Origin of the sequence: Scytonema sp. HK-05, from assembly GCF_963872035.1 — a bacterium.
Lineage (GTDB): Bacteria > Cyanobacteriota > Cyanobacteriia > Cyanobacteriales > Nostocaceae > Kalymmatonema.
On sequence record NZ_CAWMYC010000141.1, the window covers coordinates 1 to 56,262 of the forward strand.

Here is a 56,262-nt window from a genome sequence, read left to right on the forward strand (position 1 = left end):
AGGCTTTTGAAACTGTTAATTTGAGTGACATAATTGGCTGGTTTAAACATTGTGGTTATTGTATTGCATCCAAGTGAGAACCGCTATAGATTGGTTCACACCTGATTCAGAGCACTTCCGTGAGCAAGAATGCACGGCAGGTTTTCCTCGTACTCGCGTAGCACTACGATATTGTGCTTTTTCAGCTTGTAGGGCAAAATAGTCAGGGTATTTTCGAGACCTTCATGCAAATCTATACGCAATTTTTTAAGCATGGCGACAACCTGGAATATCGCTACAAAGATGCAAGATATTGGTGGATTAATTGAACAGCGATCGCCCCCTCGTCTACCGCTGAAGCGACTCGTTTCACTGATTGGTAAAGTACATCACCGATGGCGAAAATACCCGGCACGTTGGTATCGAGAAAGAAAGGACCGCGCTCTGCTGTCCATCCTTTCGGGGACATCCCGTTTCGCAATGTGTTAGGTCCAGTAAAAATAAATCCATGTTCATCACGCTCTACAACACTTTACCACCAGTCGGTATGCGGCTTTGCATCAATAAAGTTGAACAAGGCATTGGTAAAAAGAGTTTCGACTTCACTACCTACTTGTTTTGCTGCCCTAAATCTCTATTTCTTTCAGCCTTCAGTTCTCGGATGCATTGTTGTCCAACACCTAGAGCGAATCCTAAAGATGCACCAATCAAGGCATATTTTTTATGCAAGTCTTGATAGTACTGACCTTCGTATTCAAGTTGATTAAAGTTACGTTGACCAATCTTGGTAGCAGCTAAACCTATAACCGCGCCGACAAGAGCAGTCATAATCCCTGAGAAGATAATTAGCCTAATATTCATGGTTTCCCTAGATTAGGACTAGTGGTGCAAGAAGAAGGAGTAAAACAGATACACAATAGTGGCAGCAAACAAGACGTGGTTAATCCAATCGTCAAAATTCCATTTGCTAAACATTTCTGTTACCTTTATAAACAGACGTTAAACTTCTTTTGTGCTGTTATGGTACAAGCTTTCTAAGATATAGCAACTCTTAAGTAAAAGTAAAGGGCGATTATTTCAGTCAAAAGAACAGCCCAAGTTTTGCACATAAGCTGTGTGCTACTTAGTGAAGTACACTCCCCCTGACGAGATAAGTGTAGGTGTAGGCTTCTGGCATACTTTCTTAAGAAATACCAGAACTTCCTTCAAGGAACTATTAGTAGTAGAAACGGTTACTAAAGGATTCCGTTTACGGCGTTTTACCATTTTGAGAAGAATTAAATCTGGAGATGGTCTGCTCTTTCTCCTCTTGAACCTCAGGCTGCTCAGGCTGCTCAGGCAAGCCAGGCTTACCAGGCTTGCCCGGTTTCAAGAAATGCTCTTCTAGCTTTTTAATGACAACGTACAAAACTGGCACTAAAAACAGACTTAAGATCGTCGAAATAAGGTACCCTCCAAAGAGTGCTGTCCCAAGAGACCAACGACTCATTGCCCCAGCGCCTTTAGCAATCACTAAAGGCCAAAAACCGACCAGACCTGAAAAGGCAGTCATCAGAATCGGTCGTAAGCGTTCCTCGGCGGCTCGAACCGCCGCCTGGGTAATGCTCATACCTATCTCCACCGATTGGTTGGCAAATTCTACAATCAGAATCGCGTTCTTGCTCGCCAGACCAATTAGCATGACCAAAGCTACCTGGGCATAGATGTTATCGTTAAGCACTGGCCAAACTCCACCAGCTTGGAAAACATTTGCCCGAAACATAATCCCACCAAGAGCGCCCAAGATTGCTAGGGGTACCGTGAGCATGATGATGGTGGGGTCAACGTAGCTTTCGTACTGAGCCGCCAGCACCAGAAAGACCATGACAAAAGCTAAGCCAAAAATGATCGGTGCTGCACCGCCAGAGGATTGCTCCTGGAAAGCAGTCCCTGTCCAAGCGTAGCCAAATCCGGGTGGCAATACTTTGTCGGCAACTTCTGACATAGCTTTCATGGCTTGTGCTGTACTGTAGCCTGGCGCTGGGGCTCCTTGGATTTTGATCGCCGGGTAGACGTTGTAGTGAGTTACGATGGGAGGATAGCTAAATTTTTCTACTTGCACTACAGTGTTCAGTTGGACTAAATTGCCATTTTGAGAGCGCACATACAAGCGGCCAATATCCTCAGGATTGGATCGCACCGTCCCTTCTGCCTGAGCATATACCCGATAAAGTCGTCCACCAAGAACGTATTGGTTGACAAAGCTTGCGCCTAGGTAGGTCTGCAAGGTACTGAAAATATCATTGACCTGGATGTTCTGCGCCTTGGCTTGGTTGCGGTCGATGGAAAGCTGCATCATCGGGGTATTGAAGGTGAATTGGGTAAAGACACCCGCCAATTCCGGTCGCTTCTGGGCTGCCTCTATCACCTTTTGCGTATTGTCAATTAGCGCTGTAATGGGAAGAGCTTGTTTGTTTTGGACATAGAACTCAAAGCCACCTGTACTACCTAATCCATCCACTGGCGGTGCATTCACCGCAAATGCCCTGGCTTCTGGGATTTTTTCCCGCAACCTCTGGTTGAGCTGTTGCACAATCCCAAAGACTGACTTATCGCCATCAGGGCGCTCTTCCCAGTCTTTGAGCTTGATGAACAAGATTGCTTTGTTGCTGCCATTCCCCTCAAACCCAAAGCCAACGAGACCATTAACATGCTCAACTTCGGGAATCGGCAACGCCACTTCCTCAGTAATCCGCTTGACCAGATCGAAGGTGTAGTTCAGGGAAACTCCCGCTGGGGCTTCGACAATCGCAAACAAATAGCCCTGATCCTCCTCAGGGATAAAGCCCTGGGGAGTTATTTGGTAGATCCAGCCCGTCGCTACCAAACCCGCGACAAAAACTGGAATGACGAGCAGCCGAATCCTGATCAGAAATTTCACTGTCTTGACGTATAGCGCCTTGAACCAGTCGAAAATCCGATTAAACCAACGAAAAAACCAGCCCAACGGACCGTGCACTTCCTGCTGCCGCCGCATGATGATGGCTGACATACTGGGAGAGAAGCTCAGAGCGTTGAAGGTGGAAATGGCAATGGAAAAAACGATGATTAGGGCGAATTGCTTGTAGACGATTCCTGTGGTGCCTGGAAAGAATGTAACAGGGATAAATACCGCCATGAGTACAACTGACGTGGCGATGACTGCCCCTGTCAGTTCCTCCATAGCATCTAGGGCTGCCTGAAGTGGCCTCATGCCCTGAGAGAGCTTGGCTGCGATCGCCTCCACCACCACAATCCCATCATCCACCACCAAACCTGTTGCTAAGATAATGCCAAACAGGGTCAACTGATTGAGGGTAAATCCCAACGCGTAGGCACACGCCATCACCCCAATTAGCGAAACGGGAATGGCAATAGCAGGAATGATGGTGGTGCGCCAGTCTTGCAAGAAGATGAAGATCACTAAGAACACCAGAGCGATCGCCTCCATCAGGGTTTTGATAGCTTCGTCGAGAGAAGCTGCCACGAACAAAGTGTTGTCTAGAGCGACTGCCGTTTTCAATCCTGGAGGAAAATTCGCTTCTAGCTCAGCCATTTTGGCTTTGATCAATTTGGCTGTATTCCAGGCATTAGTGCCGGGAAGTTGGTAGGCTAAAAGAATGACTGATGGTGAGCCATCAAACAGATTAATGGTGCTGTAGTCTTGCGCCCCCACTTCTGCTCGACCGACATCTTTAACCCTGGTCAGCGTGTTATCCTCACCCACTTTCACCACGATGTCTTCAGCTTCTGCGGGAGTGGTAAATCGACCATTGGCTCGCAGGGCAATTTCATACTGCTGCTCAGATGGGGTGGGCTGCTGACCAATTCTCCCTGCTCCTACCTGGATATTCTGTTCTGAGATAGCATTGATCACATCTTGAGCCGTCAAATTCCTAGCGGCGAGGGCATTGGGGTCGAGCCAAAAACGCATGGCATATTTACGTTCCCCAACAATTGTGGCGGAACCCACGCCTGAGATCCGTTTGATCTCATCGAGGACTTGTCGGTCAACGTAGTTGCTGATAAATACATTATCGTATATAAATTTACCGTTATTATCCTTTTCGGGATAGAAGGCGTAGGCTAGGGTAATGGTCGGGGACTGTTTTTGGGTGATAACACCAGTTCGGCTGACTTCCTCGGGTAGATTAGATTGAGCGATCGCCACATTATTTTGGACGAGAACTTGGGCAGTATTCCTGTCCATCTCCGTCGGGAAGGAGACGTTAATGGTTGTGTCACCATTATTTGTCGTCTGAGAGGACATGTACACGACCTGCTCCGTGCCGTTGATTTGCCGCTCGAGCACCGTGGTGACGTTTTCTTCCGCTGTTTTGGCATCGGTACCGAGATAGTTCGCAGTTACAGTGACCTGCTTCAGCGCCATTTCCGGTAGCTTATCCAGGGGAAGCAGAGGCGTGGCAATCCCTCCTATCAAAAGAATAAGTACAGTGCAAACTGTAGTTAAGACTGGTCGCTTGATGAAAGTGTCAGCAATACTCAGCAGCATAGTTCAGGAGATCCTGTTAATCGTTCGGGGTAGTAAGAGAGTTATTGCCGCAAGCCTAAGTAGAGATTTAATTATTTAGGATTCAGGCTTAATGGAAGTGCCGTTTTTCAAGTTAAGAATTTGCGTTACAGCAATCTCTTCTCCGGGCTTGACCCCATTGAGCACTTGGTAACTCTGACCTTGGATGTTTCCTAGTTGAACAGGTCTTTGCCGAACAACTGTTTTTTCCCCTTTCTGGGCTATAAAGACAAAGTTCTGTGTACCGCTGGTAGACACTGCCACCGTGGGGATCAAAATCCCCGGACTTTTGCTCCAAATAACTTTTGCTCTAACAAATTGCTGATCGCGTAAGCTGTTATTTTGGTTAGGAAAGCGTGCCTTCGTTAAGATAGCCTGGTTGCCAGAGTTTACCTGAGGGGAGATAAAGTTGATACTCCCCGTGGCTAGGCGCTTATTTGTATTGGGGTCAACTAGCTCGACCGGCAGTCCCGGTCGCAGTTGTGATGAACGGTTTATGGGAACCGAAATCCGCAGATCTAGAGACTCATTTTGGGTAATACTGGTTAGAGTTTGACCAGTGTTAACGTAGTCTCCGATCTTGACTGAGAAGTCGCCAATTACACCTGTGATCGGGGCAACCACCTGTTTGTACTGGAGAGAGACATTTGCAGCAGCAGCTTCTGCCTGAGCCTGCTTGAGGTCGGCATTCGCCTGATTTAAACTGGATCTTGCAGCTCCTACCTGTTCCTCGCCAGCGCGAAGGGAGGCAACCCCTGTATTCAGGTTTCTCCGGGCAATGTCCAATTCCTGCCTAGGCTGTACCCCTTCATTGACAAGTCGCTCAGTTCGCTGGAACTGTACTTTCTGGAGTTCTACTTCGGACGCAGATCTGACCTGGTCTGCCCGTGCGGCTCGGAGCCTCGCCTGGGCAGTTTCGCTAGCTGCCCTAGTAGAGTTGGCTCTGGCAATAGCACTTGCGTATTGAGCTTGAGTTTGATCGGAACGAAGTTGTGCAATCGGTGTTCCCTTACTAACGCGATCTCCATTTGAAACACGAATCTCAGTAATCCGACCCTCGATCTCCGGTTTTAGGTCAACTCTCTTTGTGGCTTCTAGCGATCCCACAAACTCAGAACTGTTTATAAACTGGCTGGATTTTAGCGCTTGCAACTTTACAGGAATAGCAGGCGCTGCAATCGCCTTAGCCGAAGTTTCACCTCCTTTGCAGGCGCTGGTCAGGAAAGAGGCTAGAAAGGCTATACCTAGCAACTTTATTGTGAGTAATGTATTGACTTTTAACATTTCAAATGATATCTGAACATACTTCAAGTTTACTAGGACTTATACATTGCAATGAAGACAGCCATGTGTTTCAGGAGGTGACGGTGGCTTGCAAGGTTTTCTAGAATCAATTTCCAGATTGCCAAAGCCCTGTAAGCACGCTTTGCCGAAAATCCGCACCTCCTGGGCGTTTTTGAGTGCGTTTCTCCTAAAAATGAATCATCAACTCAGCTTGCATGATTGTATGATTACTGGAATATGCATGATTAAGTTTAAAGAGCGCGGCTTTCCGGTTGCATTTAGCACTACACAATGCCGCCAGTCGCCCGGATATTTTGCCCCGTAATCCAATGAGCATCATCTGAAACGAGCAGGGCAACGGCACTGGCAATGTCGTCAGGCTTACCAAGTCTTCCCAAGGGGGTTTGGGCAATAAGCTGGTTCACTTGCTCTTGATTAAGGACAAGACCATCTGTCTCCGTAGCACCAGGAGAAACTGTGTTAACTGTAATGCCACGCACTCCAATCTCTTTGGCTAGTCCCATGCTGAAATGCTCGATGGCTGCTTTGCTGGCAGCGTATGTACCGCCTGTGGGAATCGCCATTGCTGTACCGCCTGTGGAGATACTGACAATCCTGCCTCCGTTTGCCATATGGCGTGCGGCTTCCTGGAGGGCGAAGTAGACCCCTCTAGTGATGTCAAACATACTATTGTACTCGTCCTCTGTCATCTCGCCAGTTGGCTTGAAAATGTTGACTCCAGCCGCATTGTTGACGAGGATGTCGAGTTTGCCAAAATGTGTGAGGGTCTTCTGGAATAGATTGCAAACATCATTAATCTTTCGCATATCCAGTTGTAATGCGATCGCCTCAGAGTCATTTGCCTTGAGTTCTGCTACAACTTCCTCCGCTTTATCGCGGTTTCCTGCATAAGTGACGACAACATTGGCACCGTCTCGTCCTAATCTTTGTGCAATTGCTCTGCCAATACCTCGTGATGCTCCAGTTACAATTGCCACTTTACCCTTGAGATAACGGCTTCCTGCAGTATAGTTTATAACACTTACAGTCATAGTTTACTCCTTTGCGTGCTAGAAAAATACTTGGTTGATTGACAAATAAAAACTAAAAAAAAATTACAGAGCGGCAGTGAGAAGGATATTATTGTATAATCTAAAGTTCGGCTGGGTAGGTGTACCTTGCTGTAGATCCGAAGTTCCTCAATAGCTATAACGATGTCTTCAATTTGGCAACGGTACTGGCTAAGTTGCTGCCGAGCTTCTCGATTGCCGCCTGTTGTTGAGTGTCTTTCAAGATGCCGTCAGAATTAAAAGCATCGTAAGCTTTGGGAACGGTTATCTGATCGGGAAGAACAATAACTTTAATATTCCCAAGTATTGCCCGCAAATAAACCAGACCGCGCAGACCTCCTAACGGTGATGGTGAGGCGCTCATAATTGCCGCCACCTTGTCTACAAAACAAGCCAGCGGCGCTTCGCCATTTGCTGGGCGTGACACCCAATCAATAGCATTTTTCAAAACGCCTGAGATTGAGCTGTTATACTCAGGAGAAGCGATCAGAAGTCCCTGATGCGCCAGCATCATATCCCTCAACTTAAGCGCATTAGGATGAAGAGCCTCTTGGGCTTCCAAGTCTTCATCAAATAGCGGCATGGGGATGTCGCGTAGATCCAAGTAAGTGACTTCAGCACCAATGGCGAGCGCGCCAGCCGCCGCGATTTTCACCAGCTTTTTGTTGTATGATTCAGCGCGGGTGCTGCCAGCGAAGGCTAAGATTTTGGGTGTGATTGCCATAGGTGCATTGTTCGTTTATCAATGATTAAGTTTAAGGAGCGCGGCTGCACGGTCGCAAGGGTCAATCTTTCGGAGCAGGTTTGTATTTTTTCGTCGTGCTTGGTGCTGAGCTAGCATCTATGTGCTAACGGGGTAAGGTAATGAGGCTTAGTAAATTAACCCTTTTTCATTACTTTAAGCAGAGGAAAAGTAAAAATCGTCCTGTTGCCATTCCACGTTATAATCGCCACTGAATTCATTCGCAACATATGGGCGAGAGCAATTGCGCAAGAGTTGACTAGCGAAAGTGTCCAACGTCTTACGACATCAGCTGAATGATGTCCATCGCGTTGCCTTTGTCTGCATAACTTCGTCGGCTTTCATGCTGTTAGAACTCCGTTAATTCTTTCGCGCTCTCGTCTTCCTCCTGGGTAAGCTGCTCCGTGCGGAGCGGATGAGGAGCAGAGCTACCAGCGCGCCAGCCGCAAGCAGGGCGGCACCGATGTGAAAAGCGAACTTAAAACCTTCAGTTAGCGCGATTGATAGCAACTGTGGCGAGTTCCCGTGTGCTGCAATAACTGTTTCGGTGCGCGAACTCGAAAGCGTTACCAGTAGCGCAAGCATGATGGCGGCACCGATCTGCTGACTGGTATTGATTAACCCGGAGGCAAGCCCGGAATCTTCTGCCTCAACGCCCTTGACGGCGGCTATGGTCATAGGGACGCCAGCAAGAGTGATGCCGACACCAACAAGGAGCGAACCGGGAAGCACATCGCGCAAGAAGGTACCATTTATGGGAACTCGCGCAAAGAGCAAGAGCCCCACGGCCATCAGCAGCATCCCGGTCACGACCATCGCCTTGAGACCAAACCGATTCACCAGCGGCGAGGCGATGATTGAGGTGATGGCAGCCATCAGCGCAAACGGCAGAAAGGCGAGTCCTGTTTCGAGCGCCGAAAAGCCAAGCACCTGCTGTAAGTAGAGTGATATGAAGAACAAGGTCGAGAGCGGCCCCGTCCCGTGCAAGAGAGCAACGAGATTTGCACCTGTTAGGCTGCGCAGACGGAAAATACTGAACTTCACCAGTGGCGACTGGGAGCGCAATTCGATCAGAACAAAGCCGACAATCAAGAGGAATGCAAGAACAAGTAAACTAAGCGTCCGCAGCGAACCCCACCCAAATTCAGCAGCTCCCACGACCGCGTAGACGAGCAGCACGAGACCCGCTGTGATAGTGACGGCACCAGCAAGGTCAAAGTTTTTCAAATTGCTCGCGTCTGCCGCACCGCAGACGTTTCGGCTTTGGCGGAGCAGTTTGAAGCTCAGCCCGGCAACCGCTAAACCGATTGGCACCTTGACAAACAGCACCCACTGCCATCCGAGGTAGTTGGTAAGCAACCCGCCAAGAAGTACGCCCGACGCCGCACCTGATGCTGCTGTGGCTCCCCAAATCCCAAGCGCACGGTTGCGCTCCGAGCCTTCGGTAAAGATCGTGGTCAGAATTGACAAGGCCGCAGGAGAGACGAGCGCGGCACCAAAACCCTGCACACCGCGTGCGATGATGAGCACGCCCCCCGATGGAGCCAAGCCACCCACGAGCGAGGCGAGAGAGAAGAGCACCAGCCCCATCACGAAGACGCGCCAGCGACCAAGAAGGTCTGCGGCTCGACCGCCGAGCAGGAGAAAACTACCAAAGGCAAGTGTATAGGCGTTGACTACCCACTGTAGGTTCTGCTGCGACAATACGAGGTTACGCTGAATGTCAGAAAGGGCGACATTGACAATCGCAGCGTCAAGGACTACCATGAACTGCGCGGTGCAGAGGAGGATAAGCACTCCCCTGCGCCCTGCCATTATACCTTTGCGGCGATTGGTAGGGCGTGCTTTATCCCCTTCACCCACGCCTTCGCTTGCTTGCTTTTGCAATTTAGCTTCTTCTGTGTTCAGATCTTTCATCCCACCCCTTCCGTTGCACGGATATTTTGTTTGGTGAGCCTTACTGGAAGAAGGCGAGAAGCCGCCGAGTGAGTTCGGCAGGTTGCTCCTCGCAAATCCAGTGTCCGGATCCCTCGATGACGCCGTCCCGCACGTTCTTAGCGACCTCTTGCATCATGCTCACCATGTAAGATTCGCTTTTTCCGCCGTCTATGCTGCTTGGGCTCAGTGCCAGTATCGGCATTTGGAGCTTGCTTTTAGCGCTTTCCTGGTTGTGCTCCGCATCTGTGGGAAACGCCCTGTAATAGTCAAAGGCTGCACGCATCGCGCCGGGAACAGAATAAGCGCGGACGTACTCGTCGATGTCTTCTTCAGTGAACGCCCCCGGGTTTAAGGCGAGCGGACCTTGGTAAAATGAAGTGAGATACAGCCGCTCTTTGCCTGCGACCAGTGCTTCAGGGATGTCGGCTGCGCTATGAAACGCGAAGTGCCAAGCCCGTGGGTCACGCGAGATTTGGTCGAAGGTTTTAGTGCCCGGCAGCGGAGCGTCGATCACCACGAGTCTGCCCACTTCCTCTGGGTGGGCGGCTGCATAGGCATACGCCACCATCATACCAAGGTCATGACCGACAAGGTTGATTCGCTTATAGCCAAGCTGACGCATCAGCTCGTAGATGTCGGCTGCCACTGTGCGCTTGTCGTAGCCGTTGAGCGGCTTGGAGGAATCACCCATGCCGCGCATGTCGAGGGCGAGCACGGTGTAGCGCTCCGCCAGAGCGGGCATGACGTGTCGCCACTGGTACCACGTTTGCGGGAAGCCATGCAGCATTACAAGCGGCTCGCCTTTGCCCCCCATTACGTAGTGCAATCGTACATCGTTGACTTTTGCTGTGTGGTGAGTAAACGTGCAATTGAAATCCACAGCATTATATGTCGCTTTGTCACCGCTGCGACTACTGGGCGTACCCTCACCTTGATTTCGGATTTGAGCCGTTTCCACCTTTTTGTCGTTCATGGATCTTTCCTCTGATCGCTGTCACTTCTCTTCACCAAAGAAATTGAGAAGCTGCTGAACCAGATAAGCGGGACGCTCTTCGGGAATCCAGTGTCCGCAATTTTCTATGGCGCTGTAGCGGACGTTCTCAGCCAGGAGTTGTATGGATGTGCGTGCGGGGTCTCCTAACGCGGGATTACCTAAGCTGTGCTCGCCCGCCAGCGCAAGCACAGGTATCCGGAGCTTTGTCTTCATGTTCTCCTTAGTTTGTTTCGCAACCTGTGGGATAGCACGGTAGTACTCGAACCCGGCACGCATCCCGCCAGGGGCGGAGTAAGTGCGTACATACTCGTCCATTGCATCTTCCGTGATTGCCGCTGGGTTATAAGTAAATGGACGCAAAAACACGGAGAGATAAAGCCGCTCTTTTCCTTCAACGAGCGCCTCCGGCAGATCCCGCGTCGCTTGAAAAGAGAAATGCCAGAGAGCGGCAGATGCTTTATTAATCAACTCCTCAAGTCCGGCACCTGCGAGGACAAGTTCGAGCACCGCGAGCCGACGTACGTCTTCGGGATGAGCGGCGGCATACGCATAAGCGACTGGCGCACCAATATCGTGCCCCACGAGAAAGATTCGCTTGAAGCCCAGTTTGCCCACGAGTTGATAAATGTCGTCAGCGACGGTACGTGCATCGTAACCGGTAAGCGGCTTGCTAGAATCACCTAGTCCACGCATGTCGGGGACAATCACGGTGTAGCGCTCTGCCAGCGTGGGCATGACGTGCCGCCACTCGTACCAAGTTGTGGGAAACCCATGCAGCAGTACGAGCGGCTCGCCTTTGCCACCGATCACGTAGTGCAATCGCACATCGTTGACTTTTGCGGTGTGATGCGCGAACGTCTTGATAAATGCCGCTTTGTTGAAAGGGATTGCCGCCGCCGCTTTGTCTTGCGGGTAGACGGCGACGCCGTCGCTGGCGCGGGTCGGCTGATCGTTGTTTATCATCTTTTGAAATCTGATGCTGACAATGTTGTAGAGCTAATGTTGGTAGCCTTTACATTCAACTGGATATGGTCTTCACTGAGCAAGTGGAGTGTTGCTACGATCATCCGTTATGACGATCAGCAAATTGAATATCTTCGCAATCTCGACCACGGTGCTCGCATTATTGCAGAATGTATCTGTATCTATGGACTGGCAACTGACTATTTCCTCCTGTGATTGCAATTTAGTATTACCCTCTTTTGTTACTCTGAAAAAAATACAAAACTCAAATCTTGGAAGTAAGTTAGTGCTACGTTTCAGGTCAATGAGGATTTGGGGTTGTCTGTCCCGAAGGGACAGACAACATCCTTACACAAAGAGAATTTCAGATTTTACTCCGATGAAAGTGACAAAAGAGGGATTAGGTGCGTCGTTGTTTTCCTTGTTTACCATCGCGAGGTGAAAAGCCTTAAACCGCACCACCCGTTGCGCGAATGCTTTGCCCCGTAAGCCAGCGCGCCTCCTCGCTGACGACAAACATAACTACGTCTGCCACATCGCCTGGCTGCCCTATGCGGCCAAAGGGCGACATCTGCGCGATCATCTGTTTCATCTCAGGCGGTGCAACGGAGGCAAACATGTCGGTATCCGTCGCGCCAGGTATCACTGTGTTCACTGTGATGCCGCGCTGTCCGACCTCCTTAGCCAGCGATATGCTGAAGCCCTCGATCGCCGCCTTGCTGCCCGAGTATGCCGTCGCGCCTGGAGCGCCCATCACCGTTCCCCCCGTCGTGATGCTGACGATCCGCCCGTTGTCCGACATACGTTTAACGGCCTCCTGCATAGCGAAAAACACGCCGCGCGCGTTGATAGCGAACAGTCGGTCGAACTCCTCTTCGGTGATGTCCACGAGCGGCTTCATGATTGACAGCCCGGCGTTGTTCACCAGGATATCCAGCTTGCCGAAGATGCTAACCGTCTCCTCAAACAGGCGATGAATGTCAGCCAAGCGGCTCATGTCGGCTTGGATAGCGACGGCCTTTGCGCTACCTCCGGCCTCGATAGCCCTGACCACATCCTGGGCCTTCTCTTTGTTACCCGCATAGTTGACGATGACGAACGCGCCCTGTTGGCCCAAGCGCTCGGCGATCGCACGCCCAATACCCCGCGAGGCCCCGGTCACAATCGCCACTTTATTTTTTTGGCTTTCCATAAAATCTCTTGTTGATGAAAAATTGTTTGTCGCCTATGCCTAGTTTTTTACCGATTGGTCAAAAAGCAGGCAAAAAAGATTACTTCAGCATGGACAGCATAACGCTGACCGCTTCCTACGCCTTGCCTTCAATCAAGTCCCTCTTTCCCATGACTTTCAAGTCTTGAATCAGACGCGTACAAAAAATCCAAAATGCTACCACGATCCGTTTAAGGGTCAGTCGCGATCTGACTAATCACTACACCTCCATTGTGGAGGCTACCTTGTAAACGTGGAAATCGTGCGGCGCAAATTCTGCAGCCTGCTTCGCCATAGCAATAAAATCTGGGTTCTTACTAGCAGCTTCGAGCGCTTCCCGGCTGCGCCACTGTATGTAATTAACTACCCGCGTGCCGTCCAAGCTCGTGTGGAGGTTGGCGGATATGAAGCCCGGCTGCCTCATGGGTATTTCCTTGTTCTCCACAAGGAAATCCACTAAACGCTCCTGCTGTTCGGGTTCGAGTGTGAAGACGTTGATCACGGTGAGTATACCAGCTTGTTCACTAATTGTAACCATTTTTGCTCCTTGTTAAAGGTTATTACTGTGGCAAACGTACGAGGCGGAGCTTCTTCTGCTCCTTGCCGTCTATGCAGGACATTTTGACGAAGAAGTCGTAGAAAAGCGGATTACAGTGAGGAAGTTGTTAAAAGCTTTCATCCTCATCGTTTTACTGCTCTCCAGTGAAGTTTTGCACTAGGACTAGGCCCCCCCGGTCGCGCGGATGTTCTGCGCGTTGATCCAGCGTGCTTGGTGGCTAACCAGAAAGGCAACCACATCTGCAATGTCCTCTGGCTGTCCGATGTGACCCAGAGGTGACATCTGCGCCGCTTGGGCTTGCACGTCGGGTGGGGCCGTTTTTCTGAAACCCTCTGTCTCAGTGGTGCCGGGCGAGACGCTGTTGACCGTGATGCTACGCCCGCCCAACTCTTTGGCGAGCGCTATGGTGAATTGCTCTACCGCTGCCTTGCTCCCGGTATAGACGCCAGCGCCTACTGGGGCGTTGTTAAGGGTAATAGCCGTCGAGATGTTGACAATTCGTCCGCCGTCCGCCATACGCCTTGCCGCTTCCTGAAGAGCGAAGAAGGTTCCTCTGGCGTTAAGCCCGAACTGTACATCGAACTCAGCCTCGGTCACTTCGGTCAGTGGATTGAATGCCCCGGCACTGACAGCATTGTTGACCAGGATGTTCAGTTGACCGAAGTGTTCAACAGTTTTTTGAAAGAGGCGGCGGATGTCCACGACTTGGCTGAGATTAGCCTGCACTGCAAGAGCCTTTCCGCCCTCAGCTTCAATAGCCGAGACCACTTCTTTTGCTTTGTCGGCGCTGTGCGCGTAGTTGACCACTACGGACGCGCCGTCTTGAGCTAGCCGTTCGGCGATGGCACGCCCAATGCCACTAGTAGCGCCAGTGACAATTGCGATTTTTCCAACTAGAGGTGCCATAATGTTACTAACATTTTATAGAGAGTTTACGAAACCGCCGCTAAAGAGATGGCACAAGATCAGAGACACCTGTACATTCGGTAGAAGGCTTTATAGTTCACAAACTGACGCAACTGGAGAAGGCCCAAGAGTGTTTCTCTCAACGTTGTTTGCTTTCTCTTGCTTTGAAAAATTGGCTGATTTATGCTTTTTATGTTTGCGTTTGAGCACCAAACTTGCACCGAGGTAAGTACCAAGTCCCAACATACCCAACCAAGAAGAGGGTTCAGGGACAGACGCTGAGGGAGTGCTAATCAAAGCTAGCCTCGCTGACGTCGTTGCGAGATTTCCAAATTCGTAGGGTGTGTCTTTGGGAAGGAAGAGAAAGTTTCCGGGATTTAAAGTTATGGTTTGGTCATCCAGCTTGAACGACACACTCCCATCCAGGATGTAGAACCCATTGTCTCCAAAATTGATGTACGGTTGAAGTCCGGTTTCTGCTGGAACCAATACATCGAATAGCGAGTAATTGTCGTTAGTATCTTTGCCAGTTGCTACAACATCAGCTGTTCCGCCTCCTAACCAGAACGACTGAATTTGTGAATCCGATCGTTGCAGTGTTGGCCAACCATAAAGTTCTTGAAGTTCTTGCGCGCTGAGCTGGGTGTTAGTACTGTCACTTCCGGGTGGAGCATTGTCGTCCACAATTGAGAGAACCGCCTTATTCTGTAGTGGCGCAATAATTGTGTCGCCTGAAGGGTTAGTCAAGGTTAGCTTGATAGTCTCATTTCCTTCGCTCAGATCGTCATTGATGAGGGAAATGGGGACATCCACAACCTGAGTCACCTCCTCAGGAGCAAAGTTAACTGGTATTTCGGTATTGCTATAATCTTCACCGAATTTAGCAGTGCCATCACTCAGAACGATGGTGGCACTGGCTGGTTCTTTACTCGTGCCAAGACGACGCACAGTTACCCCTGCTGTAGAAGAACCATCCTCATTGATTTTGTATTCAAAATCATCAAATAGCAATGAGTCTGACACTTCTGTTGCGTAATCGGGAGCAGCTTTCACGATTGCTTCTAGATACCCTTGTTCCCCTCCGCGCAGTTGCCCTTGCCGTAGTTCCTGGAGATATCCTGCGAGTTGTGCTGGATCAAGAATTACTAAAAACTTATCCGGCGTCGTCTCGAGGTTTATCCAGGAGTGAGTCTTTCCTTGAGGAATGTAAACAAAGTCTCCGGGACCACCAACAAAGGTCTGGTCACCCAGATGGAAAGCCGCTTTCCCCTCCTGAATGTAGAATGCCTCGTTATCCAAAAAGTGCCTATGCGGTGAGGGACCCTCCCGTGGTGGGGCAAATCCATCTGTTACAGCATACTGACCGTTTGTATATTTGCCAGTTATGAACACAGTGTCATCCACCGCTGTCGGTAACAACGACGGCGAAAAAAATACTCCGTCTGGTAGCACCAAGGGTTTGTCATCTGCATGTGCAGCTTCCACACCCAAACACAAACCGGAAATCACTGCTCCAACGATCGCCATCGATAGCTTTTTCACAGTAACCATAGATAGGTGTCCTTCTTACTAAAAGTCCACGTGGAGTTCTCCATTTTCCGTTTGCCTACCTAAAAAGCGTAGTCTCTTGGTGACTGTGAATTCTTAGACATTAACTTTCTTCAGTGCTTGCTTGTTAATTGCCTCTAAGAAGAGACTCATGAATTCGTCCACCACGTCGGGGTGTTTTCCGGTGATCAGGTTACTGTCGATATGTACTTCCTTGGTGCTATCACCATCGAATACAACGATTCCTCCCGCATTTTGAACGTCGCAAATAAGGTTATGAGCACAGGTGACTTTACGATTCTTCAGTAGTTCTGGTGCAGCACAAAACAGCCAAAGGCTATGGCAGATAGTTCCAATACTTAATCGGCCCGCATCCATTGCCTTTACAGCTTTTCGGAGAAATTTAACGGCGGGAGATTGGTTAGGTTGACCCTCCTTAGGATGCTCTTCATACCGAAGACGATCCATAGCATAGGCACCGATTAGAATAATGCCTTCATAATCGGTAGGCTCAACATTATTTACTTCTACGGTAACTGTGACCTCTTCTGTCAATTCATTTCCCTTGAAAGTCAATTGCTCTTGATTCCAAAGATGGGATATGTACTCTATCTTATATCCATTCGCGGGGAAAAACTCGTTGAAAGCCCGAAACTCAAAGTCGTCAAAGTGATCTTCAATAAGTACACCTATTTTTCCTTTGGTATTAGATGATTTAGTTGCCATGTTTTTTCCTAACTTCGTATGGTTTGTCTAAGACTGTGCGGCGGCGATCCAGCTAGAAACGTGGCGATCGCCCAAGGGGCGGCTTCCTCTGGGAGCATCGCCGCACCTACCGCGCTGGGGAACTAATTGAGTGAGACGTTCGTCAAGATACAGAAAACTCGTCACGAACATGCTCGACACTTGCATCTTGACAACGACTATGTCGCCAGACTCTTACTTCAAGCCAATACTGGAGAGATGTTTATTTCCATCCCCTATTTTCTTAGTTTGTTGCTCATCAGGATTAGTTTGATAAAACGGCAATATATCTGCGTAAACCCGCCATTCACTCACCTGGTTTCCTCTCAAACGGTAGATGTCGCAGCAGGCTATAGTAAGATGCCTTTTATCCTCTACAGTTGTGTATTTGGCATCCATCTCTACAACGATTATACCAGGTTCATTCCAAATTTTTCGGATGTTATGACCTGTAAACTTAGCAGTATTTTCAAACATAGAAGATAAGAAACCCACAACAGCTTGCTTACCGTAAACAGGTTCAGCTGAACCAACCTTGTAAAAGATGTCCTCAGTTAGAAAAGTCTTAACTTGTTCCCAATCTTCATCAAGTACGAACCCTGACAGTTGCACAACAGCTTGTAACTGTTCTGACATAATTACTCCTTCCTTATTTGTTCCTGAAATTTTTTCTATCGTCGAAATTTTCCCATTTGTGGTAGGTGCTTCTCCTACTAATTCACTCAACATTGACTGCACAACTTCCCCAAAAACTACATGCACTTTGCCAAGCGATGTTGCCAATTCTTCCTTAGTCAATTTATAGCCGTTTTCAGCCGCAATCTTGACGAAGCTCTCAGGAGTATTAGCTGCGTGAAGTTTCTGTTGTAAATTGGTATCTTCAAAAGCATCTGCTAACAAACTAATTACTTTTTGTGACATAAATTACCCCCATTTTGTTTCTAAAAATTATGGTATTCACACCCTGAATTTTTTGGAAAAAACTCCTTCAAAATACAGTGAAGTCGTCGCAAACAATGCTTCACACTTACATCCTGACAACGACTCTGACTGTTACTTACTCAAGCGACCACCGGAAAGCTGTTTATTTCCATTCCCATTTTTTTGAGGTTGTTGTTCATCAGGGTCAGTTTGATAAAACGGCAATATATCTGCGTAAACCCGCCATTCACTAACCTGGTTTCCTCTCATCCGGTAGATATCGCAGCAGGCTATGGTAAGATGCCTTTTATCCTTTACAGTTATGTATTTGGCATCCATCTCTACAAGGATTATCCCTGGCTCATTGCAAATTTTGCGGACTTCATGCCCTGTAAACTTAGCGGTATTTTGAAACAGAGAAGATAAGAAATCCGCAACAGCTTGCCTACCGTACACAGGTTCAGCTGAACCAACCTTGTAAAAGATGTCGTCAGTTAAAAAAGTTTTGACTTGTTCCCAATCTTCAGCAAGTACGGCTTCTGACAGATGCACAGCAGCTTGTAACTGTTCTGAAAGATTTACTCCTTCCTTGTCTATCGACCATTTAGGACCATCAATCGACCATTTAGGGGCAAATCCAGTTTCCACCCTTTTTTTCCCTTCAGGATGTTCCGCGAAGTGCTTCTTCATTGTGTTCGGCGGTGTAAGTTTCTTTCCTTGGCTTACAGTGAACACAGAAGCTGAGTTAGGGACAGGGATCGTTGGGTCAAATACAGGATTCACATCCATAAATATCCGTAGTTCCGAGAATTTGTCGCCCTCAATGCGAAAGATATCACAGCAAGGAAGTGAAACTACGGAGCCATCCTTACGCCAGTAGGTGACATCCATTTCGACAAACACTACGTCTCCTACTTCCCAGATTGTTTTGATATCGTGGTAGACTGCCGAGATTCGACTGAAGAAATCTTCCGCAGATTTCTTAATCGCTGCTTTATCCAAACACACCTCGAAGTTGCCGAACTGATACACTGGGTTGTCGGTAAAGAAGGTAATGAATCCTTCCGCATCAAACGCCTCGCCTCTTGAGAACAAGCGCTTGACCATGTCTGTTGTTGTTCCTGAAAGTCCTTCTAACATAGGTTTGCTCCCATTTGTGGTTGTGGCTTCTAAATTGCCATTTAAAACAGCAAATGGTGATTCTTTTTGTGCATCTCGCTGTTCGGCAACGGTTTTTGAGTTAAGGACAGCCTGCGGAACCGCTTGGGCAAGCTTTGCTTGAATTTCTTGAACAACCTTTCGACCCTCCTGATTGTAAGGCTCCCAGTCCAACGTAAAGGTAATTATTGGGAGGTCGTTAGGATTGTTACTTGCAGGGCGGACAACTGCGTTAACTGCTTGACCAACGAAAAGAGGATTATTTACTAAGGTATGTCGAATTTCTCTCGTTTTTTCGTCCCAGGTTATTCTTTCCTTGATGGTTATATTTAGCGCTTTCATCTCGCGCAGTACCTGATTGCCGTGTCTCTCCAGAATCTTATAATCTTGAGCCTCTCGATTGTAGCGTTCTGGGTTTTCAATTTTATCCAGTAACACATTCCAAACAGTTGACGACGAAGCATTTACAGGAGTGCTAAATGTGATGTAAAGTCTTTCTGAAATATCTCCCTGTTTTGGGGTTAGGCTTGATTTGGCATCTGAAGCAGTAAATGATGTTCCGTTTGCTATGTTATATTCCAACTGTGCTTTTGCAAAATGTTCTTTTGCCTTACGCGTGACTTGGTTAAATTCCAACTGTTCTCCATTGGGTCCTTTACAGTAGAACAATGCCCAGCCTTCAAATTCACCAAAGTCTGTTTCTGGTTGACCTTCTACCAATAAATCAGGCTCATCCCAAAACTTGTTGGAATTGTACTTGAGAGCAATGTTTCTTCTTTCTTCTTCAGATTTAACTCGGATGACGCGATTAAAAACAACGTTTGTTAGCCCTCGCTTTTGACATTCTTCTTCCAAGATTTTGGCGAAAACATTTAAATCCACATCGTCTTTTACATGAAAAGAGATGTGCATCGCATTTACATTACCGATGTGGGAAGGAATGCTTCCCCTAGAAGAATTAGGGGAATTTGGTGTTGCCCCATCTTTGAAATAAATGAGTTCAATACAAGCGTTGCCAAAAGAAATGAATTTAACATCTAAGGCTTCTTTCGCATCTCTGATGTTGGGGATGTCAGAAGTTTTTGGGTCAACACCTTGGGCGATCGCATCCAGCTCCTCTTTTTGAAAGAGAGTGTTTTGCATCCCATCACCCACTAGATCACTTTCTGCAACAGCTAATTTCCCTCCTAACACCTCTAGGTAAAATTCGAGGGATTTTGCCATGTCATGAACTGTTACCCCAACGTGTTGCACTCCTTGCAGGTAATGGCCTAACCCAGACTTAACATTTTGCTTACCGCTCATCAAAGAAACTTTACCGCTCATGAGAGAAACTATGTCCTCCTTCAGTTGATTAGTTGCTCCTATTTTCGCGATCAGCTCTGCCACCCTAGAACTCCGTTGACCGGCTAGGGTCATCTGACCATCGTAGACAAAAGTGTAAGCACTTCGCTCTGGAAATAAATACAGTTGCTTTACATACTTTGCCTGATTTTTTACGCCTTGAGCGTACTCAATTGATGCAAAGAACTTTTCCATTTCCAGAGGATTCGAGAAAGCAATTTCAAAAGCTGCCTGATACTGCTTCTCTGATGGTTCATAATGTGATACTCCGGCGGCATCTGGGCGTGAATTGTCTACTTCCTCAAACAGATGTAATCGGAACTTGAGAACCAAGTCACTCTTGACAATAGCTGCGGCAAAGCCGTCTGTCATATATTTGCGAAACTCGTTCACACTCACGGTATCAGATTTCTTAACCATGACATGGAACTTCAGGATACCCATATCTCCGTTGGGGTCAGCCTTTTCGATGTTATCAACATAGGTTTTGGAATTGCCAGGGCTAGTGTTGTATCCAATCGCCTTACTGAATAAGTTGTGTTCGTCATCCATCAACATGGCAGCAGCTTTGAACCATGTTTGACGGTCTGCTTCTGTCTCAAAGGTTAATTGGGCAATCCCATCGAACTGATCTTCAGCGAGAGTGTTGTACTCGATGCCATCAATAGCTGGCAGCAGGTCACCCTCATTATGAGCCAAGTGGAACTGCCAGTATTGGTGTTGACCTGGTAGTCGAGCGCAGACTGGACCATGAACATTTCTCCAGTAGTCATCGAAAAGCTCTAACGTTATGCCCCTTCTTTTCCACAAAAGAACGTAGAATACTAGCTTTCCCTTTTGATCGCGCCATGCATAATCGTCCTTTCTCATTGCTGATATCATTTGGACAACACCACTTTGCTCAAAAATTTTATTAAGTGTACCGAAGCAACCTGCGACCTTATTGAATCCCGCATAAACGCACATGAATAAAAGAAGTTCTTCAATTTCCGCCCTCGTGGCTCCTTGCTTGAGAGCCATATTCACATGTGCTGAAAAAGGATTGCCAGGACCTGTATGATTCTGATTTACAACATCAACTGCGATCGCGATTAGAGCCTTGGTCTTTTGGTCAATTAATGGCAAACCCCATGCTTCACCTGCTACACGAGTAACAAAGTCACCAAACTTTGGGTTGATACCTTTTAAAGCTGCTTGCAGTTCCAAGTCGTCCAAAACTGCATTTTCGTATGACCTATCATTTGTCATCTTAAGCTGTGGTGATCAACTTCAGTAGTTCACTAGGGGCAAAAACATCACGGTAAAACGTTAGCTGCTCGGTTTTGAGGTAGCACGCACCTCTGTGACCACGTCGCATCCAGGTGACACTTCCCTTGGCAAGTGTTTCATTGGTTTCGTCGTCTACACACTTCCATTCAAAGTAGGTAATTTCACCATGAAACATGACGATGGGCCAGCACATGGTTACTCCTGGTTGAGCAATTAATGCCCACCAGTGTTGCTCTCGCGCTTTTTGTTGTTCCAAGCCATAATACGGACCATCCTGACAGAAATAAACGAGATCATCGCGATATTCGCCAGTTAAAATATCGCCTCTTCCCTGTCTCAAGGCCTCGCAATGAGTGGGCCACCATTCCTTGTTCTCTTCTTCAATCTGTTCCAGTGTGTAATAAGAATCTATTTGTGGCAGCCTCTGTTCTTTAATCGCCACGAACTTTTCGGCATCCTCAATGAGTTTTTTCGCTACATAGGGAGTAACGAGCCCTGGCTTAGAATAATCAGCTGCCAAATCTTTGTAGTAATTAGTCCGCGTTTTTAGGGAAGTATTTGTAGTGTTTTGCAAATCATTACCATAACCATTAGAGGAACCATTGTTCAAGGAACCATTCGAGTTTGAAATCATAAGATTTTGAGCTACCATGAGAGATGATATGTCCTCCTTGAGTTGATTGGTTGCTCCGATGTTTGTGATCAGTTCTGCTACTGTAGAACTCCGCTGACCGGCTAGAGTCATCTGCCCGTCGTAGACAAAAGTGTAAGCAGCTCGCTCGGGAAAGGCGTTGATTTGTTGGACATACTTGGACTGATTTTTTACAGCTTGAGCGTACTCTTTTGATGCAAAGAACTTTCCCATTTCCAAAGGATTCGAGAAAGCAATTTCAAAAGCTGCTTGATACTGTTTCTCTTGTGGTTCATAATGAATTACTCCCGCAGCATCTGGACGTGAATTGTCTACTTCCTCAAACAGATGCAATCGGAACTTGAGAACTGAGTTACTCTTGACAACAGCAGGAGCAAAGCTGTCTGCCATATATTTGCGAAACTCATCCACACTCACAGCATCAGATTTCTTAACCATGACGTGGAACTTCAGGATACCCAGTTTTCCGTTTGGATCACCCCTTTCGATGCCATCAACATAGGTTTTGGAATTGCCAGGGCTAGTGTTGTATCCAATTGCCTTGCTGAATAAGTTGTGTTCGTCATCCATCAGAATGGCAGCAGCTTGGAACCATGTCTGACGGTCTTCTTCTGTCTCAAAGGTTAATTGGGCAATGCCATCGAACTGGTCTTCAGCGAGAGTGTTGTACTCGATGCCATCAATAGCTGGCAGCAGGTCACCCTCATTATGACCCAAGTGGAACTGCCAGTATTGGTGCTGACCTGGTAGTCGGGCGCAGACTGGACCATGAACATCTCTCCAGTAGTCATCGAAATTATCTAACGTTATTCCCTTCTTTTTCCACAAAAGAACGTAGAATACTGCTTTGCCTTTTTGATCGCGGATTGCATAATCGGCCTTCTTCATTGCTAATATCATTTGTCCAATACCTCTTTGTTTGCATCAGAATAACCGAATTAAGCTACGCGAACAGCCCGGAGAGTTAAAGTGAACCGCATTTGCGCATCCTCAAAATTAAGCGATTAATTCTGTATAATTTTAAGATTGAGAACCTAGAATTTCATTCAGGGTACCGAAGCAACCTGCTGCTTTATTGAATCCTGCATAAACGCACATGAACAAAAGTATCTCCTCGATTTCCGCCCTCGTGGCTCCTTGCTTGAGAGCCATATTCACATGTGCTGCAAAAGGATTGCCGGAACCTGTATGGTCCTGATTCACAACATCAACTGCAATGGTGATTAGAGCTTTGGTCTTTTGGTCAATTAATGGTCTGCCCCATGCTTCACCTGCTATCCTCGTAACAAAGTCACCAAACTTCGGGTTGATACCTTTTAAACCCTCTTGAAGTTCTTTGTCATCCAAAACTGCATTTTTGTATTTCATTGGTTAAATTTCCTCAAGAACACTAGATTCTTAACTGGAAAAGAAGAGTGACTTTTTCTTAAGTCTTTGCTCATTAAGTTTAAGGAACGCCAAACACGACCACAAGGGTCGATTTTTCGGAACAAGTTTGCATTGTTTCGGTTCTACTTGTCTACTTGATGCCGAGCTAGCTTCATCTGGCGATTCATTGCGATCATTTGTTGAGACAGTCAACGACCAGCGGCCAGTTTACGAACATTGCTCAGCCACTCGCATTCCCGACAACGAGCGTGTGTTTAACTTCATAGTCAACCTGATTGGGGGTTTGATTGCCTACACTTACCGCGAGAAAAAACCGTTTGGAAAACCGAAACAATGCAAACTTGCTCCGAAAGATCGGTTCTTGCGGTCATGTTTCGCGTTCCTTAAACTTAATGATCAAAGACTTAAAAAAAGTCCCTGGGTGGGTAGGCACAAAAAAACTGCACTCCCGATATAAGGCAATAGGCAAGAGCCACGGGGTAATACGCAATGGAAGAAAACCCATAGCCCCTTCCCTAACTCCACACTAGATGTTTATTTAGACCGACCTACTTACCTCACTTTATAGTCATACCTTGAACTTTCGGGAACACCCCATGAATTTGACAACAACCTTTAAAGATGAGCATTTGGAATTTGCCTTGTGGGTGGAAATTACCACTAAGCAGCCCTGCTGTACCTACTACTTTGGACCTTTTTTAAGTCCGCAGGAAGCTCAATGGTTTCTACCTGGCTACATTGAGGATCTAGAAGAGGAGGGATATGAAGAAATTCGTATTCAATTTAAGCAGTGCCAGCCAAAAGAATTAACTATTTTTGAAGAAGGTAGTGATTGTTTTAGTGCCTATGATCCCCAAGCAGTAGCAAAACAGAAGTGTCTAATCCATCTAGAGCAAGACCTCAAAGGACTGACCAAATAATTATGAATTATGAATTCATAATTTTTGGTACAAGCCCCTCAATTTATGATGGATAAAAATCAATTTATTCCTGAGTTCAAGCCCCGGCATTTATGCATGGGGTTCTAATTATCAATTGGTAATTATTAATTATGAATTAGATTGACTACATCGTATCATACCTATAGACAAATCTTTACCCACAGTTCTCAGAATCTCCCCTAGTTTTTTAGACTCTCTGCTCATGCCCAATCAGTAGTTTTGGGCTGCCAGTTCCATCGCCTTTTTAAATTCTGTGAGCAGACCTTCAGTCAAGGTCCTATAGTTACGTAAGATTTGATGGGCTTGCTTGTGGGTGAACTCAATCTCAGGGTGAATTGTAGGGAAAGCTTCGACTATGACTTGATGTCCCATTGCATACCATTTCTCAATAACTTCTAGGATCTCGGCAGAAAAACCCCAAATGTCTTTAGTCGTATCCCTGTGTCTGGTTAGTTCGGAGAGCGCTTCATTTCTCAATTCCTTGAGGGCTGCTGTCAGTTCTGCAATATCCATAGTTTTGCTTGCTACATGTTGTGGTTGTTTTCTTGTGCTGTATATTGCGAGCCTTCAGTTAATTTGACAATATCCTGGTCACAATTCCCGACTTAAAATGATCCTAGAAAAGTTCCGCGTCACAGAAAAACCTCTATTTGTGGTAATATATTAAATAAACAATAAATGCCTCTTTGCTCTCTGGGAGATTCCAATAATGCTTGCAAAGGGCATTTACATTGTATCAGATGATCCTTAAGTGCGCTTTGCTGATTGTTTTAGAAAGATATCCTTGTCCGCTAAAATGGGTAAAATAATCTGAAAGCGGGTGTTTCCTGATTCGGAAAACAAGTAGATTTCGCCTTTATGCTTCTCAACAATCCTGTAGCTAATGACCAGACCTAAGCCGGTTCCCTTACCCACCCCCTTAGTGGTAAAGAACGGCTCGAAAATGCGCCCTTGAATCTCTGGCAAAATGCCTGGACCGTTGTCGGTAATCTCCACCAGTATGCAGCAGTTATTCTCTCGTGCTGTGCGAATGCAGATTTGTCCCTGTCCACCCATTGCATCGATGGCATTGTCAATTAGGTTGGTCCACACTTGGTTGAGTTCACTACCATAGGCACAGATGAGTGGCAAGCTCCGGTCATAATCGCGCCTTACAGTTATACCGCACTTGAGCTTATGACCCAGAATAGTCAGCGTATTTTCGAGACCGTGGTGTACATCCACCTCCTGCATCGGAGCCTGGTCCATATACGAGTACTCTTTGATTGCTTTGACCAGTTCGGAGATGCGCCCCGAGCTTTTGTCGATCTCGTGCAACAAATTAACCCCTGTCACCGTTGCCTCGAGCCAAGTCAGCACTTTGCCGAGCAATTCAGATTCAGTGGTCAACTGCTCCACAATGGTATCCAGCGATTGAGTGCCCAATCCTGCCCAAACTAGGGTGGGGGCGATTTTCCAGCTATCAGGCACGTTGTGTGAGTCCAACCAGGCTGTGACCTCCTCCTCCCGGTCAATCTGCGTCAGTGGATCTAGGTGGGATGATGTTTCGGGACGTGCGAGCGCGTTGCGCAGCAAGTTGTCAAGAAACAAAAGCTGCTCTTGTGTCATCTGCTTTTGATTAAGCTTGAGTGCAAAGGATAGCAACTGTTGAAATATCTCCTGCAAGTGCGAGGCACTTCGGGAGACCGCTGTAACTGGGTTATTCAGCTCGTGGGCAAGACCAGCAGCTAAGGTGCCGAGTGCAATTAGCTTTTCGTGGTGCTGTGACGTTGTCTCCAGGATTTGCACCCGTTGCGCTGTAATGCTCAGAAGGTCACGTGTAATCGAAGGACAGATTGTGAGCATTTCCCAGAAAGTTTTTGTGTCCCATTTCAACAGATAGCTTGCTTTCACGGCCTGCGCATTGGCAATATAGGGTCTGTTTAATAAAATCAACTCATGACCCGTATATGTTCCAGGACCAAAGGTCATCACATGCCTTTCCACATTGCCAACCTTTTTTGTTAGCTCAATCTCGCCTTCTATCAGCACATAAAAATTGTCTAACGGTTCTCCTTCAAGGGATAAGTATTCTCCTGGAACCAGCCAGAGTTCGTGACCGTGTTCAGACAACCATTGCAATTGCTCATCTGTCAATTGTGCAAAGAGCGAACAAGAGCGCAAAGCGTCCAACATAATTACACCTTGCTAAGATATTGATGGATGAACTGAACGGCGATCGCACCTTCGCCCACCCCGGAAGCGACTCGCTTTACCGACCCATAACGCACATCTCCAGCGACGAAGATGCCGGGTACACTCGTCTCAAGTAAAAAGGGGTCACGATCCAGGGTCCATCCTTTAGGGCAACGCCGTTCGCGCATCAAGTCAGATCCAGACAGGATAAACCCTTGTTTATCTCGCTCCACAATACCATCCAACCAATCGGTACGCGGCAGCGCACCGATAAAGATGAACAGCGAAGTTGCGGGAACAGTTTGCTTCTCGTCAGTGACGATATTAGCGATCGCGATCGCCTCCAGGCTAGTCTCACCTTTGACCTCGACGACACTGGAATGCACCTTTACTATGATGTTGTCTGTCGCCGAAATCTGCTCAATCAGGTACTGTGACATGCTTTTAGCGAGGGAGTCGCCGCGTACTAGAATGGTTACTTTGCGGGCGTACTTAGAAAAGTACATCGCCGCCTGTCCAGCCGAGTTCGCCCCACCGACGATATAGACCTCTTCACCGCTACAGGCGATCGCTTCGGTCTGCGCTGCACCGTAGTACACGCCAGCCCCAGTCAGCCGTTCGATACCGGGCATGTTGAGCTTCCGCCACGTCACGCCGGTCGCAATCATCAGCGCGTGACAGCTGATCTCGCTCCCATCCGCCAGGGTGACAATCCGATAGGGGCGCTCCACGCGAACACCAGTCGCCTCTTGAGGTGTGAGGATCTCCACGCCAAATCGTCTAGCCTGAGCCACGGCACGCCTAGCCAAGTCCCCTCCACTAAGTCCAACTGGAAAGCCCAAGTAGTTTTCGATGCGGGAACTCGACCCCGCCTGCCCCCCTGGAGCCTCTCGTTCAATCATCACCGTGCTTAGCCCTTCAGATGCCCCATAGACCGCTGCTGCCAGGCCAGCAGGTCCAGCGCCCACGATGACCAGGTCGTAGAACGGTCGTTCAGCCTGCGTCTTCAGCCCAATTTTCTCACCAATTTGGACGTTCGTCGGCTGTATGAGACGTGAACCGTCAGGAAAGAGTACAAGCGGCAGCTGTTGCGTATTATCACACTCGGCGTATATAACTAGGCGGCGCGCCTCTTCATGTGTCTCGATGTCCAACCACTGATAGGGCACTTGATTGCGACCCAAGAAGTCTTTGGTTTGATGTGACTTAGGCGACCAGCGGTTGCCAATGACGCGAATCCCTGCAAACAGGGGACGGAACGATGAAAGCCAGTCATCGAGCAAATCATTCAGAACGGGGTACAAGCGCTCTTCAGGGGGGTTCCATGGTTTCAACAAGTAGTAATCAATCTTCACAGTGTTGATGGCACGGATAGCAGCATCGGTGTCAGCATACGCCGTCAGCAAGACCTGTTTAGCCTCGGAAAAAAGTTCCATTGCTTGTTCAAGGAACTCCACGCCACTCATCTGCGGCATCCTCTGATCTACCAGCAACAGCGCCACTGGCAGATTGCGTAGTTTCAGCTTTTGTAGCACCTTCAAGGCTGTTGCACCTGAGTCCGCTCGCAGTACCCGGAAGCGCGTGCCGTACTCGGTTCGGAGGTCACGCTCTACTGACCGCAGAACTTCAGGGTCGTCGTCTATCGTAAGCAGTGCAGGTTTAGCTAGTACAGGATTAGCCACAATCGCTCCTTAAAAAGTTTTTGCAATATAGCTAGCGGTTCTCAATTGCCTGCAATACGTTCAGGCTTAAGGAGTCAGAAGACAAAAGTCAGGAGTTAGGAGTTCCAATATTCTGACTCCTGACTCCTTTAATTTAGGTGCACTTCATTTAAGAATTGCAATACAACCTATACACTTGCCATCTCGACACTCTCATACTTATCCAACACGGTGACGCCCTCGCAGAATGCACTCATCTTGAGGAAATGCAACACATGCTCAGGTGCACCAATTACATAGATTTCAACATCGGCACCCAGCTTTTGCTTAGTGAAAATGAGGGCCCGCAGACCAGCACTGGTTATACATTCCAGGTTTTGTAGCAACAAGACGAGGCGTTTGATTGGCTTTTGCGTTGCTTTTTGCAACTCTTCTTGAAGCAGTTGTACAGCACTTGCATCCAGTAAGCCAGTCAAAGATATCTTGGCAGTACCTTCAATTACATCTAGCAGAGTTGCGTTAAAAAATACCTGAGTGGGAAGAAGCCTCACTCGAACTTTCAGTTCGTCTTGAGTAGATGGCAGTTTGACAGTCAGGCTTTCGGCATTAAAATCCGAATACAGTTGCCCATTAATCCATACTTCGCCAATGCGCACGCTGCCAGGTGGAAGAATATCTGGCCCAACCCGCAGGATGTTGTCCTTAAAGCCTCCTGGCTTCGGTTTGAAGTACAGATCCATCGGCTGTTTAGTAATCAGCAGGTTTGTATAGACACAAGCCAAGTAGGCCAACTCGAACGAGTGGTAACCGCTCATCGCGTGGCTGCCTTTGCCTCGCTCAGTTCTTCCCAGTAGGTAAGGAAGTCCATTGGCAAAAACATTGAAGTAGATACCTCCAACTTCGGTATCAAGGAAGTAAGAGTTATAAAAAGCTGCCGATTCACGACCCAACCTTTGATACTCAGGGTTTTCAAGTGAGCCAGCCAGGACCAGGTAGGCTAAGATAGCCTGTTCCTGCTGCCACCAAGCCTTGCGGTTATGCCATACAAAGCGGTGTACCTCTTGCCCTGGTTCTAGTATGCGTTCCACGACATCATACCACCCCCCACGCTGTTGGTCGCTACCAACTGCAGGCATAATTCTTGCAATCTTTTCGGCCAGGGCTGCATACTTTTCTTTTGGTTTCAGGTGGTGCATACGCATGAGGTTCCAAGCAATTTTGAGGTTGTGGCCCACAACTGCTCGGTTCTGCTGCCATCCCCAAGTCTTGTCGTGGCTCCAATCCTCATGAAAACGTTCCTGAACAAACGGGCTATGATCGTAATCTGGGAAACGCTTTTCAATTGTGTCAAATGTGTACTCAAGCAAATCGGCGTATTCGTCCTTACCTGTCGCCAGCCAGAGATTGATTAGATAGGCTGGGGCATGGTCTCCTACCGAGTTCCAGTTCTTTTTCGCCCGGTTATGGTTCAAAGACTGGCAGTGGGGACTGAGGGTAATCGGATCAATGTGTGAGAAAAACCCCCCTTTGTCCGTTTTGTCCAGGAAATATTTGTTAAACAGATTGATGGTCAACTCAATGTCATTCATAATGCGTGGATCGCCTGTTACCCGGTAGGTCTGGGTAAGGCCAGCCAGTGCATAAATCTGCTCATAAGCTGGGATAGCATCATAATCATCCCCAAATTCTGAGGAAAATATTTTCTGCTCGCTGCCATCAGGTTTCACGTCAACAGCGTGGTACCAATAGCAAATTCCTTCGCCCTCATCGAGAAAACGCATGTGTTCACGCAAGTATTCAGTCCCTTTTTCGGCAGCCTCTAGGTAACGGTCTTCCCCAGTCATCAAGTAGGCTGTGGCGAAACCGTAAACCAGACGCGAAATGGTGTCGGTTTCCTGACGATTGGTTCCTCGCTTTGTACCAACCCAGCTTAGCTCCGTGCGATAATTACGATAATCAATTTCCCCATCAATGAACTGCGCTTTTAGATAAAAATTGGCAAGGCTTTGTATCTGCTTGACCCACCAATTTGGTTTTTCAAAAACATACTCACTTTCTGTTCTGCCCAGAAAGACTATATGTTTGCCTTCAAATTTGTACTGATCCGCCTCAAGATAGAAAATGCCATACACGAAGAGATACCGATTTGGGACAAGCATTGATCCAATTTGGTTAATACAATCGTAGTAAGGCTCTCCAAGATTGCGCACCAGCTCAGCAGAGGTCATTGAAGTTAATGCTACCTCAATTTTCCTGCCATCTGACGTGTTGAGGTCGAAAGTACCAAAAGCTCCCTTTTGTGAGTCAAAATCAGTAATATAACCAGCGATCGAATCTGAAAACGAGAAGCCCATGTTACTCATTGAATTTCCTCTATTTGTAGAAATTAGCTATTTGGAAACTATTTGGAAATTAGAACGACAACGCTATAGCCTTTAACAAGACAGGCATGATCTGAAACCATAATCTCCTGACCCGGTTCCACAATATCCATGGGGGAAGACTCAGCAGTGTCTACAACTTTGTACCATTCCCTATCCTGAAGAAAGGGAAGTTCAAAGTGGAGATTTTCGCAGTACATATTGAGCATGACGTGAATATCTGCCGACCCTTCAAAGCCCCCTACAGTAAATGCAAGAACTTTGGCATGAGGGTCGTCCCAACCTGGGTTAAACAACTTACAGCTATGCCAAGAGATGTCTGCTAGATCGCGCTCATTCACTTCGCCATTGAAGAAATAGCGGCGACGTAAGGCAGGATGACAATAGGACTTGCGGAAACCGATCATTAGCTTGAAGAACCTGAATATATCCGAGTTCTTCTCCACAAGATTCCAGTCAAACCAACTAATCTCATTATCCTGGCAGTAAGCATTATTGTTGCCCTTTTGCGTGCGTCTGACTTCATCACCAGCCAGAATCATTGGTACGCCCAGGGACAGCAAGAGAATGGCTGCGAAATTTTTAATTTGTCGCCGACGCAATGCATCGATTTCTGGATCTTCAGTCTCTCCTTCAACCCCACAATTCCAGCTCAAATTTTCATTGATGCCATCCCGATTGTCTTCACCATTGGCTTCATTGTACTTGTCGTTGTACGAGACCAAATCATTGAGGGTGAACCCATCATGACAAGTGATGAAATTGATACTGTTGATCGGTAAATGGCCGCTGCTTTGGTAAAGATCGGCACTTCCGGCAAGGCGCCAGGCGACTGCGCCGACCAGTCCTGGATCTCCTTTGACAAAGCGCCGGATGTTGTCTCGGAAGTGTCCGTTCCATTCTGCGTAACGATATCCAGGGAATGTACCAATTTGATAGAGTCCGCCGGCATCCCAAGCCTCAGCAATGATTTTGGTCTGAGCTAGGACTTCGGATGTTTCAATCTGCCAAAGTACTGGTGGTTGCTCGATTGGTAATCCGTCCTGCCCACGAGCTAGGATAGAAGCTTCATCAAACCGGAAGCCATCAACGTGCATTTCTCTCACCCAAAATTTCAGACAATCCACAATCAATTTACTCACCATAGGGTGGTTGCAGTTGAGGGTATTCCCACACCCGGAGTAGTCCATGTAGTACTGCTTATCGTGGGGTACGAGGTGATAGTAGACGCTATTATCAAGGCCTTTGAAGTTAATGGTTGGGCCCTGATGATTCCCTTCGTTGGTGTGGTTAAAGACCACATCCAGGATGACCTCGATCCCAGCTTTATGTAATGCCTTGACCATATTCCGAAACTCCCTAATGGGGCTTCTTTCACAAGGAGAAGCACAATACGAAGTTTCAGGAGCAAAAAAGCTGAGCGGGTTGTATCCCCAGTAGTCTTTCAGTAGTTTGCCGTTAACTTCTCCGATAAAGTCCTTTTCATCAAAGTCAAATATCGGCAACAATTCAACAGCTGTTATTCCTAACTCTTTCAGGTAAGGGATCTTCTCGATGATTCCATAAAAAGTACCGGGATCTTTGCAGCCTGAGGAAGGTGACTTAGTAAATCCGCCAACATGCACTTCATAAATGATGGTTTCACTCATTGGTCGGTTGAGGGGACGGTCACCTTCCCAGTCATAATCTGAGATATCGATGACTACACTGCGCATCGAGGTGGTCAGGTTGTCTTGTGACCCCAAAGCATCGATGCGGTTCCAAAGGGCATTGCTATTGCTCTTAGCGTAGGGATCAATCAGTACCTTGTTTTTGTTGAAGCCGTATCCTGCCCCGTGTAAATCCTGAGGACCGTCAACTCGATAGACATAGGCAGCGGCGGGTTTCAATCCTCTGACATAGACATGCCAGAAGTGGAATGTTTTATTTATTTTTGGGTTTAATTTAATAATCTGTATAGGTTCTGGGTCATCATGCTTATCAAACAACAGCAATTCGACAGATGTGGCATGCTGTGAAAAGATTGAGAAGTTTACTCCGTCTTTGTCCGGAGTCGAACCCAAAGGATGTGTACTTCCCGGTTCTACTTGGTACGTCGTTCTAGCTAATTTCGTCTGATATTTAGGTGTTGTTGCAGTCATTTTGCCATTCTTCTCACTATAGAGTGTCAATTAGTCATTTACCTCAATTCCGCAGCTAATTTCTTCGTTGATACGTAGGCAATTGCAGGGAATCTTATCCGATAGAATTGCACTGACCATCATGCCCGTATGAATTTCCAGTTGAGCATTTGGCAGTGTTTGAAACAAGAGATGTTGTCCTGGGAAAATAACTCGCTCAAAGTACCAATTTGGAATATTTGTGATCCGAATCACCTGAATAAGGTTAGTAGCATTAACGTAGCTACAAAGAAGTTGACCGGAATGCTCAGAAGGCAAAGGAGCAAGAATTTGAGCCATAATTGCAGGACTTATGCTGAATCATACTGCTAATTAGCAACCCTATATTTTGGGCGTTAACCCTGGTTTTTAATTGAAACCAAAAACTCGGCCTTTCACTTTACTCGTGTAATCGTGAAGGTCAGATAAACAAGGATAGCCTGTTCCTACTGCCATAAGGTTTTAGTGTTGAACCAAGGGAAATCCAGACATATCTTTGTGCAAAAATGTAAGATGCTCTCTTCCGTTGTTATCGCTTACTCAGGGAACCTTGTTGTACCTCTATTGAGACTGGACTTACACTAGAAAGGTAATTGACTTTTGGCTGACTATTAGAGCTATATGCACTCTTAAGTACAACTTATACATGATAAGTCCTCTTGGTTGATTTTTGGATTAGTCTATCAATAATTAAGTTTAAAGAGCGCTAAGCATGCTCGCAAGGGTAGATATTTTGGAGCTAGTTTGTATTCTTTCGGTCGTGCTTGGTGCCGAGAGTGATAAAAACCAGGGGAAATCCGATAATTAGCAACGCGAAGATTAAGTAAGTCGGCGCAAAAAATTCAAACTATGTAAAGATAAGTAAATACGGAGAAGATATCTATACAGGTAACGTAATATGGGCGCTCGTTTAAGGGTATTCCTCACTCGTGAACAAGACCGAACCCTCTTCAACCTCAGAACTGCGGAAGTACCACAGAAAGTCAAAGACCGAGCAGAAGTCATTAGATTAAATGCACATGGCTGGTACGTGGAAAAAATAGCAGATCACTTTAATTGGACTGAGCAAACAGTGAGAACGGTTTTACATAAATGGCAAAAGCTGGGTGTGCAAGGGCTCTGGGAGTTGCCTGGTCGCGGATTAACAACTAAGTGGAAAGAAGACGACATCGTATTTTTGGAAGAATGCCTGAAAAAAGAGCCACGCACTTACAATAGTCGCCAACTCGCCCAAAAATTAGAAAGCGATCGCTCGCTCAAACTGAGTCCCGACAGGCTAAGACGGGTACTCAAAAAAAGGGGATCATTTGGAAACGAGCGCGAAGGAGCCATAAGGGTAAGCAAGACCCGGTAGCGCGAGAAATAAAACAAGCAGACCTGGATATGTTGGAGTTAGCCGCAGCAGTGGGGGAAATTGACCTGAAGTATTTAGATGAATCAGGATTTTGCATGTGGAGCATTCCTGGTTACACATATTACCCAGTGGGTGAACAAAAACGTCTAGAACACTCCCTTGCGACGTGGCAGAAGACTTAGCATTCTCGGCTTAATTCAACCTTTAATTAGTTTTGTCTACGGTTTAGTAATTGGAAGTTTTAGTAGTACATCTTACATCTATATGATGGAGCAGGAGGCACAACAGGCTGCAACCATTGGACGCATTCGGGTAATTGTACAAGACAATGGTTCAATACATCGATGCAAGCAAGTACAACAATACTGGTCAAAGTGGGAAAGTCAGGGTTTATATCTCTTCTTTTTACCCAAATACTGCTCAGAAATGAACCCAATTGAATTGGAGTGGCAGCAACTTAAGAATTATGAACTGTCTGGGCAAATGTTTGATGACGAGTTCAACGAGTGCATATGCCGTCATTGATGGCGTTGAAGCTAGAGGAGAAAAAGGAAACTACACTACACAACGTTTCAAATTTAACTCTAATCCTTCTGTTAACCTTTCGTTACATACTTAGTAATTTTTCCGCCGACCTACTTACATGATGGTATGGAATAGACCTACCCTATTGTGCTAGTGCAGGCAGGCAGAAATAGGGAGCAACGCAAAAAAGTGGGATGAGACCGATAACTGGCGATCGCTTCCACAAAGTATTGATATCCTAGTAACAATGTTGACAAAAAAAGGTAGAATTCCCCTGAGAAACAGATTTCTAGCCCAGAATTGAAATGAGCGGGTGCCTACCGTGAAGTAAAATAACTTTGCAACTCTTAATTTAATCGAATCGTTTGATAATTTTAAAGAAACTGTTACCAAAGTTTTAGAATTATCTGAAGTAGAGAATTGGGATGGAAAAACTTTTTTACAAAAAAAGCAGAAAATCAGAGAAGCAGGGCTAATTTTAGCTGGAGAATGTATTGCATTATTGCTATATAATTGTAACCGTTCACAAGATCTGAAACGCTACAGTCAAAAATGGGTTACTGAGGTGGTAGATTAAATTGCATGGATGAAAACTGCCTCGCCTACGGGATTGAAATTTCCGATTCAGATTGGGAAAAAACGACCGCCAATGTCAAGCAATTGGTGGAGAAAATGGGGCAGCACATGGAAGCATCCCAATTTTTCAAAAACAGACGTGTCATTCCGTTCGCGCAGCGTGTCTCTTTGGGACTTACGCGAGTGCCGTGCCTCCTCCGGAGGTCGTACGGTACAGGCGATAGCCGTGGCCGTACCCACTGGGCATAGGGAACGTAGTGGAGTGAAGAATCTCGAACTACTGAATTGATTAAGATGCTTCATTCTGCTGGCGCTGCATTCAGCATGACAATAAATTTAAACATTTGGCATGCTCCCGTTCAAATTGAAAAATTGATTATTGGATAATGCTGAACTGGAACGCTCAAAGACCTGAATAAAAGTCGAGAATAATTTCAAAACGATTTGGAAGTTGGTACTAAGGTTATCTGTATCGAACCATCGCCTATTTTTGCCACAGAGCCATTTTCGCCTTCTAAGATAAGTTCTTCACCAGAGGCAGTATTCTTGTTAAGAATCGCAGCAATTTCTTGACAACAAGCTTGTAGCCTTTGACCTTCTGCAGCAGTCACATTTGCGGCTTTCTGTTGGATACTCTTGCTTTGATATGTCCTTCGCCACAATTGCGGGGTTACATTGTGGAGCCGGAGAAACTGGCGGCTGAAATGGCGTCTATCAAAATAGCCTACTGCTTCGGTAATATGCTCCACCGACTGGTCAGTTTCAACCAGCAAGCGGCGAGCCTCTGCCATGCGGCGTTCCATAATCCAATTGAGCACAGTCTTTCCGGTCTCTCGCCGTACAAGGTCGGTGAGGTAGGCAGGGGAGCGACCGACTGCCTCAGCTACCTCCCGAAGACTAATCGAATTATGAAAGTTTTTCTCAATAAAGTGGAAGACATTGTTCAGCAGAGGTTGGGACTGAAGCAAAAACTTTTCAAAGTTTGACAGTATTGATGTGTCAATAGCTATGTTAACGTTATAAGAGTCGATGCCACTAAGTAAGTAATTAGAGTCCATAACATTACCCTCATCCATTGGGTTAAATACGCTGCACTCTCCTATCAGATGTACCTGAATTTGAGTAGAACGCAAAGATTTCTCAAGTCAAAGAATCTGAATCAATCGGTTCTTGCAAAATCACCGCTACCACAAATAAAAATTTCTCACCCTTGTCCCCCTGTATCTTTGTGGATATAAATTGCTACATTTGCTGTTAACGCCTGAGCCAATGCAGTAATTCATTGGAGGCATAAACATCGCGGTAAAAGCTAAGTTGCTCGGTTTTTAAGTAGCATGCACCTCTGTGCCCACGTCGAAGCAAGGTTTCGTTTCCCTTTGCAATTATTTCCTTTGTTACATTGTCAATACAATTCCACTCACTATAGATGGCTTCACTATGAAACATAACAATGGGCCAAGCCATTGTTACACCTGGTTGAGCAAGAATCGCCCACCAATGTACTTCTCTATTTATCGCTGCGGTTCTGTTATAAAAAGATCCGTCAGCACAAAAATAGACAAGAGTATTGGCATATTCATCGGCTAGAATATCTGCTCGTCCTTGTCGCAGTGCTTCACAGTGAGTTAGCCACCATTCTTTGTTTTCCTGTTCTATTTGGGCTAAACCGTATTCTAGAGTAATTTCAGGCAAAATTTCTTCGCGTAGAGAGATATATGTTTCCGCGTTCCCAACCAGTCTTACTGCTAGTTCATTGGAAACTAGCTTTGGCTGTGAATAATCTACAGACAGATTATTGTAGTAGTTAGCTTGCTTGGTCATTTTAAGTCTCTACGAAAGTCTTAGCACAAGGTTGTAGTGCTGAAATAACACTCTATTTAGCTTGAATCTCCACAAGCCCCGCTTAAAACCCGTAAGGATTGGAGACAGGACGCATACAAGGCGAATTCAAGCTAGTTACCGAACAAAGCCAGTCGTCAGACGCACGAGTGAGCGGGGCAGGTGAGTTTTCGTCAATCTCCCAGGAAACATGAATATGGGCGAGTAAAATTTTTAGAAATTTTTAATTTTTTCCTGGAAATGCTATAATAGTTTTTATGTCGAATATGACTTCTTGTTACGGAACAAGTTAAACTTGTCCTATTTGTGGAACTCATACTCGAAAAAACTTAGCGAACAAGAGTATAGCTGTCCTGAATGTAGACACACAACACACTGAAAAGAGTGAGAAACCCCCTTGTATGAACCGGGGGATAGAGCGCGGCGATAGAGTAGAAGCACAGAGTTTTGGTGCTTCTGTGATGTTGGTTAGCATAATTCTCTATCTTTAGACTCGGTTTAAGCAAGTTAAGATAGAAAACTTAGGGAAAAAAGTTTAAGTTTTTTTTGTTGTACGTTACGCAAAGTTGTAACACCAGCGGTTTTCAGCCCATAGCAAATTTAGATTCCTCTTTTGGCTAACTTTGCTAAATTTAACTCGATACCAGTTGCCTTCTACTCCTTAAAACTTGAACAAAGTTGTACCGCCTTAGCGATGCAGCTTGCTCTCTGGTCACCGAGTGGGTGGACTACTATGCTAAAGTTTTTGGTATTTGGGCAATAGTGGTACCTCCGCACTCGAAAAGTAGGCGATATTGGGAGCCGATGGGGAGAACTTGGTTGTCCGGTTGTGCGGGGGGCGAAGCGTTACCTAGCGTTGATCATCCCACATGATTAGCCACAATTCACGCAAAACTTCACCCCCAACTTTTCTAACCTATGGTAGAAAGCTGTGGGTGAGGTGCTTTAACAGTTACCAGTTATCAGTTATCAGTTTCATCCTTTGCATGTTTAAGTCCCCCACCAAGAGCACCGTTCGTCAAGAGACATGCCGTAGGCATAAGCGTTGGTGGCTCTTTTAAATCCCCCACCATAGCAGGCGTTACTGCGGCTGGTACTGTTCACTGTTTTAAGTAGGTTTGTGGAATTAAAATGAACCATCCTAGTAGGATGGGAAGCGCGATAGCGTAACCCATGCTGCTCAAGGAATTGATGCGTTACGGCTGTGCCTAACACATCCTACGTTTAATTATGTCCGCTTACTTAACTATCCACCATGTATCAAGCTTTGTGGGCGATTTTAGTATATTTGTACATGGTAATTTCAGGTTAGTAAAGTAAGATAACAAATTTATAAAAAACTTAACTTTCTCGTAAGTTTGTTAACTTGAGTTGTTAAAGTTTTGTTTAGCAAGCAAACTCAATGGCATGAGACATCAATTTACCAACTAAATTGACCAGGGTGCTTGATATGACCAATAAACAATGCTGCGATATTTTTAATTCTTTTACACTGCCTTGGGATACCCCCCCGTCACATATTCGGTTTGTCGCTTGACAGTTAGTAGAACAGAGTATAAACGATTCGTAGGGTAATGTCTCATTTACTATCTATGGCACAGTCCGTGCCGGGGTTCTGCCGCCAGCGCCACAACCAAAGGGCTTTTTGGACTTTATCTTACGCAATTAGAATGAAGATGGTAGTTGGGGGCGTTTCTGATGCTGATCGCATTGTGCCCTCCTTGGCGATGACGTAAAGTCTCCTTCAGTTTGTAGAGTGGGGCAACAAGCACCGGGTAGTTGGTGCCAAGATTTTAGAACAGAAAAAGATTTTATCAAGACCAATTTCTCATTGCATCTTGGGTTGGCTTTGCCACAAAGCAAGCACTACCCAAGATGCAATACACATCACTTGAGTTGAATAAGCAGAATAGCGAAAAACCATACTGTCTGCAATCTATCTACCGCTTATAAGTGAAAGCTTCCTGGTAGATTTCCTCTAGCCTCTTCATAAGTAGAGCCGATTGTCAACCCGTATGCATCTATTTTGCTCCTATGAACACTAAATCCTTTTCTACCAAGAAAAATAGAGCTAAAAAGTTAAAATTTGATACCAATAACGAATTCACCCCAGATCAGACTACGCAGATTAATAAGACATCTGGATGTAGCATTTTCTCACCATCTGAGTCCTCTTTGACCCCCTCACCTATTGCAGATGTCCAGCCAAACCCACAGTTGGACATCGTGTCTCTCAAAACAAGTCAGCAACCTGCACCTGTCTCGGTCGCCTCTGCGATCGCCAAGGTGCTCGAAGATATGGGAGTGCAATATGCGTTTGGTGTTTCCGGTGGTGCGATCGCCTCAGGTGGCGGCTTCTGCATCGCACCGCTATGGCACGCACTGCTACACAGTGACATACGCGTACTGCACATTCATTATGAAGCGTGAGCAGCTTTTGCAGCAACCGAGGCGTACTTTGCTAGTGGTTGTCCCGTCGTGGCGTTTACTACAACAAGTCTGGGGATCACTAAAGCGTTAACAACGCAGATGTTTTTACATCGGGATCGCAATTTGACTAGGCTACCACTCAAAAAGTGCAGCGAGCAACTTCAGTGAGATTTCTCTAAGGTTCGCCCTTGGTTTAGCACAGCTGAATGGCTATGAAGCTCATCTGAGTATCCCCACTGCAATCCAGATAAGTTTGAGCAAGGAATTTTTCCACGAGTGACTTTCTCTCATATAGTGCAACCGCAAGCGAGGAAACAAACTATGCGTAATAACTTTTTCATTGATACTGAACGGGTGCGTATTGCGCTTGACAAAGTAATGCTGAAGACTGCAAACCCCACTAGCGTCCATCAACCCACCTCTGTGGGAAGCGGGGATCGCATCGCCCCAAAAAAGATAGACGCAGACAGCATAGCTAAAACTCAGAAGCTTTTAGATCAGGCAATAGCATTAGCCTGGAGAGATATAAAGTCGAGCAGCAGACCACCAGCCCTGACCCGTACGCGTTGGGTATGGCGACTTGCAGGTGCCTACCATTCAAGCCGCCATACTACACGACTGATGGAGGAAGCGCGAGACCGCTTTGCTGCATCTGGTCGCCACAGTTTGGCACAATGGGCTGCACAGAAAGCCAGAGAAGAAGCAGGTCACGAGCGACTCGCCCTGCTTGATATTCAATCAATGGGATATAACGCAGAGGCTGTAGTGCAAGCGCTTGTGCCATCTCCTATACAGGCTTTGGTAGATTACTTCTTCCAAAGCGTGCAGACGAGTGATCCAATTGGTTGCGTTGGTTTTTTCTATACAGCCGAACGCCTAGGGACATTTCAAGGAGAGGAGTACATCCAGAGTGTGCAGGCTTTGCTAGCACCGGGTACTCATGCTACACGCTGGCTGCGAATACACAGCGGTGTTGGTGCCGAAGTCAAGCATATAGAGGAGACAGTTGAGGTTGTTGCAGAGCTTACTCTCCAAGAGCGTATCTGCGTGGCGAAAGCTTGTTATGAAACCGCGTTGTTGCGCTTTACTCCACCCAAGGAGGGCTATATATCAGACTCAGAACTTCAAAATGTATTGAAACCGCTAGAGTTAAATACTTGCTACGAGTGTAACTAATTTTCAGAAGCTAAAGAAATGACTCGGTAAGCGAGAAGAGCTTTTCTCAAACACCCTTAACTGTACTGTTCAAACTCTAAGGAGAAGAAGGATGCGATTTCGGATTTTAGATTTTGGATTTTCGATTTTAGTATCGCTAAGTTTAAGTTTTGCCAATGAAGCTGTTTTTTTAGAGATCTTTCCAAATGGAAGGAAGACTACAACTATTGAGCAGCAGTCTTTAAGGCATGATCTCACCACCAAGTTCCTTCAGACCAGTTTTGATATATTGAATGGCATTGAACTTGATGATTTGGAAAGTATCATAAATGAGTTCGCGCAAGGATTGCCAAGCGACACCGAATTCGGTGCAATGTAGATTCAGCACATATATCAATTTAGTGGTTTAGGATTGAAACAGTTGGTAGGCCTGATTGTCTAGTCCCTGTTAAGCTATGAGCGCCTAGCAACTTCAAGGCGGGTTAGCCCTAGCTACCGTAACAGCTAGATAATTAGGGATTAACACTGATGGGGCAGAGAAAATTTTCTGTTCATTACAGCTATTTTCAGTTAATTGAACCACAGATTTTCGTAGGGACACGGCTAGCCTTTGCCCCTACCTGTGGTTTATTTACTTGAAAAACGCTGTGAGTTGATGTTTCAGACAAGGTTTGCGGTAGGCTAATCTCTTTTGGTGGTGAAATCTCCATTGGTTTCATATAACTGCTTGCGGAGACTGTTTTTCACCAGCAACTGCCCCCAAAACTTTCAGCGTACCAATAGTTGCTGTAGTTAAACCTGTAACCCCCATAATGTTCATCCGCTCATAGGGTTTCTCCGCTTTCAGAACTTTTAAGCACTTACCTGTTGTAACATCCCACAGTCTAATTGTCTCATCTTCACCACCGCTAGCCAGAGTTTCATTATCCGGACTAAAGGCGACTGACCTGAGCCAACCGCTCGTATGTCCTTCCAAGGCTTTGAGGCATTCACCAGTGCTGATATCCCACAACCTGACTGTGTGGTCTTGACAGCTACCCGCTAGTATTCGGCTGTCTGGGCTAAAGGCAACTGAGAGTAACCAGCCCGTATCCACCTGCAAAAGTTTAAGGCATTCACCAGTGCTGGCACTCCATAACCTTAAGGTTCGATCTGCACTGGTACTTGCCAACAGCTCACCATCCGGACTAAAAGCAACTGACCAAACCCAACCCGTATGCCCTTCTAGGATCTTAAAGCACTCAGCAGTGGTAACATCCCACAGCTTGAGTGTCTGCTCCAACGCGCTGCTGACTAGCATCATTCGTTGAGGACTGAAGGCAACTGACCAGATTTGAGCCGTATGTCCGTGGCAAGTTCTCAAAGCTTGACCTGTATTGACATCCCACAGCCTAACTGTTTGGTCTTCACTGCCACTTGCTAGCGTTTGCCCATCTGGACTAAAGGCAACTGACCGAATCGCAGCATGATGTCCCTGGAAAGTCTGCAAGACTTGACCTGTATTAACATCCCACAACCTCGCCGTTCGATCATCACTGCCACTTGCTAGCGTTTGCCCATTTGGACTAAAGGCAACTGACTGGATCGCAGCACCATGTCCCTGGAACGTTTTGAGGCACTTACCCTCCGAGACATCCCACAACCTCACCGAAGAATCGTGACACCCACTTGCCAGTGTCTGTCCATCCGGACTAAAGGCGACTGAGAGTACCTGATGAGTATATCCCTGGAACATTTTGAGGCATTCACCAGTGCTAACACTCCACAGCCGTACCGTCTGATCGTAACTTCCACTAGCCACGAGCTCGCCCTGTGGACTAAAGGCGACCGAATATACCCAACTGGAATGCCCGTGGAAAGTTTTGAGGCATTCACCGGTGCTAACGCTCCATAGCCTCACCGAGGAGTCAAAACTGCCACTGGCTAGAATATCACTTTGGGAGCTGAAGCTGACTGAATATACTTCATTGGAATGTCCCTGTAAGGTTTTGAAGCATTCACCGTTACTGACATCCCATAACTTTACCGTCTGGTCTTCACTACCACTCGCCAGCATTTTACCATCCGGACTGAAGGTAATTGACCGTATTCCATCACAGTGCCCTCTAAAAGTTTTGAGGCATTCACCAGTGTTGATATCCCACAAGCGAACTGTGTGGTCATCACCGCCACTCACCAGGGTTTGCCCATCCTTACTGAAGGCAACGGAGCATACCCAACTTGTGTGCCCTTGGAAAATTCTTTTGCATTCACCAGTTTGAACGCTCCACAACTTTATCGTCTGGTCATCACTGCCACTGACTAATGTGTCACCATCCGGACTAAACGCAATTGACCAAACTTCGTCATCGTGTTCTTGCAAACTTTGCAGGCATTGACCTGTACTGACATCCCACAGTTTCACAGTAAAATCGGTACTTCCGCTAGCAAGGGTTCTGCCATCAGGACTGAAGGCAAGCGACACAACCCAGTTAGTATGACCCTTACAGGACAGAAATTGTTTCCAATCCGAAACTTGGTACAAGCGAATCTCACCATTGGTATCTCCCAAAGCCAAAAGTTTGCCATCAGGGCTAAAGGCTACCGACAAAACACCGCCGAAGGTTTCAGCAAAAACAGACTTAGCTAGATTAGCGGAATGGAAATTTACATCGTGCAATTTCACATTCCGCAAGTCAGCTTGCCAAACAGCTAGGTGAGAGAAATCATAGCCGCTTAAATCTGTCTTTAGATGAGAAAGCAAATTGAAAACATTTCCAGCCGTATATCCTGGTTCTAACGGAGATTCTTCTCGCTGCCTTGCTAGAATTTGGGTTAACTGATTTACAAGGTTTTTTTTGCTTCTAAAAACAGTAAGCAGCCCATCTACAACTGGTTTAAGGATGAGGCGAATTTGAGTTTCCCTCACATAGTCTTTCGCTGTCGCCTTCATCAAAGCATGACACCTGAACAAATCGAGGTTCTGAGTTTCAATCTCTCCACAAACCTGCTCTATCAATCGATTAGTCACATACTCCATCACTACAGGTTGTAGCGTGAAGGTTGCTGCACTTTTCTCAACGAGCGTAGGCGTAGCCTTCTCGGTTAGCGATCGCCGTGCCAGAGACTCCAGCGCCTCAAGTAATTTTTGTAGTGGTACTGGTGATACAATATCTTCTCGTAACTCTGAAAGCGAAACTGGCTCACGATTAATTGCCAGCCAGTACATTATCTCCTTTTCTAAATCCAACAAGCGCGCAAACTGCTGATCCAAAAGCTCGTGAATGTCACCAAAATCACCCGTGTCTTGTTTGAGAAATTCAGAAAGATTACCACCAAAGACATCTTGAATTGTCGTCGCTACTATCTTCAAGGCTAAAGCATTGCCTGCATAGCGCTCAACGACTGTTTGCAATTCTGACTCTGAACCAGAGAACCCTTTGACTCCAAAGATTTTTTGCCCATCTACCGCCTCCAAACCACTTAGTCGTAATGAGCGAACAGGCGCTGTTTGTCCTTCGAGTGATGCCACCTCTTTCGGTTTTTCCCGAGAAGTCAGCACCAAGCAGCTCCTGTGGAGAACTTGTCCTACCCGTTTTATCAGCTGACCATATTCCTCATAGCCTTGTCGATAGCTTCCGGCAATAGCGCCACTTTGGAGAATCGTCTCAGCATTATCGAGTATAATCAGACAGCGCTGTTTTTGCAAATAATCAATCAGTCGCGAGATTCTTTCGTCTACGCTGGTTGGTAAATCAGCTTCTAAAACCTGCAAGTTGTCGAAAAATTGAATTAAGTTACCCAGTAGCTCAAAAAGTGGTGGCGCATTGTAGAGCGATCGCCAGATCACATACTCAAACCGTTGCTCAATTTCACGTACCAGCTTAGTCGCCAGAGAGGTTTTACCCATACCCCCCATTCCCAACAACGCCACCACTCGGCATTGCTCTTTCATGAGCCATTGTTCCAACAGAGCCAATTCTGCTGTGCGCCCATAGAAAACAGATACATCAACTGCCTCTCTCAAATCAACCCGCTTGAGGAGCTTCAAATTTTCCTGTTTCTCTAAATCCGACTCTGGCTTTGTATAATCGCTACTATCCAATTCTAAATTAAATGCCATAAACAAACGAACAAGCGTTTGTTTGTCAACCCCTATTTCGCGAGTCAGTACCTTCCTGAAAGTGACAGGAGTGATTCCAGCCTGTTCACTTAATTCTTCCAGGGTACACCTGGTGCCATTATTTTCCTGAAATTGCCACTCAATTTTGGCATTCTCAAGCTTCTGCCAGCCTTCACGACTGAGTATTAGCCCACGGTTGCGTTTTTGGTTCTGCGGTTTCATATTTTTTTATCTCAAGATGGCGGACTTGGATTATTTACTCCGAAGGAACTGCCACTCTTACCGATACCCGTGCGGTCTAACTCTCTGAAACAGTGACGAATTGCTCTGATATTATAGTACTTGAAAAATACTTGAAAAACAATGACCATGCCGAGAAAAGATGCTGCTAACTTGACGATTCAGTTTTCGCAGGAGGAGAAAAGAATTTTGGAGGAATATTGTGAGAAGATGCAGCGAACGAAGAGCGATGTCATTCGAGAGATGGTTCGCTCACTCAAAAAGTGTTTAGACGGCACCTAAAGTTGCCGAAGCGTTTTGGCACCCATACCTAGATCGGCAATCCACTCAAAAAACTTGATAGAAGACGCACTTTATGATGAAACTGCTGAAAAGTTAGCTGAACTCTGTATTGTGGAGTGTATCAATGCGTCCGCCAGTTTGGAATCTGCCATAGAACTGTCTTAGGATTCACACATTAACAAAAAATATATTTTGTATATTAAGCCATAGTACACAAGACATAAATCACCTCAAGTTTAGTAGGGTTTTCAACCTAGAGGACATAAGTCCTTCTTCTGCATTTTAAATAGGTGTCAGTGAAATCAACTTATGCACTTACGACTTACGCACTCTACAAATAGACCTTAAATGAATTAACGCGCAAGGTGTCATAACACTTGTAAAGAGCAATACTCAGCACAACGCAAAGAATACAAACTTGCAAAAAAAATTGACCCTTGCGACTGGAAAGCCGCGTTCCTTAAACTTCTTCATATCAATGAGTAAATCCTAAACCCTGTAGATATGAGTACTAATCTAGTTGCTGCCGTGAACAATAATGACCTTGAATTGGCGAAAAAATTAATTAAAAACGGTGCAGACGTTAACCAAACAGATAGCAGTGGAAATAGCCTCTTGATTGTCAGTTCTGCTAATGGTCAATTTGAAATGGTGAAGCTACTCCTTGACTCTGGTGCTGATATTGACGCGGTAGACTCAAGTATGAAAGCCACTGCACTCCACGCTGCTGCTTATCTAAGGCATCCGAAGGTGATGAAAATTCTGATTGAGTATGGTATTAATATAGATGCTCAAGGTCCTTACAACGGATATACTGCTTTACACGATGCAGTTTGGCAAAACAATGTTGAAGGAGTTAGGCTCCTGGTAAATGCAGGTGCCCGATTAGACATTAAAGGCAACAAAGGAAATACCCCCTTAGATCTTGCCAAAAAAAGTGGGCATAAAGAAATTGTTCCCATCCTTTTTGGAGCGATCGCTCTAGTTAGTCATAGCGCCTAGAGCTTTTAGAGAAGCAATAGTCGCTTCAGTTAAACCTGTTACGCCAGAAATGTTCATTCCCTCATAAGGTCTTTCGTTTCTGAAAGTTTTGAGGCACTCACCGATTAAAACATCCCATAACTTAATTGTCCCATCTTCACTGCCACTAAGTAAAGTGTGACCATCCGGACAAAAAGCAACTGACCTTACCCAGTGGGTATGACCCTGTAAAGTTTTGATACATTGACCTGTGCTAATATCCCACAATTTTACCATTTGGTCTACGCTACCACTCGCTAGGATATTACCTTGAGGACTAAAGGCAACTGACAATACCCAACTCGTATGTCCTAAGAAAGTTTTGAAACATTGGTTAGTGCTGACATCCCATAACTTCACTGTTTTATCTTTACTGCCACTGGCTAGAGTCCTACCTTCAGGACTGAAAGCAACTGACAATACCCAACCGCTATGTCCCGATAAGGTTTTCAAAACTTGACCTGTGCTGACATTCCACAAACTCACAGTTTGGTCATCACTGCCACTAGCCAGCATCGCACCTTCAGGACTAAAGGCAACAGACCATACTCCATGACTATGTTCCAAGGTTCTTAAGACTTCACCAGTGCTCACATCCCATAATCTCACAGTTTGGTCATCACTGCCACTAGCGAGGATATTACCTCCAGGAGCAAAGGCGACTGCTTTTACCCAACCGATATGTCCTTGCAAAATTTTACAGCATTGGTTGGTGCTGGTATCCCACAACTTCACTACCTGGTCGTAACTGCCAGTGGCCAAGATATTACCTTGAGGACTGAAAGCAACGGTTCGTACTCGGTTAGTGTGTCCCTGGAAAGTTTTGTTACACTGACCAGTGCTGACATCCCAACAGCGTACAGTTTGGTCGTCACTGCTGCTGACAAAAGTTTTACCTCCGGGAGCAAAGGCAACAGACATTACCCCATTACTGTATCCTTGCAAGATTTTTATGACCTGACCAGTGCTGACATCCCAAAGCCTTACAGTTTGGTCATCACTGCCACTAGCAAGGATATTACCTTCAGGACTGAAAGCAACTGACCAGATTCTATCAGTATGTCCCTGCAAAGTTCTAAGGCATTCACCACTGCTGGCATCCCAAAGCTTCACAGTTTGGTCATCACTACCGCTAGCCAGAATTTTATCTTTAGGAGCAAAAGTGACTGACCTTACCCGGTTACTATGTCCCCGCAAAGTTCTAAGGCATTTATCGGTGCTAGTATCCCAAAGCTTCACACTTTGGTCGTCACTGCCACTAGCTAGGGTTTTGCCATCGGGACTGAAGGTTACTGACCAAACCCAACCAATATGTCCCTTGAAAACATTGTAGCATTGACCCGTGCTAATATTCCATAGCTTCACGGTTTTGTCACTACTAGCACTGGCTAGGGTCTTACCTTGAGGATCAAAAGCAACTGACAGTACGCGACCAGTATGTTCGTGCAAAATTTTCTGAGATTTACTGCTGGTGACATTCCACAAACTCACTGTTTGGTCATCGCTACCACAAGTTAGAAGATTACCTTTAGGACTAAAGGCAACGGCTTGTACACGCTTAGGGTGTTCGCTCAAAGTTTTTAGGCACTCACCGCTGCTTGTGTCCCACAACTTCACATTCTGGTCAGCACCCACGCTACTGATGGTACTGCCATCCGGACTGAAGGCGATCGCTCGAACCCAACTGATGTGTCCAAGATATGTCAAAAGTTCTTCACTATCAGCAAAATCTCGCCACAAGCAAATCTTACCATTAGCGTCACTCGTCGCCAAACTTTTTCCATTGGGATTGAATGCTACGGCAGAAATTCTGCTGAAGTTTTTAGTAAAAACCGACTTGGATAAATTCGCGTTTTGGAAATTAACTTCAGATAAATTTACAAAGCGCAGATCTGCTTGCCAAACGCTCAGGTTAGAAAAATCATACCCTCTTAAATTAGCCTTTAGCTGACAAAACAGGTTAAAAATATTCCCACCTGTATAGCCAGGTTCCTGCGGAGATTCTTCTTGCAGTTTTGCTAAAATTTGAGTTAGCTGTTCTTCAAGTTTTTTTTGCGTTTTAAAGATAGTAAGCAGTTCATCAATAATTGGCTTGAGGATAAAATCTATTTGAGCAACTCTAGTGTATTCTTTAGACTGACCCTTGCTCAAAGCATAATACCTAAGAAACACACTTTCCCCAGTGGCAATCTCTTCACAAACTTGCTTTATTAATTTGTTAGTCACATATTCTATTAATACAGGTTCTAGTGTAAAGAGTGGGGCGCTTTTCTCTACTTGTGTAGGCGTAGCTTTGTGGATGAGACTTCTCCGGACCAGAGACTCCAAAGCCTCTACTAATCTGTGTGGTGTTCCTGGTGATACAATATCTTCTCGCAATTGGGAGAGCGTAATCGGCTCACGATTAATTGCCAGCCAGTACATAACTTCACGCTCTAAATCCGACAAGCGCTCAAACTGCTCCTCTAAAAGAGCGTAAATATCACCAAAAACTGCGATGTTTTGGTTTAAAAATTCAGAAATATTACCATTAAAGACATCTTGAATGGTCGTCGCAACTATCTTCAAAGCTAGTGGATTGCCAGAATAGCGCTTTAGAAGTGCTTTATTTTTGGAATCTTCGACCGACAGACCTTTGGAGTGAAAAATTCTTTTTGCTTCCTCCTCAGAGAGACCTCTCAGTTGTAATGAGCGAACAGGTAGTGCTTCTCCTTCGAGTGACGCTACGTCTTTCGGTTTTTCCCGAGAAGTCAGCAGTAAGCAGCTAGTATGAAACGCTTGTCCCACCCGTTTTATGAGTTGACCATAATCCGAATATTCTTCTCGATAGCTTCCAGCAATAGCACCACTTTGCAGAATGGTATCAGCGTTGTCGAGTATAATGAGACAGCGGTGTTGTCGCAAATAATCAATCAGTTGCGAGATTCTGCCGTCTGCGCTATTTGGTAAGTCAGCTTCTAAAATTTTTTCGTTAGAGAAAAATTGAATCAAGTTAGCGAGGAGGTCGAGAAGTGGGGGGACATTGTAGAGCGATCGCCAAATAACATACTCAAATTGCCCCTGAATTTCATGGACTAGCTTGGCAGCAAGAGAGGTTTTACCAATGCCCCCCATTCCCAACAGCGCTACAACTCGACAGTGATCCAGGATGAGCCATTGCTCCAAGAGAGCCAGTTCTGTTGTGCGTCCATAAAAAACTAACACACAAACTTCTTCTTCCCAATCAATGAGCTTGGGAGTCTTCAAGGCTTGAAAACTTGCCCAATTGGGATCGCTCTTTGTATAGTCGCTTTTACTCAATTCTAAATTAAACGCGAGAAACAAACGAACAAGCGTTTGTTTGTCAACCCCTTCAGAGCGAGTCAGTACCTTCGCCACTGTATTCGGAGTTAATCCAGCGCGTTCACTTATTTCTTCTAAGGTGTACTTAGAACCAGATTTTTCGCGAAATTCCCATTCGAGTTTTCCCTTCTGAAGCTTTTCCCAGCCTGAGAGAGTAAGTATAACGCCACGACTCCGTTTTGGATTGTGCCGATTCATAAATTATACGACTTACGTTTTGACATAAGTGTAGCGGACCGCAATAGACATCTCCGAAAAATATCAATAGTACTGTGTGACTGAACTTTAATCAGCGAGCGCTCATGACAAATATCAGCCAGTCTCAACGCCAAAATCAGGATTTGGGACAGTTACTGATGATAACAAGCCAAAAAGTAGTATATATACGCACCAACTTTTTTCGAGTTATGTTAAATTATTTATAATGGTAGAACTAACGCTCCACTTCCGTTGTCTCACAAGTCCGGATATTGTCATAATTATTTGTTCGTATTTCGATGGATTTAATCTAAATCTTTCAGAGGCCACTCTAAATATTTTCAATAAACGAATCAAATGTTCGACAAATATTCGCTCAGACGCCATTTCTTTGTTTTTTTCTTTTTGGAATTTGCTTAATTCTCCTTTTTTTGACTTTTTTGTAGGAGTTTTAATTGATGGCTCTCCAATATAACTGGAGTTTAGAGGTTGTTTGAAAAGTGTCAGCTTGAGCCTTAAATGCAACTAAGAAAAGCGATCGCAAGTCCCAAAACCCTCATTCTCTCGTTTCAACTTCTCGATAGCCAGGGTAGTCAAACATACGTAGGATGACTTTTCAAACATCCTCTTAGACTAAAAGACATACCCAGCTTTTTCGACCTCAAGTCGGACAATGTTGGCAGGAACCACACCTGTAGGAGGCGGTAAAAACATTCCCCCATTCATCACAACATAGATAGCGGTGCGATCGCTTTCTGTTTGACCAAAAGCAACTGCTGTACTGCCAATTACACCTTGTTCGGCTTGAGCAATAATAGTTGTATTGCCATCTAGTGTAATCTTCACAACGCTGTTATAAATGTGCGTTGCTCCGTAAAGGTTGCCTTCCACGTCAAATGCAAAGTCATCAATATTGGTTTGCTCCACAAAGATTTCTGGCTCACTGGGTTCATTTGTCAGGCCAATAGGAATCCGTAACAACAACATCTTTCCCGTATTTGAAACGTAAAGTAAGTTACCAAAACGCTTTAAACCATTAGCAGCAGGAATGACGTTTTCCGCATTGCTACGAGCCAGTAAAGAATGTTCTAGCCAAATTGAGCTATGACGTTGGGCAATATCAATCAACCAAATTGCACCTCGGTAAGAATCCGCTACTAAATACTGAGTGTGAGAAAGTGGCGTAATGCCATTGAGAAATATTGCATCTGGCAGTTTTACCAACGTTTCTACTGTACCACCTGCGGTAATTAATGAGACTACTGGTATAGAATCAGCATTCCATCCAGTTGCTACCAAACCGCCATTGCTAGTGAAGGCCAGACCGCTGACTTTACCTTCAACAGTGGCATGAATCTGCTGATTGCCATCTGGAGTAATGCGAACAATCTTGCCGACCTCATGATTGGTCACAAATATTGTGCCATCTGAAGCGATCGCTAGATTTTCTAAGAAAGTATTGACCGGAAACGAGGTAATGATTTTGGCAGGAGCCAATTCTATCGGCGTATCCGCGTAAATAGGGGGTAACATTGCTGGATTTTCCATAAAAACCTACCACTGTAATTGAATCGGTCCACCAAACTTCCGCATCTCTGCAACAAATAGTCCTTGCGCTTCCCCATCTGGAAGCGTTGCTAAATAGACAGCGGTTTCGGCTCCTTCTTCTGCGGTAAATGGCGCATTCTCACCTCCCATATCGGTTTTCATCCAACCTGGAGAATAGGCATTAACGAGAATATTAGTACCAAGAAGTTCCTTGCCCAGCAGAACAGTTAGCCCATTCACCCCTAATTTGGACAGTCGATAGGAAGGAGCTAAAGGGTAGAAGTCGCTAGTCATTGCAGCTAGAGATGCCATTTCGGTTGAAACATTGACAATGCGCCCATAATTGTGAACCTTCATCAACGGAATTGCTGTGATATTGGAGTATCGTGGGGATGCAAGGAATGATGAGCCGGTGTTCCCCAGTCCTAGTCGGCGAGATAGGGGTAAACCTCTAAGCGACCGAGGGTTGCGGCGGATGATGGAGGAAATTTCTGATTTTGCTGGAATTAAGTTTTCTGCCCACTTTTTGAGGCATACGCATGCGACGCTTGCTAAGAAAAATGGAGCTTCTGATTTTGACTTGCAAGCTGATTTGGGCCATGCATCGCCTGCGACAACTGCAAAGTACATTCACCACGTCGGGCGTGTCGGGACTTCTCACGCATTGCGTAAAAAAAGCAAACAGAGGTAACCAGTGAAAAGTTAGCTTTACCGTTGGGGGTGGTATAGTTCGTCCGAAGCCTTCCATTCCCAAGCAACACTCATTGGGTCACGGTTACGAGACCAACTTAAAAATTCTTTGGCACTCTTGTTTTCTCTTTGAGCAATGAGGCCTTGGGGGGTGATGCCAAGTCTTGGTGCAAGACTTTCGTTTGTCCTGGGCTGTAGTTCAACTTGTGTTTGTTGGTACGGGTACGCTGTTTGTCTTCGCCCTTTGTTGTTGCCCAATCTCCCAGAGGCGTTAGCGGAGCTGATCGTAGATATCGCCCGTTCGATTAACTCCAACTTCTTGGTGATCCCTTCTAGTTTTGTATCCACCGAGGACCCTTGAGCCGCAATATGGGATTCCAGTTTCTCCAGCTTCTCCTCTAGCTGTTTAACTGATTTACTGCCTGCTGTTATATCGATATCATTATTGATATCAAAATCTCCTAGTAATTCCTCTAAGGCTTGCAGCAAGGCAATTGTATGCCCTTGTCTATGTAGTTTTGATAGTCGCCGAACCACCCCAATTAGTGGAACGGGCACACGAATCATTTCGCTTGGTGGGGACTTTTGGTCAGGCATTTGATATCAATTTTGATATCGACAAGCTGATTGTAAAATGTTTGGTGTCACGCTGTCATTTACTTCAGCTAAGTTGTGTCCATATTTGGAAAAATTGTTACAAAACAACACAATTTGTGATGGGAGTGCCTGCTTGAGAACGTCCAGGTATTGTTTTGGTTGTTGTTTTGGATAATTCATCGCCTAGAATTGATTACATTCCCCGTCAATTTATCTTGAGAAGAATATACCAATATGATTTAGATACTGAAGATGTAAAAGCAATAGACAATATGGTGGAAGTCTATGAACTTGAAACGGATATAGTCATGGTTTATGTTAACCGGAAGAGTGAAATGTTTACTGCTATGGAAAAACCATAAATTACTCTCCCTGGATTTTATGGAGACTCTGCGTAAAAAGGATGAATCAATATAACATTGTATGGTATAAATATACTAATAGAATTATTAAATTGGGTCTTTTAATAATAATTAATATTAGGGATTAGGAGTTTTATGTGCAACTAAAAATTGGATTACAAAGGGGCGTTGATAACACACCTATTGAAGCCTATTTAGTAGATTTAGGACCAAGGCATATTGATGATTATGTCAATGATTGGGTAGAAAAATTAAGGCGGTTTAGCCAAGAAGATAAATACTGGGACTGGATATTCAAATTAAGATATATTGTAAATCAAGAAAACCTTGAAGGTTATGCAGTTGAGTGCGAAAATAAAACTCAAGGATTAATGATAATAGAAACACAAATGCACGGTTCTCGGTTGAATATTGGTAAGAGGCTAGTTTATGTTGATGGCATTGCCACTGCCCCAACTAACCGAATCGAAATTCAACGTCCGCCTCAATTCAAAGGTGTTGGTCAAGCACTATTAAATTTCGCAAGAATTAGAAGTGTTGAGTTAGGGTATGAAGGTAGAGTTGGGTTGCATTCCTTACCAAGGTCTGAAGGATTTTACGAAAAACAAAACATGTTTAACTGCGGGCCTGAAGAAGACTATGATAATTTGGTCTATTTTGAATATGGTGCATTGAGACGAAGATAAGGGCTGATAAGGTAAAAATTTATGAATCACCAACAGCAAAATGATAATTCTGATGCAAACGAGTCAATAACAACCCAAGAGGCTATAGATTTACTTTTTGGTGAAGGATGGCTGGAAGATGCTGTTTGCATCGAAGATGAAGCAAATTGCACTATCGGCGCTGGTTTGGATTGGGGTAGCGCATTCGCACCTTTAATGCTCAACAAAACTTTATTTGGTCGTTTATCAACGCTACGTGTATCTCTCAACCGCGAAGTCAGGCTAATAATTGAAACATGGGATCTGGGTATAGGTACTTTTTCAGCGACAGAAACTGCAAGGGCACGCATTAAAGAGCGGTTACTATCTCCTACGCCTGAATTAATACCTCATTTGTCAGCTACTTTGCTGCAAGATGATTTATATGGTGAAGAGTTTATATCTAACCGCGAAGCCCTCAAATCACTACTTGCAGTACTTCTTACTGATTTTGATAGAGAAGAAATTGCAGAGAAGGCTGCTAATTCAATACGCACACAAGTTATGTCTCAGGTGAATTTTTCCGAAAAAGTTTCTGCGTAAATAGTAAATATAAGAACAATGATATCGCGTCAAATTCAATCAAATTCATAAAAGGGGCGAACGCGCTCTTCAGCGGCTACTCTGGGTTAGCTCTTAGCTCAATCCCGTAAGAATTCTATCCGGTATGAGCACAAAACTAAGTATATTAATGAAAAATATTACCGATATAATAATCGAGATTAGTTTCATAGAACCCAAAAGGAACTGATTGATGAGTGGCAAAAACCGCAACCGCTATCCTTTAAACTGGGATACTATCGCGCTTGAGGTCAAATCAAAATCCGACTGGAAATGCACGCGCTGTGGGATGCAATGCCTGCGACCAACTGATAAAAAAGAAGGATTATCTCGTAGAGAACGCAGCATTAAAACATTAGTTGTCCACCACTGGAATTACACGCCCGAGGACAATCGAGTCGAGAATCTCGCGGCTTTATGCAGTAGCTGCCATATGCTGTTTCATACGCGGCGACGGGGAAATATATCGCCAGGACAACTATCTCTGTGGTAGAAAAACCAACTGACTACCTTTGCTTATGGTTGCAATTTGGAACCAACGCAGACAGCCCATCATATTAACCCTCTTTTATCACTTTCGGAAGAGAATAATCTATAACCCCTACAGCATAAGACTTTTACCAAAAATATTGATTTCAGCCATTCTGGAACGAAAATAAACCCCCAAACGCTCACTCTATCTACAGTTGAAAAATTGGCTCTTATTTTTCTTTTTCCAGAGTGACTAAAGAGGGTTAAGAGGTATTTCGGTAAAAGTGTTCTTCACTTGCCTACGAACTATTAATAATTATTTCCTTTCATATTGCTGCTCTAACACTCTCAACAGCTTTTCTTCCAACGGTGTCAGGTAGGGGCGCTTCACCTCCCCTAAGTGTTTCAACATTGCACTCGCTGCCTGTTCCAAGTTACCGTTATCATGCAACCGGGTAATGCGTTCGCATATCTGTTTCATCTGTTCACACTCGGTATCCGAGTAATTCATTGACTTCAGGTGATCCAGTCTCACAGTGTATTCTCCACCCCATGCAGTAACAGTACAGCTAAAATCATTCACCTGACTGACAATACACCAACACCCGCCTTTGCCCCTTAGTTCTGGATTGTCCTTAGCAATAATTTGACAGACTTCCCCTTCCTGGTAAGGGTTCGGCACCTTGGTACCTTCCATAATCCGTTGCACAATGTCTTTAACAATACGGCCAGATGGCACTTTCCCACCCGCTTCCACAACTGCCTCTTGCCAAACATCACGCTGCTGTTTGGGTTCTAGTTTGGTAAGTGGTCGGACTTGGCGTTCATTGGTAGGTAGAATGTGATCCAATGGATCACATTTTTCAGATAAGTTATCAACTACCATTGCAGCTTCAATCAAAAGATAAGGTTGTCGGCGACTGTAACCAAATCTATCACGACAGTACTCTTCAAAGGTTCTGTGGGTAGAGCGATACAACCGTCTGTCCCTTAGCTCCATTAAAGCTTTACCAGCCTCATAGAACGCACGCTCCACCTTCCGCTCTAAGTGTAGGCGTAAGCGTACCTCTTCTTCTGTGAGTTCTTCTAGCTCAATAACTTTGACTGATACGCTTTTTGACTCAACTGGACTGACTACATCAGTTTGCTCCGGGGCTGGAATGTGTGTCATGCTTGAAGCAAGAAAAAATAATCATTACTGCCCTGTCCTCGTTATAGGTCAGGGTTTTTCGTAGGAACAAACAGAGCAACTTCATTATTGAGTGCTGTCCGTCCTATTTTTTTGAATTATAAACTTATAGTTTATACATTATAAACTAACAATTGATAATTTATAATAAGTAGACAACATAGAAGATTTATAGTTAAAGATTATTGGGTATCTAAAGTTGAATGAAGGTTAGGAAAGTAATAGATGTAGAGGTGCCAGGTTTAGGAGAGAGAATTAGGAAGGCAAGAGAGTCTGATAGGCGCTCTTTGTCAGCAATTTGTCGTCAAATTCCTATGACAACCATGAACTGGTACAAAATAGAAGCTGAAGAAACCAAAGCTTTGCCAATCGACACTTTACGGCGGATCGAAGAGGTGTTAAAAGTTGATTTTGGCGTGGAGATTGAGGATTGAACTTAGAGGATGTCTGAAAAGTTTTTGATAGGTGTTGATAATTACGCAAGTTGTTTCTCGCATCAGACGAATCATCGCAATGTAAACAAACGTTTCTGTCGTTTCAG

At 45.6% G+C, this 56,262-nt stretch carries 48 protein-coding genes and 3 pseudogenes; 16 read left to right on the forward strand and 35 right to left on the reverse strand.

The window, feature by feature from the left end; translation table 11 throughout:
• Positions 1 to 95: 95 nt before the first annotated feature.
• The 10 genes from AACT52_RS31970 to AACT52_RS32015 form a co-directional block, all read right to left on the reverse strand.
• On the reverse strand, positions 96 to 254 hold the full coding sequence (locus AACT52_RS31970; RefSeq protein WP_158054843.1) for a hypothetical protein: 159 nt from the start codon (positions 252 to 254) through the stop codon (positions 96 to 98).
• Between the two features lie 20 nt (positions 255 to 274).
• Positions 275 to 448: an NAD(P)/FAD-dependent oxidoreductase gene (locus tag AACT52_RS31975; RefSeq protein ID WP_198941025.1), complete on the reverse strand. Its 174-nt coding sequence runs from the start codon at positions 446 to 448 to the stop codon at positions 275 to 277.
• A 140-nt stretch (positions 449 to 588) separates the two neighbouring features.
• Complete coding sequence (locus AACT52_RS31980; RefSeq protein ID WP_073634657.1) at positions 589 to 840, reverse strand: hypothetical protein; 252 nt, start codon at positions 838 to 840, stop codon at positions 589 to 591.
• A 388-nt stretch (positions 841 to 1,228) separates the two neighbouring features.
• Positions 1,229 to 4,510, reverse strand: coding sequence for an efflux RND transporter permease subunit (locus tag AACT52_RS31985; protein ID WP_073634658.1), 3,282 nt, complete (start codon positions 4,508 to 4,510; stop codon positions 1,229 to 1,231).
• Positions 4,511 to 4,585: 75 nt separating this feature from the next.
• Positions 4,586 to 5,812 (reverse strand): efflux RND transporter periplasmic adaptor subunit, encoded by a 1,227-nt coding sequence (locus AACT52_RS31990; RefSeq protein ID WP_073634659.1) that lies wholly within the window; start codon positions 5,810 to 5,812, stop codon positions 4,586 to 4,588.
• A gap of 284 nt (positions 5,813 to 6,096) precedes the next feature.
• Complete coding sequence (locus AACT52_RS31995) at positions 6,097 to 6,864, reverse strand: SDR family oxidoreductase (RefSeq protein WP_073634660.1); 768 nt, start codon at positions 6,862 to 6,864, stop codon at positions 6,097 to 6,099.
• A 154-nt stretch (positions 6,865 to 7,018) separates the two neighbouring features.
• A complete protein-coding gene (locus AACT52_RS32000; RefSeq protein WP_073634661.1) occupies positions 7,019 to 7,606 on the reverse strand; it encodes an NADPH-dependent FMN reductase in 588 nt (195 codons plus the stop codon).
• A 378-nt stretch (positions 7,607 to 7,984) separates the two neighbouring features.
• On the reverse strand, positions 7,985 to 9,541 hold the full coding sequence (locus tag AACT52_RS32005; RefSeq protein ID WP_198941026.1) for an MFS transporter: 1,557 nt from the start codon (positions 9,539 to 9,541) through the stop codon (positions 7,985 to 7,987).
• A gap of 40 nt (positions 9,542 to 9,581) precedes the next feature.
• Positions 9,582 to 10,535 (reverse strand): alpha/beta fold hydrolase, encoded by a 954-nt coding sequence (locus tag AACT52_RS32010; RefSeq protein WP_083630660.1) that lies wholly within the window; start codon positions 10,533 to 10,535, stop codon positions 9,582 to 9,584.
• Positions 10,536 to 10,556: 21 nt separating this feature from the next.
• The gene (locus tag AACT52_RS32015) at positions 10,557 to 11,519 is read right to left on the reverse strand and encodes an alpha/beta fold hydrolase (protein WP_083630662.1); all 963 of its coding nucleotides are present in this window, start codon (positions 11,517 to 11,519) and stop codon (positions 10,557 to 10,559) included.
• Between the two features lie 36 nt (positions 11,520 to 11,555).
• Between AACT52_RS32015 and AACT52_RS32020 the strand changes: the two genes are divergently transcribed.
• Complete coding sequence (locus tag AACT52_RS32020) at positions 11,556 to 11,735, forward strand: hypothetical protein (protein WP_073634662.1); 180 nt, start codon at positions 11,556 to 11,558, stop codon at positions 11,733 to 11,735.
• Positions 11,736 to 11,967: 232 nt separating this feature from the next.
• On the opposite strand, the gene AACT52_RS32025 is transcribed toward AACT52_RS32020, so the two are convergent.
• The 10 genes from AACT52_RS32025 to AACT52_RS32070 form a co-directional block, all read right to left on the reverse strand.
• Positions 11,968 to 12,711: an SDR family oxidoreductase gene (locus AACT52_RS32025; protein WP_073634663.1), complete on the reverse strand. Its 744-nt coding sequence runs from the start codon at positions 12,709 to 12,711 to the stop codon at positions 11,968 to 11,970.
• A 238-nt stretch (positions 12,712 to 12,949) separates the two neighbouring features.
• Positions 12,950 to 13,267 (reverse strand): antibiotic biosynthesis monooxygenase family protein, encoded by a 318-nt coding sequence (locus tag AACT52_RS32030; protein ID WP_073634664.1) that lies wholly within the window; start codon positions 13,265 to 13,267, stop codon positions 12,950 to 12,952.
• A gap of 183 nt (positions 13,268 to 13,450) precedes the next feature.
• On the reverse strand, positions 13,451 to 14,194 hold the full coding sequence (locus AACT52_RS32035) for an SDR family oxidoreductase (RefSeq protein ID WP_073634665.1): 744 nt from the start codon (positions 14,192 to 14,194) through the stop codon (positions 13,451 to 13,453).
• 90 nt (positions 14,195 to 14,284) lie between these two features.
• A complete protein-coding gene (locus tag AACT52_RS32040) occupies positions 14,285 to 15,745 on the reverse strand; it encodes a cupin domain-containing protein (protein ID WP_073634666.1) in 1,461 nt (486 codons plus the stop codon).
• 93 nt (positions 15,746 to 15,838) lie between these two features.
• Positions 15,839 to 16,468 (reverse strand): DJ-1/PfpI family protein, encoded by a 630-nt coding sequence (locus AACT52_RS32045; RefSeq protein ID WP_073634667.1) that lies wholly within the window; start codon positions 16,466 to 16,468, stop codon positions 15,839 to 15,841.
• Positions 16,469 to 16,495: 27 nt separating this feature from the next.
• Positions 16,496 to 16,654 (reverse strand): hypothetical protein, encoded by a 159-nt coding sequence (locus tag AACT52_RS32050; RefSeq protein ID WP_198941027.1) that lies wholly within the window; start codon positions 16,652 to 16,654, stop codon positions 16,496 to 16,498.
• Positions 16,655 to 16,681: 27 nt separating this feature from the next.
• A complete protein-coding gene (locus AACT52_RS32055) occupies positions 16,682 to 17,407 on the reverse strand; it encodes a Nif11-like leader peptide family RiPP precursor (protein ID WP_073634668.1) in 726 nt (241 codons plus the stop codon).
• 132 nt (positions 17,408 to 17,539) lie between these two features.
• Positions 17,540 to 21,157, reverse strand: coding sequence for an AtaL-like protein (locus AACT52_RS32060; protein ID WP_233154127.1), 3,618 nt, complete (start codon positions 21,155 to 21,157; stop codon positions 17,540 to 17,542).
• Between the two features lies 1 nt (position 21,158).
• The gene (locus AACT52_RS32065) at positions 21,159 to 22,718 is read right to left on the reverse strand and encodes an EthD domain-containing protein (RefSeq protein WP_096549626.1); all 1,560 of its coding nucleotides are present in this window, start codon (positions 22,716 to 22,718) and stop codon (positions 21,159 to 21,161) included.
• Between the two features lie 132 nt (positions 22,719 to 22,850).
• Positions 22,851 to 23,198, reverse strand: coding sequence for a carboxymuconolactone decarboxylase family protein (locus tag AACT52_RS32070; protein WP_073634670.1), 348 nt, complete (start codon positions 23,196 to 23,198; stop codon positions 22,851 to 22,853).
• 617 nt (positions 23,199 to 23,815) lie between these two features.
• Here AACT52_RS32070 and AACT52_RS32075 point away from each other — a divergent pair.
• Positions 23,816 to 24,139, forward strand: a complete 324-nt coding sequence (locus AACT52_RS32075; RefSeq protein WP_073634671.1) for a DUF1816 domain-containing protein — start codon at positions 23,816 to 23,818, stop codon at positions 24,137 to 24,139.
• 231 nt (positions 24,140 to 24,370) lie between these two features.
• Here the strand turns inward: AACT52_RS32075 and AACT52_RS32080 are convergent, their stop codons facing one another.
• The 6 genes and pseudogenes from AACT52_RS32080 to AACT52_RS32105 form a co-directional block, all read right to left on the reverse strand.
• Positions 24,371 to 24,673, reverse strand: coding sequence for a hypothetical protein (locus AACT52_RS32080; protein WP_073634672.1), 303 nt, complete (start codon positions 24,671 to 24,673; stop codon positions 24,371 to 24,373).
• Positions 24,674 to 24,907: 234 nt separating this feature from the next.
• Complete coding sequence (locus AACT52_RS32085) at positions 24,908 to 26,335, reverse strand: ATP-binding protein (protein ID WP_073634673.1); 1,428 nt, start codon at positions 26,333 to 26,335, stop codon at positions 24,908 to 24,910.
• A 2-nt stretch (positions 26,336 to 26,337) separates the two neighbouring features.
• Positions 26,338 to 28,017, reverse strand: coding sequence for a response regulator (locus AACT52_RS32090; RefSeq protein WP_073634674.1), 1,680 nt, complete (start codon positions 28,015 to 28,017; stop codon positions 26,338 to 26,340).
• Between the two features lie 167 nt (positions 28,018 to 28,184).
• Positions 28,185 to 30,359, reverse strand: coding sequence for an AGE family epimerase/isomerase (locus AACT52_RS32095; RefSeq protein ID WP_073634675.1), 2,175 nt, complete (start codon positions 30,357 to 30,359; stop codon positions 28,185 to 28,187).
• Between the two features lie 38 nt (positions 30,360 to 30,397).
• On the reverse strand, positions 30,398 to 32,518 hold the full coding sequence (gene glgX / locus AACT52_RS32100) for a glycogen debranching protein GlgX (protein ID WP_073634676.1): 2,121 nt from the start codon (positions 32,516 to 32,518) through the stop codon (positions 30,398 to 30,400).
• Between the two features lie 42 nt (positions 32,519 to 32,560).
• Positions 32,561 to 32,836 (reverse strand): annotated as a pseudogene (locus AACT52_RS32105) (DUF1830 domain-containing protein); the annotation flags it as partial.
• Between the two features lie 598 nt (positions 32,837 to 33,434).
• Here AACT52_RS32105 and AACT52_RS32110 point away from each other — a divergent pair.
• Together AACT52_RS32110 and AACT52_RS32115 are read left to right on the forward strand one after the other, a co-directional pair.
• Positions 33,435 to 34,415 (forward strand): annotated as a pseudogene (locus AACT52_RS32110) (IS630 family transposase).
• Between the two features lie 586 nt (positions 34,416 to 35,001).
• Positions 35,002 to 35,280: a hypothetical protein gene (locus tag AACT52_RS32115; RefSeq protein ID WP_158054849.1), complete on the forward strand. Its 279-nt coding sequence runs from the start codon at positions 35,002 to 35,004 to the stop codon at positions 35,278 to 35,280.
• Between the two features lie 145 nt (positions 35,281 to 35,425).
• Here the strand turns inward: AACT52_RS32115 and AACT52_RS32120 are convergent, their stop codons facing one another.
• Together AACT52_RS32120 and AACT52_RS32125 are read right to left on the reverse strand one after the other, a co-directional pair.
• Positions 35,426 to 36,049, reverse strand: coding sequence for a helix-turn-helix domain-containing protein (locus AACT52_RS32120; protein WP_083630671.1), 624 nt, complete (start codon positions 36,047 to 36,049; stop codon positions 35,426 to 35,428).
• Between the two features lie 196 nt (positions 36,050 to 36,245).
• Entirely contained in the window at positions 36,246 to 36,812 is a 567-nt protein-coding gene (locus AACT52_RS32125; protein WP_073634680.1) for a hypothetical protein, read from the reverse strand.
• 1,592 nt (positions 36,813 to 38,404) lie between these two features.
• On the opposite strand from AACT52_RS32125, the gene AACT52_RS32130 reads away from it, so the two are divergent.
• The 4 genes from AACT52_RS32130 to AACT52_RS32145 all read left to right on the forward strand — a co-directional run bounded on the left by AACT52_RS32130 (position 38,405) and on the right by AACT52_RS32145 (position 40,794).
• A complete protein-coding gene (locus tag AACT52_RS32130; protein WP_158054851.1) occupies positions 38,405 to 38,566 on the forward strand; it encodes a hypothetical protein in 162 nt (53 codons plus the stop codon).
• Between the two features lie 298 nt (positions 38,567 to 38,864).
• Complete coding sequence (locus AACT52_RS32135; protein WP_073634681.1) at positions 38,865 to 39,260, forward strand: hypothetical protein; 396 nt, start codon at positions 38,865 to 38,867, stop codon at positions 39,258 to 39,260.
• Between the two features lie 321 nt (positions 39,261 to 39,581).
• Complete coding sequence (locus AACT52_RS32140; RefSeq protein WP_073634682.1) at positions 39,582 to 40,436, forward strand: hypothetical protein; 855 nt, start codon at positions 39,582 to 39,584, stop codon at positions 40,434 to 40,436.
• A 91-nt stretch (positions 40,437 to 40,527) separates the two neighbouring features.
• Complete coding sequence (locus tag AACT52_RS32145; RefSeq protein ID WP_073634683.1) at positions 40,528 to 40,794, forward strand: hypothetical protein; 267 nt, start codon at positions 40,528 to 40,530, stop codon at positions 40,792 to 40,794.
• A 336-nt stretch (positions 40,795 to 41,130) separates the two neighbouring features.
• On the opposite strand, the gene AACT52_RS32150 is transcribed toward AACT52_RS32145, so the two are convergent.
• Complete coding sequence (locus tag AACT52_RS32150) at positions 41,131 to 44,739, reverse strand: NB-ARC domain-containing protein (protein WP_073634684.1); 3,609 nt, start codon at positions 44,737 to 44,739, stop codon at positions 41,131 to 41,133.
• Positions 44,740 to 44,880: 141 nt separating this feature from the next.
• Between AACT52_RS32150 and AACT52_RS32155 the strand changes: the two genes are divergently transcribed.
• Both AACT52_RS32155 and AACT52_RS32160 read left to right on the forward strand, forming a co-directional pair.
• A complete protein-coding gene (locus AACT52_RS32155) occupies positions 44,881 to 45,039 on the forward strand; it encodes a ribbon-helix-helix protein, CopG family (RefSeq protein WP_083630666.1) in 159 nt (52 codons plus the stop codon).
• Positions 45,040 to 45,543: 504 nt separating this feature from the next.
• Positions 45,544 to 46,041 carry an ankyrin repeat domain-containing protein gene (locus AACT52_RS32160; protein ID WP_073634685.1) on the forward strand — a complete coding sequence of 166 codons (498 nt, stop codon included), beginning with the start codon at positions 45,544 to 45,546 and terminating at the stop codon, positions 46,039 to 46,041.
• Here the strand turns inward: AACT52_RS32160 and AACT52_RS32165 are convergent.
• The 4 genes and pseudogenes from AACT52_RS32165 to AACT52_RS32180 form a co-directional block, all read right to left on the reverse strand.
• Positions 46,021 to 49,599: an NB-ARC domain-containing protein gene (locus AACT52_RS32165; protein ID WP_073634686.1), complete on the reverse strand. Its 3,579-nt coding sequence runs from the start codon at positions 49,597 to 49,599 to the stop codon at positions 46,021 to 46,023. The genes AACT52_RS32160 and AACT52_RS32165 overlap by 21 nt on opposite strands.
• Before the next feature lie 207 nt (positions 49,600 to 49,806).
• Entirely contained in the window at positions 49,807 to 50,124 is a 318-nt protein-coding gene (locus AACT52_RS32170; RefSeq protein ID WP_233154128.1) for a transposase family protein, read from the reverse strand.
• Between the two features lie 108 nt (positions 50,125 to 50,232).
• Positions 50,233 to 51,147, reverse strand: coding sequence for an SMP-30/gluconolactonase/LRE family protein (locus AACT52_RS32175; protein WP_073634687.1), 915 nt, complete (start codon positions 51,145 to 51,147; stop codon positions 50,233 to 50,235).
• A gap of 6 nt (positions 51,148 to 51,153) precedes the next feature.
• Positions 51,154 to 51,513 (reverse strand): annotated as a pseudogene (locus AACT52_RS32180) (SDR family NAD(P)-dependent oxidoreductase); the annotation flags it as partial.
• A 46-nt stretch (positions 51,514 to 51,559) separates the two neighbouring features.
• Here AACT52_RS32180 and AACT52_RS32185 point away from each other — a divergent pair.
• Complete coding sequence (locus tag AACT52_RS32185) at positions 51,560 to 51,838, forward strand: site-specific integrase (RefSeq protein ID WP_339375014.1); 279 nt, start codon at positions 51,560 to 51,562, stop codon at positions 51,836 to 51,838.
• A gap of 17 nt (positions 51,839 to 51,855) precedes the next feature.
• Here the strand turns inward: AACT52_RS32185 and AACT52_RS32190 are convergent, their stop codons facing one another.
• Entirely contained in the window at positions 51,856 to 52,434 is a 579-nt protein-coding gene (locus AACT52_RS32190; RefSeq protein ID WP_073634688.1) for a hypothetical protein, read from the reverse strand.
• Positions 52,435 to 52,589: 155 nt separating this feature from the next.
• Here AACT52_RS32190 and AACT52_RS32195 point away from each other — a divergent pair, with 155 nt between their 5' ends.
• The 4 genes from AACT52_RS32195 (at position 52,590) to AACT52_RS32210 (ending at position 54,554) form a co-directional block, all read left to right on the forward strand.
• Complete coding sequence (locus AACT52_RS32195) at positions 52,590 to 52,796, forward strand: hypothetical protein (protein ID WP_158054853.1); 207 nt, start codon at positions 52,590 to 52,592, stop codon at positions 52,794 to 52,796.
• A 137-nt stretch (positions 52,797 to 52,933) separates the two neighbouring features.
• Positions 52,934 to 53,482, forward strand: a complete 549-nt coding sequence (locus AACT52_RS32200; protein WP_073634689.1) for a GNAT family N-acetyltransferase — start codon at positions 52,934 to 52,936, stop codon at positions 53,480 to 53,482.
• A gap of 21 nt (positions 53,483 to 53,503) precedes the next feature.
• Entirely contained in the window at positions 53,504 to 54,043 is a 540-nt protein-coding gene (locus AACT52_RS32205; RefSeq protein ID WP_073634690.1) for a hypothetical protein, read from the forward strand.
• Between the two features lie 211 nt (positions 54,044 to 54,254).
• The gene (locus AACT52_RS32210) at positions 54,255 to 54,554 is read left to right on the forward strand and encodes an HNH endonuclease (protein WP_073634691.1); all 300 of its coding nucleotides are present in this window, start codon (positions 54,255 to 54,257) and stop codon (positions 54,552 to 54,554) included.
• Between the two features lie 294 nt (positions 54,555 to 54,848).
• Here the strand turns inward: AACT52_RS32210 and AACT52_RS32215 are convergent, their stop codons facing one another.
• The gene (locus AACT52_RS32215; protein WP_073634692.1) at positions 54,849 to 55,703 is read right to left on the reverse strand and encodes a hypothetical protein; all 855 of its coding nucleotides are present in this window, start codon (positions 55,701 to 55,703) and stop codon (positions 54,849 to 54,851) included.
• A gap of 221 nt (positions 55,704 to 55,924) precedes the next feature.
• Here AACT52_RS32215 and AACT52_RS32220 point away from each other — a divergent pair, with 221 nt between their 5' ends.
• Positions 55,925 to 56,155 carry a helix-turn-helix domain-containing protein gene (locus tag AACT52_RS32220; protein WP_069349626.1) on the forward strand — a complete coding sequence of 77 codons (231 nt, stop codon included), beginning with the start codon at positions 55,925 to 55,927 and terminating at the stop codon, positions 56,153 to 56,155.
• The last annotated feature ends 107 nt before the right edge of the window (positions 56,156 to 56,262 follow it).

Coding starts and splice junctions, on each gene's coding strand:
- AACT52_RS31970 (WP_158054843.1), bottom strand. CDS start 254: ATGCTTAAAAAATTGCGTATAGATTTGCATGAAGGTCTCGAAAATACC.
- AACT52_RS31975 (WP_198941025.1), bottom strand. CDS start 448: ATGTCCCCGAAAGGATGGACAGCAGAGCGCGGTCCTTTCTTTCTCGAT.
- AACT52_RS31980 (WP_073634657.1), bottom strand. CDS start 840: ATGAATATTAGGCTAATTATCTTCTCAGGGATTATGACTGCTCTTGTC.
- AACT52_RS31985 (WP_073634658.1), bottom strand. CDS start 4,510: ATGCTGCTGAGTATTGCTGACACTTTCATCAAGCGACCAGTCTTAACT.
- AACT52_RS31990 (WP_073634659.1), bottom strand. CDS start 5,812: ATGTTAAAAGTCAATACATTACTCACAATAAAGTTGCTAGGTATAGCC.
- AACT52_RS31995 (WP_073634660.1), bottom strand. CDS start 6,864: ATGACTGTAAGTGTTATAAACTATACTGCAGGAAGCCGTTATCTCAAG.
- AACT52_RS32000 (WP_073634661.1), bottom strand. CDS start 7,606: ATGGCAATCACACCCAAAATCTTAGCCTTCGCTGGCAGCACCCGCGCT.
- AACT52_RS32005 (WP_198941026.1), bottom strand. CDS start 9,541: ATGAAAGATCTGAACACAGAAGAAGCTAAATTGCAAAAGCAAGCAAGC.
- AACT52_RS32010 (WP_083630660.1), bottom strand. CDS start 10,535: ATGAACGACAAAAAGGTGGAAACGGCTCAAATCCGAAATCAAGGTGAG.
- AACT52_RS32015 (WP_083630662.1), bottom strand. CDS start 11,519: ATGATAAACAACGATCAGCCGACCCGCGCCAGCGACGGCGTCGCCGTC.
- AACT52_RS32020 (WP_073634662.1), top strand. CDS start 11,556: ATGTTGGTAGCCTTTACATTCAACTGGATATGGTCTTCACTGAGCAAG.
- AACT52_RS32025 (WP_073634663.1), bottom strand. CDS start 12,711: ATGGAAAGCCAAAAAAATAAAGTGGCGATTGTGACCGGGGCCTCGCGG.
- AACT52_RS32030 (WP_073634664.1), bottom strand. CDS start 13,267: ATGGTTACAATTAGTGAACAAGCTGGTATACTCACCGTGATCAACGTC.
- AACT52_RS32035 (WP_073634665.1), bottom strand. CDS start 14,194: ATGGCACCTCTAGTTGGAAAAATCGCAATTGTCACTGGCGCTACTAGT.
- AACT52_RS32040 (WP_073634666.1), bottom strand. CDS start 15,745: ATGGTTACTGTGAAAAAGCTATCGATGGCGATCGTTGGAGCAGTGATT.
- AACT52_RS32045 (WP_073634667.1), bottom strand. CDS start 16,468: ATGGCAACTAAATCATCTAATACCAAAGGAAAAATAGGTGTACTTATT.
- AACT52_RS32050 (WP_198941027.1), bottom strand. CDS start 16,654: ATGCAAGTGTCGAGCATGTTCGTGACGAGTTTTCTGTATCTTGACGAA.
- AACT52_RS32055 (WP_073634668.1), bottom strand. CDS start 17,407: ATGTCACAAAAAGTAATTAGTTTGTTAGCAGATGCTTTTGAAGATACC.
- AACT52_RS32060 (WP_233154127.1), bottom strand. CDS start 21,157: ATGACAAATGATAGGTCATACGAAAATGCAGTTTTGGACGACTTGGAA.
- AACT52_RS32065 (WP_096549626.1), bottom strand. CDS start 22,718: ATGAAGAAGGCCGATTATGCAATCCGCGATCAAAAAGGCAAAGCAGTA.
- AACT52_RS32070 (WP_073634670.1), bottom strand. CDS start 23,198: ATGAAATACAAAAATGCAGTTTTGGATGACAAAGAACTTCAAGAGGGT.
- AACT52_RS32075 (WP_073634671.1), top strand. CDS start 23,816: ATGAATTTGACAACAACCTTTAAAGATGAGCATTTGGAATTTGCCTTG.
- AACT52_RS32080 (WP_073634672.1), bottom strand. CDS start 24,673: ATGGATATTGCAGAACTGACAGCAGCCCTCAAGGAATTGAGAAATGAA.
- AACT52_RS32085 (WP_073634673.1), bottom strand. CDS start 26,335: ATGTTGGACGCTTTGCGCTCTTGTTCGCTCTTTGCACAATTGACAGAT.
- AACT52_RS32095 (WP_073634675.1), bottom strand. CDS start 30,359: ATGAGTAACATGGGCTTCTCGTTTTCAGATTCGATCGCTGGTTATATT.
- glgX (WP_073634676.1), bottom strand. CDS start 32,518: ATGACTGCAACAACACCTAAATATCAGACGAAATTAGCTAGAACGACG.
- AACT52_RS32115 (WP_158054849.1), top strand. CDS start 35,002: ATGAAAACTGCCTCGCCTACGGGATTGAAATTTCCGATTCAGATTGGG.
- AACT52_RS32120 (WP_083630671.1), bottom strand. CDS start 36,049: ATGGACTCTAATTACTTACTTAGTGGCATCGACTCTTATAACGTTAAC.
- AACT52_RS32125 (WP_073634680.1), bottom strand. CDS start 36,812: ATGACCAAGCAAGCTAACTACTACAATAATCTGTCTGTAGATTATTCA.
- AACT52_RS32130 (WP_158054851.1), top strand. CDS start 38,405: ATGTCTCATTTACTATCTATGGCACAGTCCGTGCCGGGGTTCTGCCGC.
- AACT52_RS32135 (WP_073634681.1), top strand. CDS start 38,865: ATGAACACTAAATCCTTTTCTACCAAGAAAAATAGAGCTAAAAAGTTA.
- AACT52_RS32140 (WP_073634682.1), top strand. CDS start 39,582: ATGCGTAATAACTTTTTCATTGATACTGAACGGGTGCGTATTGCGCTT.
- AACT52_RS32145 (WP_073634683.1), top strand. CDS start 40,528: ATGCGATTTCGGATTTTAGATTTTGGATTTTCGATTTTAGTATCGCTA.
- AACT52_RS32150 (WP_073634684.1), bottom strand. CDS start 44,739: ATGAAACCGCAGAACCAAAAACGCAACCGTGGGCTAATACTCAGTCGT.
- AACT52_RS32155 (WP_083630666.1), top strand. CDS start 44,881: ATGACCATGCCGAGAAAAGATGCTGCTAACTTGACGATTCAGTTTTCG.
- AACT52_RS32160 (WP_073634685.1), top strand. CDS start 45,544: ATGAGTACTAATCTAGTTGCTGCCGTGAACAATAATGACCTTGAATTG.
- AACT52_RS32165 (WP_073634686.1), bottom strand. CDS start 49,599: ATGAATCGGCACAATCCAAAACGGAGTCGTGGCGTTATACTTACTCTC.
- AACT52_RS32175 (WP_073634687.1), bottom strand. CDS start 51,147: ATGGAAAATCCAGCAATGTTACCCCCTATTTACGCGGATACGCCGATA.
- AACT52_RS32190 (WP_073634688.1), bottom strand. CDS start 52,434: ATGCCTGACCAAAAGTCCCCACCAAGCGAAATGATTCGTGTGCCCGTT.
- AACT52_RS32205 (WP_073634690.1), top strand. CDS start 53,504: ATGAATCACCAACAGCAAAATGATAATTCTGATGCAAACGAGTCAATA.
- AACT52_RS32210 (WP_073634691.1), top strand. CDS start 54,255: ATGAGTGGCAAAAACCGCAACCGCTATCCTTTAAACTGGGATACTATC.
- AACT52_RS32215 (WP_073634692.1), bottom strand. CDS start 55,703: ATGACACACATTCCAGCCCCGGAGCAAACTGATGTAGTCAGTCCAGTT.
- AACT52_RS32220 (WP_069349626.1), top strand. CDS start 55,925: ATGAAGGTTAGGAAAGTAATAGATGTAGAGGTGCCAGGTTTAGGAGAG.